This window comes from Clostridium bornimense (genome assembly GCF_018917145.1).
Lineage (GTDB): Bacteria > Bacillota > Clostridia > Clostridiales > Clostridiaceae > Clostridium_AN > Clostridium_AN bornimense_A.
In genome coordinates, this window is the sequence record NZ_JAHLOD010000003.1 from 57672 (window position 1) to 115342 (window position 57671).

The window sequence follows — 57671 nt, forward strand, 5'->3', positions numbered from 1 at the left end:
TAATAAGAATTTATAATATAGAGCTGCCGTAATAACGAATAAATTTCGTAAGCGGTAGCTTTTTTATTGGCAGAGAAGTGATTCGGTACAGGGAAGAAGTATTTAATATTTAGTAGTATTTAATTTTTATGAATATAGATATATAATACTATAGGAGAATTTATTAAGTTTACTTGAGAAAGTTAGATGGACTAAAACAAAAGGTGAGTTATAAAGAATTGGTTATATATAGTGATTAAATAATATTTTAAAATATCAATAAATTTAAAGCAGTGAAGAGACTAAGACAATGTTCTTACAAATATGAGATTAATAAAAATGGAAAGGAGTATGTCAAAACCAGGAACATTGCAAACTTGAAAAGCGAATAAAACTTATTCATAGTAAATTATCTAATTCAAGTATTAATTATAGTAAATATAAATTAATAATTGCAATTTTAAAAGATATTGTTAATGTGTAGAATGTAAAGTACTATACTTTTGGAGTATCAAAGAAACTAAAGTAGATTTCTAAAGATAGAATAGGACACGTTGAATAAGGAATAAAACAAGCTTTATAAAGTTTTATAAGGTTTTGACAACGGTGAATAGATGCTAGTAAGAGAGACGGTAATTCCTATTGATGATATAAATGAACAGTTATTGTTAGAAGTTAATGGTAAAAAAGATTTATATAAAAAATCAATATATTTAGATTTAGAGCATTATGTATATAGAATTCCTATATGTGTTGGAGTTTTTGGAATAGGATATTTAGATGAAGAAGACAAAGTATTTAGAGTTGTGCAGTATATGCTTGAAAACAGAGAAGATGTAAGAGAAGTATTGTATAAAGGTAAAGAATTATTAAGAAAGTTAAAAACAACATATGGAAAAAGCTATATTACTACTTTTTCAGGAAATAATGATTTTACAGTAATAAGATATTTATTTAAGAAGTATAAAATAGACATGGATGTAAATAAAGAATTTATTTCAATAGATATTCAAGAAGAATATAAGAAAGTTAAAAATGAAGTTATAGGACTAAAAAATCTAGAAAAGATTTTTAACATAGATAGAGATGGTGAAGTTATTTCGGGAAATACTTTAGCTAAAACTATAGGCAAGATGTTTCATGATAGAGAGTATTGTTATAGGATACCGAGAGAAAAAATAGATAAAATCTTAGTTTATAATGAAAAAGATGTGTATAATTTATTTCTGATAAATATTTTATGGAATAAGTTCATAAATGATTAATAATAATATATAGTTGGTAGTTTATTAGTGTTTAAGAGTTTTTTAGCTATCAACTATATAGTATTAATAACGATAATATTTTCAGAAAAATTCCATATATTATTGACATAAAACGATGTAAAACATATAATTATATTATAGAGATAAAAGATAATATAGGAGGTGTAGTTATGATAATTGCTATTTTAGTAACATTATATTTAGCTATAATATTAGTGTCATTATATATGTTCATTTTGAAAACGATTAGAGTGGCGAAGTATGGAAAAGGTGTTTTCAAATTGAACTCAACAAAGTGTAAAAAGGATATAAAAGCTAAAAAAGAATTTTTAGTTCCTGTAGCGCCATTTTTAGAAGATGATAAAGTATATCTTCCACTAACAGTTGTAGCAAGATTAATTGGAATTAAAAATATAACTGAAAGCGAAGATTATAAATTAATAATAAAGTTTTCAGGTAAAAATATTAAAGTAGATAAAGACAATATCGTAACTCTCTCAAACGGGTATAATAATAGAAAAAGGTTTTCTGATGTTCAAGTAAGAAATAATCATGTTATGATAGAAAGTAGAATTTTAAGAGATTTATTTGGAATACATGTTGAGATAGTTAATGATAATGTAATTTTGAGATAATTAAAAGTCCAGTAATGGACTTTTTTTTTATGTCTTCTCATATGAATATATAAAGGAGGAGATAATATGTTTTTTCAGCAATCTTTAATAGGAGTGTTTATATGCATATTTATTATGATATTGGCTATAAGTTATATAGTAATGGCTATTTTGGTAAGAAAGGTATATTTTAAAGCAATAGAAGATATTAATATTAGAAAATCGAAAGGAGAACCAGGAAATTCTATATTGGTAAAAGAAACTATTAATACTTTTAATGAATATTTAAAAAATGGAATAAGAAATATAAATACTGAAGCTTTAATAGATGAAAAAATACCTACAAGAGTTTGCAATATGGAAAATTATATGAAGTATATAATATCTACAGTAATTGTTTTAGGGTTATTAGGTACATTTATGGGATTAACAGGTTCTATAGGTTCAATACATAAAGTAATAGATAATATAATAACAGAAGGCGGAAATATAGATGAGTTTCTAAGTGGAATTTCTATACCATTAAGTTCAATGTCAACGGCATTTTTTACTTCAATAACAGGTATATTATCTTCAATATTATTAAGAGCAATAGCAATAGCTACATATATACCAAGTAGAGAAAAATATTATACCATTATGGAGAATTATTTAGATAATATATTATTAGCTGAAAGAGATTCTGATTTTGAAAGGTTATTATTAAACTTAACTAAAAATATGAATACAGCTATGAGAAACATGTGTGATAACATAAGTGGAACATTTGAAAGAGAACTTCAATCATTAACTAGACCAATTAATGATTTTAAAAAATCTGTGGATGCATTAAGAAGAATTAGTGAAAAAAATGAAATTGCTACAAGAAATCTAAGTTCCAATATAGATAAATATTCTACAGCTATTGAAAGCCAACGATTAAATAAATTTATGGATGATATGTATAGGTTGGTGGGTGATATAGATGAGAAAAATAAGAAGTAAAAAAGATATAGAATTTAATTATTGGCCATCATTTGTTGATGTAATGAGTTCTATAGCTTTAGTGTGCATATTTATGATGATAATTTTTACTACATTAATTTATGGAAAGTATAGTAACTTAAAAAATACATATGGCAAATTTGATGATATAGGGAAAAATAGGGCATTATTATATGAAAAAATAGAGAGTGAATTAAAGCCACAATTAGGGGAATATATCACTTTTGATAAAAATAATGGAGTAATAGAAATAAATACGGAGATACTTTTTGATGTAGATTCTTATGAATTAACCGATAAGGGAAAAGATTTATCAAGATTATTAGGAAATGTATTAATAGAATTTTTATCTAACGATAAGTATAAAGATAAAATAGATTCAATTGAAGTTATAGGACATACTGATAATACATATACGGGAGAATATAATAGGTTTTTATCTACAGATAGAGCATGTGCATTTGTAAATGAAATGTTATCAAGTCAAGATGAGAATAAGTATGGGAAGTATTTCAAGGCATCAGGGATGAGCAAGTTTTTACCTAAGGCTGGTACAGTAGAAAATCAGACAACAGAAGAAGAAGATCTTAATAGAAGAATTGAAGTAGCTATAAATTTCAATGATAGTGATATAGAAGAGTCAATTAGAACATTCTTTTCTAAGAATAATAAGTATTAATATATTAAGGCACAGGTATATGTCTGGGCACAAGGCACAGTTGTGGATGATGCTGTCGCACAAAGAAGCTAGAGATCAAGAGTGTGGCAGTTTTATATACGCACTCGATATATCTATAAACATAACTTGTGCCCTGTGCCATCTAACATGTGATCTAGTAAAAGGAGGTATCGCTAACAACTTTTTAGTTGTTAATGCGACACCTCCAATTTTATCTTTTAAATTTATTTTGTGTATTAATAATATATTTTGATTGAGTATTATTCTTTTTTCTTTTCTTAAGTAAATATATGATACTTACAATTGATATTATAAGAAGTATAATTAAAATCATTACGCTATATTTTATTATCTTAAACCACTTATAGTAAGATTGATTTTCACTTAAAATAGTTTTCTTGTAAACAGATGAATACACAGGAATTTCTATAGTGTTTTCTTTTTCTTTAATAGTAATTGATCCGACAGGATCAGTATTATTCTTTCTAAAAACATCAGCTTTAACGTTATATTCAATCTTGGTATTTTTTTCGTTAAAGTCATTGTCATATATCTTTACATTATCTTTTATATAAAGATCAACATTTTTTGTTTTTTCAGGGCCAAAAGTTTTAAAAACTTTATAGTTTACATCTATAGATCCAACAGATGCATTTTTAGTAAATTCTACAGAATCGTTACTGTTGAATTTATGACCAGAGTAGATAGATTTTTTTGCAGCGTAAGAATAATCTATAATAGACTTCATATCTGCAAAAGAATCTTCAGAAGAAGGAGCGAAAAGGACTACCCCCAGCATCTTTCTATTATCTCTTTCAAATAATGATGTTAAACATCTGCCTGCTTTATCAGTAAAACCTGTTTTACTAGCAATGCATGTACTATCTGTTAATTCAGGAAAATCTCCATTTATAAATCTATTAGTATTTCGTAAATCCACTTCACCATTTCCAAAGTCATGCTTGTAATGTGGTGTTTTAGATACAGCAAGAATTTCAGGAACAGTATAGGCTTTTCTTGCTAATAAAGATATATCATAAGCAGTAGTTTGATGTTCTGAAGTATTAGTATCTAAGCCACTAGCTGATACAAAGTGGGTATTTTCCATATGAAGTTCTTTTGCTTTTTTATTCATCATCTCTACAAACTTTGAAGTGTCACCATTAGATACAGTTGGAATATTTGTAGCAATAGTTTCAGCTATATCATTAGTGGAAGCTATTAAAATACAGTTCAAGGCTTCCTCCGCTGTTAATTTTTGACCCACAGTTAAATGAGTATATTCATATAAAGCAGAAGGTTCTTGCATCAATGTATAAGGTTCTATTTCTATAGTGTCTGTTGGTGCTTTATTTTCTGTTAAAAGTAAAGCTGTCATAAGTTTTGTTATAGAAGCAGGAAAGGCTTTCTCTTCAGCATTTTTAGAATAAATTATATCTCCAGTTTCTACATCCACTACAATAGCATATTTACTAGATATTTCAGGATAATCTACAGTATTTGCTTTTACATGTATAGGATTCAATATTGTAGTAGATACTAATAGAACTGATAATAATATACTTTTTATTTTCATAATTGTAATCACCTTTTTTATATTAATTGCTATTATAAAGTATATCATTTACAAAGAATATACTCAATTACTAGTTAAATGATTAAAAATATTTGAATTTTCAGAAAAGTCTTTAAATTCAAATAACAATTTGGTAAAATATTACTGTGAACGTGTCCAGCGCAAAGTTAATTGTTAACAGAAATTTATAAAATATAACATCAAGTAAGGAAAAAATTATACGAAAATTTTATCAAGTAATATTTATTGGAAAAGAAAAAATATATATGGATACTATGTTATTAATTGTAATGGATTAGTAGTGAAAGATTTAAAAGTGATAAGATACCAGTATAAATAGACTTAGAAATTAAGGGATTGGAAATATCATCAGCTATATTTCTAAACCTTATAAAATATAAATAAAAAAGAGAAAACGTAGGTTACAACGTGAGATATGTAAAAAGTATCTAATAAATAAGAAGGGAGATAGTTGCTGCAAAACAAGTAACATTATAAAAGCTTTAATATAGTTTTATGAACTTTTATAAGTTTTCAGTGATGATTAATATGATGGAAAGAACTTTAGCATTAGTAAAACCAGATGGGGTAGAAAGATGTTTAATAGGGGAAGTAATTGCTCATTATGAAAGAAAAGGACTTCATATAGCAGATATCAAAATGGTTGTACCAACTAGAGAATTAGTAGAAGAACATTATAAAGAACATAAAGGAAAAGACTTTTTTAACGAGTTAGTGGATTATTTAGCAGGAAACAATGTAGTAGCAATGATAGTAGAAGGAACTAACGCTGTAAATGTAGTAAGAAAAGTTAATGGTAATAAAAATCCACTAGAAGCAGACCTTGGAAGTATAAGAGGAAAATATGCTTTTGAAACTACTAAAAACTTAGTTCATGCATCCGATTGTATTGAGACAGCTAAAAGAGAAATAGCTTTATGGTTTAAATAAAATAGTAGTGGGGAAAATACTATAATTTTTATAGAGGGTATCGTAATAATAAATGAAAATTTGTTAACGGTACCTTTTTTGTATATACCTTATTGTATAATTTTGATTTTAAATATTAAATTCTAATAGATTCTGCAGGAATTTCCTACAAAACTGTGAATAATACACTGATAGTAATATCTTTATATACATATAGATTGATAAAATGTAAAAAAATTCTTGACTTAAATGTAAAAAGAAGGTACAATCATATTAAACAAATAGGAAAAGTAAGAATGAGGTGAGGACACTGAAGATTTCAACAAAAGGAATATATGGATTAAAGGCTTTAGTTGATTTAGCAATATATTCAAAAGAGGATATCGTGACATTAAAGAGTATCAGTGAGAGACAAAATATTTCTGAAAGATATTTAGAACAAATTTTTTCATTGCTTAGAAAAAGCAAAATAATAGTAGGAAAAAAAGGATCACAAGGTGGATATTCTTTAGATGTAAATCCAGAGGATACAACGATATATACAGTACTTAAAGCATTAGAAGGAGACTTTTTACAAATGTCTTCAGTAGAAAGTGATGATAAATTAGATAAAGTTCTTGAGGAATTAGTATGGAATAAATTAGATGAATCTATAACTAATTTTTTATGTAGTGTTACATTACAAGATTTAATAGATGAATATAAAGAGGATGAAAAAGATCCATTTATGTATTATATATAATTTTTTTAAACAGAATACCTAGTAAGACGATAGAAATAGTAAGGAGTGAATAAAAATGAAAATTGCTAAAAATTATATTGAATTAGTGGGAAAGACACCTTTATTAGAGTTAGGAAAGTACTCAAAAAATAATAAGTTGAATGGAAAGATTATCGCTAAATTAGAAGAATATAATCCAACTGGAAGTGTAAAAGACAGAATAGCATTAGCTATGGTGGAAGATGCTGAAAAGAAAGGATTATTAAAAGAAGATTCAGTAATAATTGAACCAACATCAGGTAACACAGGAATTGGACTAGCTTTTGTTGGAGCTGTTAAAGGATATAGAGTTATATTAACTATGCCAGAAACAATGAGTGTAGAAAGAAGAAAAATACTAAAGGCTTATGGAGCAGAATTAGTATTAACTCCCGGTAGTGAAGGAATGAAAGGAGCAATAAAGAAAGCTGAAGAACTAGGAAAAGAGATTCCCAATGCTTTTATACCACAACAATTCACAAATCCGTCCAATCCAGAGTATCATAAAAAGACTACAGGAGTTGAAATTTGGGAAGATACTGATGGAAAAGTTGATGTTGTAATAGCTGGAGTAGGTACTGGTGGAACTATTTCAGGAATAGGGGAGTATTTGAAAAGTAAAAATCCAAATGTAAAAGTTATTGCTGTAGAGCCTAAGGATTCACCAGTATTATCAGGTGGTAAACCGGGATCACATAAGATACAAGGAATAGGAGCTGGATTTGTTCCAGATAATTTTTATAAAGATGTTATAGATGAGATAATACAAGTATCAAATGAAGATGCATTTAAAACTGTAAAAGAATTAGCAAAAACAGAAGGAGTTTTAGCAGGAATATCTTCAGGAGCAGCTGTATATGCAGCAAAACTTGTAGCTGAAAGAGAATTAGGAAAAAATATTGTTGTAATTTTACCAGATACAGGACTTAGATATCTTTCTACACCTGTATTCGATGAAGTATAATATTTTTCAAAAAAAGTTGTTGACAAATTAAGTACTAGGAATATAATGTAATTAAGATAAACGAAACAAATCTATGAGTAAGAGGAGTAGATTAAGAATTAATTTTTAGAGAGTCGATGGTTGGTGTAAATCGATAATTAATCTTTATTGAATGGACTTACGAGAGGAAACTGAAATTTTCTAGATGAAAAGAGTAGGGGACACGGCTTCCACCGTTAACAGGATAGGATATGTTAGTATCTAAAAAGAGATATGAATATGCAAAGGCATATTTGTAATAGAGGTGGCACCGCGATTTCAAGCCCTCTACGCTTAGGCGTAGAGGGCTTTTGTTTTTTTAAGAAAAGGAGGTAAGAAAATGAATATAGAAGTTTTGTATTTAGGTGAAGATAAGAAGTTGTCATATAAGTTACTAAATGGTGATGAAGAAACACCAATAACATTATTTAAGAGACTTAAGGGACAAAACAAAGTGATACTTGAAAGTGCACTAGGAGGAAGATATTCAATACTAGCATCTAATCCTTATAAAAAAGTTAAAAGTTATGGAAATAAAATAGAAATTACGACAAAGAATAAAGTTGAAGTTTTAGAAAAAGATATTTTATCATTTTTAGAAGAAGAGATAGAGTTTGATGTAAAAACTTATGAGAAGTTTCCTTTTCTAGGGGGAGCATTGGGGTATATTGGTTATGATGAAAAAGCAACTTATGAGAAAGTTAAATTTAATAATCCAGATACACTTGGGGTACCAAAATCATATTTGATGTTTTATGAAAAATTTATTATCTTTGATCATTATTTTAATAATTATTATTTATGCATAGTAACAGATATAAATGAAGATGTGGCAGATGAGGATTTCAGTTTCATTAGTAAGGATAATGTTTATACGGAAAAGAAGTCTATTAGTGAAGAAAATGATTTTACTAGTAATATGACTAAAGATTCATTTAAGAATATGGTAAGTAAGTGCAAAGAATATATAGTTCGTGGTGATGTTTTTCAAGTTGTTCCATCGCAAAGAATAACAAAAAAATATGTAAAAGATGAATTTAGTATATATAGAAAATTAAGAAGAACAAATCCTTCACCATATATGTTTTATATGGATTTTGAAGAATTTAAAATCGTAGGTTCATCACCAGAACGGTTAGTAAAGGTTAGTGATGGGATAGTTAGTACAAATCCTATTGCAGGAACAAGACCAAGAGGAATTAATCCAGAAGAAGATTTGAAACTAGAAGAAGAATTAAAAAATGATGAAAAAGAAAGAGCAGAACATTTAATGTTGGTGGATTTAGGAAGAAATGATATAGGAAAAATATCAGAGATAGGAACTGTAGAAGTAAATAAGTTTATGGTGATAGAAAAATATAAAAGAGTAATGCATTTAGTATCAGAAGTAAAAGGAAAATTAAAAAAAGATATATCAAAGTTAGATGCACTAAAAAGTATTATGCCAGCAGGAACATTAAGTGGAGCACCAAAAGTAAGAGCTATGGAAATTATAGAAGAATTAGAACCATGTGCTAGAAGGATATATGGTGGAGCTATAGGATATTTTTCTAATGGTGGAGATTTTGATACTTGTATAGCAATAAGAACAATTATATTTAAAGATGGACTAGCTCATGTTCAAGGTGGAGCAGGTATTGTTTATGATTCAGATGAAGATAAGGAATATGAGGAATCAGTTAATAAAGCAAGAGCTCTTTTGGAGGTGATTCAATGATTTTGATTATAGATAATTATGATTCATTTACGTATAATGTGTACCAATATGTTGGGGAAATATACAAAGATATTATTGTTAAGAGAAATGATGAAATTACCATCGATGAAATAAAAGCAATGAAGCCAGAAGGAATAATAATTTCTCCGGGACCGAAGAGACCTGAAGATAGTGGAGTTTCATTAGATGTTTTAAGAAATATAAAAAATGTACCTATTTTGGGGATATGCTTAGGACATGAAGCGATAGGTTATGTTCATGGTGGAGAAATTGTAGAAGCAAAAAAAATTATGCATGGAAAAACATCTTTAATTAACCATGATGGAAAAGGATTATTTAAAGGGTTAAATAATCCATTAAGAGTTATGAGATATCATTCTTTAGTAGTTAAGGAAAGCAAATTAGAGGGACTTAACATAACTAGTAGAAGTTTAGATGATAATGAAATAATGTCGGTTGTATCAGAAGATGGAATGATAATGGGGATTCAATTTCATCCGGAATCAATATTTACTGAAGATGGAAAGAAGATAATCAAAAATTTTATAGATATAGTTAGGGGGTAAAGGAAATGGAATTTAAAAATATTTTATTAAAGTTATGTAATAGAAATGATTTAACTGATGATGAGGTATATGAAGCAGGAAGATTTATTTTTAGTGGTGATGCTACTGAATCAGAAATAGCAGGAGCACTTTTAGCACTTAAGACAAAGGGGGAAACAGTAAATGAGATAGCTTATATAGCTAAGGCAATAAAAGACTATGCTCCAAAGTTTAGTTATACTCATAAAAATTTATTAGATAATTGTGGTACTGGTGGAGATGGTGCAAATACTTTCAATATTTCAACAACTGTTTCTTTTGTATTGGCTTCTTTGGGGGCAAAGGTAGCAAAGCATGGCAATAGAGCTATATCTTCAAAAAGTGGATCATCAGATGTATTAACTGAGTTAGGAGTAAAAATAGATTTAGATAATGATGCAATGGAAAAGATATTAGAGGAAATAGGAATAGTATTTATTTTTGCACCTAATGTTCATAAGAGAATGAAGTATGTTATGCCAGTAAGAAGAGCACTTAAAATACCAACAGTTTTAAATCTAATAGGACCACTTACCAATCCTTTTGATTTAAATGGACAACTTTTGGGGGTACCAAGAAAAGAATATGTACAAAAGATGGCAGAAGCGCTAAAAATTTTAGGTAGAGAAAATGCAGTAGTAATTAATGGAGATAATAAAGTTGATGAAGCGATATTAACAGGAACAAATTATATATCTATATTAAAGAATGGCGAAATAGAAAACATTGAGGTAAAAGCAAAGGATTATGGTATTAGAGAAGTATCTTTAGAAGAAATAAAAGGTGGGACACCAAAGGAAAATGCTGAAATATTAAAAGCTGTACTTAAGGGGGAAAAAGGACCACATAGAGAAGTTGTAGTATTTAATAGTGCATTAGGACTTATGGCGTGTGGTATAACTAATACTATTGAAGAAGGAATTGAACTTAGCAAAAAAGCATTAGATACAGGAATAGCTTATGAAAAATTAGAACAGTTAATTGAAAGGAGCAATAAAGTTGGAAGGGATATTGGATAAAATCATAAAAGAAAAAGAGAAAAGGCTACCCTATCTTAAAGAAGAAGCTAAAAAAGTTTTTACAGGAAAAAAAGAGAATATATCCTTTATCAATGTGCTAAAAGAATCTGATGATATTGTAATAATTGGTGAATTTAAAAGAGCTTCACCATCAAAGGGAGATATAAATATTTGTAGTCCTGAAGATAAGATACCATATTATGAAAAAGCAGGTTGTGGATGCGTTTCAATTTTAACTGAAGAAAAATTTTTTAAGGGAAACTTTAGCGATTTAAAACGTGGAAGAGAGTTAGTTAGTATACCGATACTATGTAAAGATTTTATTATTGATAAGTGTCAAATTGATTTAGCGAAGGCTAATGGTGCCAATATCATTTTATTAATATTAAAAATTTTAGATGATAACAAGTTTAAAGAATTATATGATTATGCAACAGATTTAGGTTTAGAAGTGTTATGTGAAGCTGCTGATAAAGAAGAAGTAGAGAGAGCATTAAACTTTAATGTTCCTATAATAGGCATTAACAATAGAAATCTAAAGAATTTCAATGTATCTTTTGAAAAGTTAGAAAGATTAGTAACTTATGCAAAGAGTGGTGGAGCATTTATTATCAGTGAAAGTGGAGTGAAAACTGCAGAAGATATAAAAAAGATAAGAGAACTCGGTTGTAGTGCAGTATTAATAGGAGAAACTTTTATGAGATCAGATAATGTTATTGATACTGTTAATAATTTAAGAGGTTGCTAAAATGAAGATTAAAATTTGTGGAGTAAAAGAAAGAGATCATGTAGCTTTATTAGAAAAATTAAATGTTGATTATGTAGGATTTGTTTTTTGTAATAGTAAAAGACAAATAACTATAGAGGAAGCTAAGAAAATATCTAATGGATATAACAATATAAAAAAAGTTGGAGTATTCAAAAATAATTCTAAGGAATTCATTTTAAAAGCTTATAATGAAGTAAATTTAGATATTGTGCAATTACATGGTGATGAAACTGTAGAATTTGTTAAAGATTTAAATATACCAGTTATAAAAGCATTTAATCTAAAGGATAAAACATCAATAAATAAGATTTTAGAATATAGAAATATTAAAAATTTAGAAGGTTATTTAGTTGATAGTGCTATCGGTGGTAGTGGTAAAACTTTTAAATGGCAATGGTTAAAAGACTTAGATACTGATATAAAAGAGAAGCTATTTTTAGCTGGTGGTATAAGCGAAGATAATTTGGAAGAAGCAATGAAGGTAGTAAATCCTATTGTTATTGATTTATCATCATATTTAGAAGTAGAAGGAGTTAAATCTCCAGAAAAAATTAAGAAGTTTATGAAGAAAGTAAAAGAATTAAAAGAGAGGGGCTATTAATATGAGTAAGTATAATTATCCTGATATGAATGGGTATTTTGGAGAGTTTGGTGGAAGGTTTGTTCCAGAAACTTTGATAAGTGAAGTTAAGAAATTAAAAGCATTCTATGATGAAATTAAAGATGATGAAGATTTCAAGAAAGAAGTTGAATATTATTCTAAAGATTATGTAGGTAGAGAATCTCCATTAACATTTTGTGCAAACTTAACAAAAAAGTTTGATGGTGTAAAGTTTTATTTAAAGAGAGAAGATTTAAATCATACAGGATCTCATAAAATTAACAATGCTTTAGGACAAGCACTTCTATGTAAGAGGATGGGAAAAAGTAAAATTGTTGCTGAAACAGGTGCAGGACAACATGGGGTAGCAGCAGCAACAGCAGCAGCTTTATTAAATCTTGAATGTATAGTTTTTATGGGAGAAGTAGATGTAGAAAGACAGAAATTAAATGTTTTTAGAATGAAGCTTTTAGGTGCTAAGGTTGTATCTGTAAGTAAAGGTAATGGTACATTAAAAGATGCTGTTAATGAGGCATTAAAATATTGGGTTGAACATTGTAATGATACTCATTATTTAATAGGATCAGTATTAGGACCACATCCATTTCCTGAAATGGTAAGAGATTTTCAAAGTGTTATTGGGAAAGAAACCAAAAAGCAAATCATGGAAAAGGAAGGCAGACTTCCTGATGCAATAGTTGCTTGCGTAGGTGGAGGAAGTAATGCTATGGGTATGTTTTATCCATTTATAGAAGATACAAATGTAAAGTTATATGGTGCAGAAGCTGGTGGATTAGGTGTACAGACAGGAGAACATGCAGCAACATTAGCAGAAGGAACTAAAGGAATATTACATGGATCTAAAATGTATCTTCTTCAAGATGAAAATGGGCAAGTTAAAGAGCCTTATTCTATATCAGCAGGATTAGATTACCCTGGAGTAGGACCAGAACATTGTATGTTAAGAGATACAAAAAGAGCTATATATGAATCTATAAATGATGATGAAGCATTAGAAGCTTTTGAAATATTAACTAGAGAAGAAGGAATTATACCTGCTATAGAATCTGCACATGCTGTGGCGTTAGCATTTAAAGTTGCAAAAAAGATGAAGAAAGATGAAATTATAGTGGTTAATTTGTCTGGTAGAGGAGATAAAGATGTAGAGAGAATAGGAGTGATTTTAGGTGACAAATATAATTAGTATAAAAGATGCATTTAAAAATGGAAAGGCAGTAATGCCATATGTTATGTCCGGTGAAGATTCAGTAGAAAAAACAATAAAGGATATAAAATTTCTTGCAAAAGTAGGTGCAGATATAATAGAAGTAGGAGTACCTTATTCAGATCCTATTGCTGATGGAGATGTAATTTATGCTGCAGCTACAAAGGCTATAAGGAATGGAATAACAATTAAAGATGTATTTCATATAATAGAAGAAGTAAGGAAAGAAGTAAATATTCCTTTAGTTGTTATGACATATATAAATCCAGTTGTATGTTATGGATTAGAAGAATTCTTTAAAAAATGTAATGAACTTAAAGTTGGAGGTATTATAGTACCAGATTTACCATTAGAAGAAATAGATTTAATTAAACCATATTTAGAAAAGTTCTCAGTTGAATTTATTCCATTAGTGTCTATTAATTCTTCAGAAGAAAGAGTTAAAAAGTTGTGTGAAAGTAGTAATGGATTTTTGTATGCAGTAAGTGTACTTGGAATTACAGGAGAAAGAGGAAAGTATCCTAAGAGCACTATAGATTATATAAGAAAAATAAAAGATATATCTACATTACCAGTAGCATTAGGATTTGGAGTAACAAGTAGAGAACAAGTTGATGAAATTTATAATGATGTTGATGGATTTATAATAGGAACAAAAATTGTGAGATTATTAGAAGAAGAAAATTATGAGGAATTAGAAAAACTTGTAAAGAGTTTAAAGGATTGAGATAATTTATTTATATAAAATTTCACAAAAAGAGGCTGAAGCAATATATTTATTAAGTATTATGCTGCAGCCTCTTTGTAATTTAATATATGTTTAAAGAATAAAGAAATAATTGTTCAAATTGATAATTTATCGTAAGATATTTAATAATTTACTATATTGTGATAAAATAAATTAAATGTTGGGGGTTATTCTAAAAAAAGGGGGACTAAATATGTTTAATATTTTTAACTTGCAGTCATTGGAAGAGTTTTCTGAAATAGCAGAAAAGAATAGTACAATTGACCAAGAAGAATATGATAAATACGATGTTAAAAGGGGTCTTAGAAATAATAATGGAACAGGAGTTTTAGTTGGATTAACAAAGATAGGAAACGTTGAAGGTTACGAAGTTGTTAATAATGAAAGAAAACCAGTACCAGGAACCCTTAGTTATAGAGGTATTGATTTAAATGAAATAGTAGAGGGATTTCAAAAGGAAAACAGGTTCGGTTTTGAAGAAGTTTGTTATCTATTGTTATTAGGAAAGTTGCCCAATAGCAGTCAATTAGAAGCATTTAAGGATATGCTTAAAAATTCAAGAAATTTACCCAATGGTTTTACAGAAGATATGATTTTGAAGGCACCAAGTAAGGATATAATGAATAAACTTCAAAGAAGTATATTAGTATTATATTCATATGATACTAATCCAGATGATAATTCTGTTAAAAATGTTTTAAGACAAAGTATTGAGTTAATTGCTAGAATACCATGTATGATAGCATATGGATATCAAGCAAAATCTCATTATTATGATAAACAAAGTCTTCATATTCATATACCAAGACCAGAATTGAGTACTGCTGAAAATATATTGTATATGATTAGACCAGATAATAAATTTACTAAAAGTGAAGCTGCAATCTTAGATTTGGCTTTAGTAATTCATGCAGAACATGGTGGTGGAAATAATTCAACATTTACTACTCATGTTGTTTCATCTGCAGGAACAGATACCTATTCAGCTATTTCTGCTGCTGTTGGATCTTTAAAAGGAACAAAGCATGGTGGAGCTAATATAAAGGTAATGGCAATGATGAAAAACATAAAGGAAAATGTATCAAACTGGGAAGACAAAGAAGAGATTGAAAGTTATTTAAGAAAAATTTTAGATAAAAAAGCATTCGATAAGAGTGGATTGATATATGGTATGGGACATGCTGTTTATACTATCTCAGATCCAAGAGCAGTATTATTAAAAAAGCAAGCATTCAAGTTGGCAGAGGAAAAAGGAAGAATAGATGAGTTTAATATCTATAAAAATGTAGAAGAAGTTACTAAAAAGATTTTTAAAGAAAGAGGAAGAAATATAGCTACAAATGTGGATTTATACTCCGGTTTTGTATATGATATGTTAAATATACCAGTAGAACTCTATACGCCATTATTTGCTACTGCTAGAGTTGCAGGATGGTGTGCACATAGAATTGAACAAATTGTAGCGGAAAAGAAAATTATAAGACCAGCTTATAAAGGAATTAAGAAAAATGTAAGTTATGAAAAACTTGAAGATAGAGATGAGGATCAATGTTATACATTTTTGCCTAAAGAATAGTGATTAATAATTCAAGAGGAGATATCGCTAACAAATTTTTATTTGTTAGCGATATCTCCTTTTTTTATGGCACAATTCAGTACACAGTTTCGGTTAATTTTCCCTAAAGGGAAAATATTATAGTCCTTAGGGAGGCGAAAGGTACAATTGTATTTATAGATGTATTTAGTGCATATATAAAACTATTATACTTAAGAACTGTGCACTGTGCACTGATAATTGTGCACTGATATATACCTGTGAAAAAATATATGAAAAAATAGGAAAAAATTAACAAATATAATGACAAAAGTTTCCAGTTAATATATAATCGATAGTGAGGTGTATGAAAAAGGGGGGATATTATGATTAAAGATTATAGTACTAGAATTGTTTTATTGGTTCAGAATGCTGAGACAATTTTCACGTATTTTGTGGTGTCTCCGAATACAATAATGAACTTTAATATAAGTAATGGGGATTATAGTTATAATAATTCTAGTCCGGTTTTAAAACTATATTATAAAAATGGGGATACATTTACAGAAGGAGAGACGGTATATATAAATTCATTTGCTGATAGTTGGTACATACATCCTCGTAGACAGGGTATAGATGCATTTGTAAAATTGGGGAGAGTTCTTGAAGATGGTAAATTCGTAGAGTTAGCTAGATCTAATATTATCTCAATTCCAAGAAATTCAGAATCATGGGATACAAACGTAGTATATTCAGATGTTTCTTATAGATTAAGGGAATCAAAGGATATGTTGTATAAGGAAATAGTAACAAATTTATCAAAAGAGTCTATAAGTGAAGCTAAGTAGAGTAAGGAGGAAATGAGATTGGAAAAAGGATATGTTGCATTAGTATTACATTCACATTTACCATTTGTAAGACATCCAGATATAAATGATCCTTTAGAGGAAAGATGGCTTTTTGAAGTGATGTCTGAGTGTTATATGCCTTTATTGAAGGCTTATGAAAATTTATTGAATGAGGGAACAAATTTTAAGGTAACTATGTCAATAACGCCACCTCTTATGGAGATGTTAGAGGATGAATATTTAAATGAGAGGTACTATAAGCACTTGAGGAAGCTGATAGAACTTACGCAAAGAGAAATTGTTAGAACAAAAAATGATGAAAAGATGAATGCCTTAGCATATTTTTATAATGAAAGGTTTATTGAGTTATTAGAAATATACAATATGTATGATAGAAGGATTCTAAATGGTTTTAAAAGATTTTGTGACAGTGGAAATTTAGAAATAATAACTTGTTCAGCAACTCATGCTTTATTGCCATTATTAGAAATTAATGAGGAAACTATAAAAGCTCAATTAACTACTGGAGTTGAAAATTACTATGAACATATAGGGAAAATGCCAAATGGAATTTGGTTACCTGAATGTGCATATACATATAAATTGGAAAGTTATCTAAGAGAATTAGGAATAAAATATTTCATCTGTGAGAGTAAAGGTATAAAATATGGATCACCTAAGCCAAGGTATGGAACTGCAGCACCAGTAGTTACCCCTAATGGTATAGTAGCATTTGGTAGAGATGAAGAATCATCTCATCAAGTATGGAGTTCTTTTACCGGATATCCTGGGGATGTTGATTATAGAGAATTTTATAGAGATATAGGGTTTGAATTACCTATGGATTATATTGGACCATATATTAATGAAGGTGGAATAAGAATTGATACAGGAATAAAATATCATAGAATAACAGGTAAGACAGAAAATAAAGATATATATAATAGAGAATGGGCAATGAATAAGGTGGAAAGTCATGCTAATCATTTTACGCATTCTAAGAATAATCAAATCGAGGAATTATCTAAGAATATGGACGTTACACCAATTTTAACATGTCCTTATGATACAGAATTATTTGGACATTGGTGGTTTGAAGGACCAGAATTTATAGAAAAGTTTATGAGAAAATCTTGTGAGGAGTGGACAAATTATCAGTTAATTACTCCATGGGAATATATAAATAAGTATCCAAATATACAGTATTCTACCCCATCACCATCATCATGGGGAGCTGATGGTGATTATTCTGTATGGCTAAATGGAGATAATGATTGGATATATAAAGAGTTGCATCAATGTGAAGTTGCTATGACGAGATTAGCTAATACTTTTGATAAACCATCTGACTTAGAAAGAAGAGCATTAAATCAAGCGGCTAGAGAATTAATGCTTGCGGAGGCTTCTGATTGGCCATTTATAATAAAAACTAATACAACTGTTCAATATGCTATTAATAGAATTAATGGTCATATAAATAAGTTTTCTAAATTATATGATGATTTAACTAAGAAAGCTATAGAAGAGAAGTACTTGGAGAATATAGAGAGTATTGATAATATATTTAAAAATGTAGATTATTCTTTATATAAATCAAAATAAACTTGTATAATAAAAGAAAATGAAAAGTCCCTAGAGGACTTTTTATTTGTAATTAAACTCTATATAATAAAGCTAAGCGTATTTTACACAAATTAAAGGAGAGATTATTATTAAAGGTTTATTTGATACAAGAGTAACTATTTTAGAAAATGGATTAAAAGTGATATCTATAAAGAAGGAAACTGCTTTAATTGCAATAAATTTAGGGGTGAAAATTGGTTCTATATATGAAGCTAAAAATGAGAAAGGGATATGTCACTTTATTGAACATATGTTGTTTAAAGGCACAAAGAATAGGACAAATAAGGTGCTTAATGATGAACTAGAACAATTAGGTGGTGAGTATAATGCTTATACCGAATATAGTTCTACAGTATACAATATAACATCATTGAAAGAAGAAGCGGAATCGGCAATAGAATTATTAAGTGATATGGTTATAAATAGTAACTTTCCTAAAGCTGAGATGGAAAAGGAAAGAGAAGTAATATTATCAGAACTTAGATCTTCTAGGGATGATATAGAAGAATTATCATTTATAAAGATAAATAATTATGGTTTTAATAGAAGTCCTTTAAAATATGAAATAATAGGGGAAGAAAAAAGGGTAAAATCATTAAAAAGAGAAGACTTAATAGAATTTTATAATAGATGGTATGTGCCATCAAATTGTTGTATATCTATAGCATCATCAATGGAACATGATGAAGTAATAGAATTAGTTGAAAGGTATTTTAGTACATGGGTTGATAAGAAAGTAAGTCATCCAGAAGTTATTATAGAGGATAATAAGCCATTGACAAAGAGAAGTTACAAAAATGATATTGAACAAGGTTCAATTTTGTACTTATACACATTTCACAATTTAACTAAAAAAGAAGAGTTAGCATTAAAAATTTTAGAACATAGATTAGGTTCTTCAAACAATTCTATATTATTTAGAGAAGTAAGAGAAAATAGAGGATTGGCTTATGAAATATATTCAGAAATGAATACATCTAAAGCTATAAAGACGTTATATATTTATACAACAACTAATAAAGAAAATATAAATGAAGCTATGGGGACCATTGATGAATGCATTAAAAAAATAAATAATAGAGAGATAATGTTTAATAAAAAGACAATAGATATAATGAAAAAGATTCTTAAAACAGCAGTAGTGTCAACGTTAGAAGATGTTACAGATATAAGTAACTATGTACTTCATCAAGCGTTGGATAATGAGGAACTATATCAATTTGTTGATGATATGAAAGATATCGAAAATATAGATGCAGAAGATATATACAATGTTGGAATTAAGGTATTTAAGAACCCTACAATACATATTTTACTTCCAAAGGAAAGAGATGAAGATGAATAATATAATTACTAATATAGAACTTTGTAAAAGGAATAAGGAAAGATCTAATATTTATATAGATAATGAATTTGCTTTTGCTGTATCCAATGAAATAATATATAAGTTTCATTTAAAAATAAAAAGTAATATAGATATGGAATTAATAAGAGAAGTTGTAAAAGAAGACAACTATATAAAGGGAAAAGAAACTTCGCTAAGATATATAGAAAGAAGTTATAAAACTGAAAATGAAGTTAGAAAAAAATTATTGGATAAGGAATATGAAGAAGAGACTATAGATAGAGTTATAGAATTTTTAAGAAATTATAATTTTATAAATGATAATGAGTATGTAGAAAGATATTTGAAGGAAAAATTAAAGACTTATGGATATAAGTATGTTTATAATAAATTGATTCAAAAGGGTATAGATAGAAATATTATTGAGACATTATATGAGAATTCTAATAAGGATGATGAAGAAAGTGGAGCTTATGAATTAGCTAAAAATAAATATAAGTCATTAATAAAAAGTGAAGAAACATATTTAAAGGCTTATAAGAAACTATATGATTTTTTAATGAGAAAAGGGTATTCTGTAAACCTAGTGAAAAGTATTGTAGAAGATATTTGTAATAAAGAAGATTTTCTAACAGACGAAAATGATAATAAGATGAAAGATATAGCAAAGAAAAAATATTTAAAAGTTAAAGATAAAAATAAAACAATTATGTATTTAATATCAAAGGGATATGACTTCGATAAGGTTAAAGCAGTAGTTAATGATTTAGCAAATGAGAGGTGAATATGAGAAATATTAATCTAATTGATATATTTATAATAGTGGTATTTATATATTCAATTATAAAGGGAACTATAGTTGGATATTCATCTTATAATATGAAAAGAAATATAGTATCATTTGAAAATGTAATAATATTTTTTTTCAGTTTGATTATTACTATTATTTTAGGAAAAAAGTTTATTATGCCTAATTATATGGATATCGTTAATGGAATATCAAACAAGTTAGGGAATAATATAGGAAGTTTCATAAGAAATGTGCCGAAAGTTACAATTATTTTTTTGTATGTAATAATAAGTATATTTATTATAAATATATTTGTAGCATTTATAAAAATTATTAATAATAAATTAATTTTTAATGCTATAGATAGTATAAATACAAAAGTTTGTAAGAAAAAATTTAGCATTAGATTTTTATTAGGACTATTATTAACAGTGCCTAAAAGTATAATAATTATTGTCGTAACGGTATTTCTTATAAGTATAAGTGGTGTATTAGTTCCTAATAATAAGATACTTAAAGTAGTGGATAACAGCGTATTATATAATAAAATTAATGAAAATGTAGTTTCACCTGTATCTACATCATATGTTTTTAAGTATATTCCAACAATTCTAGATAACTCCTTCAAGATAATTGGATATGATTCTAATTCAGGAGATATTACACTGTACAATGGAGTTACTATAGAAGATGGAATAAGATCCAATAGTGATATAGATAAATTTGCTATTGAGCTTACTAAAAATATGAAAGGTGATATAGCTAAAGTTGAAAAGATATATATGTGGATAAGCTCTAACATAAAATATGATTATGAAAAGGCAGGAAACATAATGGAGGAGAATTACGTAAGCGATTCTGGAGCAATACCTGCTTTTAATAGTAGAAAAGGAGTTTGTTTTGATTATTCGTGCTTATTAGTATCATTTTGTAGGGCGATAAACATAAAATCAAGAATTGTAACGGGAGAAGGCTTTACAGGAACTCAATGGGCACCACATGCTTGGAATGAAGTATATTTAGAAGATGAAGATAGGTGGATAAATGTAGATACTACATTTGCTACTAGCGGATATTATTTTGACTCATATAATTTTGACAAAGATCATATAAAAGAATCAGTTATCGGAGAATGGTAATTAATAATATATATATGTTTTATTTGAAAATCTACATCATTAAATGAAATAAGATAAACAACTTCTAACATAAGTTTCTTATCAATGTAGATTGTTTTTTAGAACTTATATATATAACGAAAATAGGCTTTCGAAATAACAAATGAAAATTTGCTAACGAAAGCCTATTTTTTAAATTCACAATTGGCGATTCACAACAATCACAATTACGGGAGGGGCTGTCGCACAAAGGAGTTAGATCAGAGTGCGGCAGTTTTTTTATCAAAATAGAATATCAAGGCACAAGTATATATCAGTGCATAGTTGTCAGTTCACAGTTATGGATGAAATTCCCTTTGAGGAATTTCTGAGATTTTAAGTGTGATAATTTTGTGCATAGAATAAGTTAGTTTTTTTAAGATAGTTATATTTTATATATAACTATCACAAGGGGCTAATGAAGGCTGTGCCTTCATGTAGCTTGAACTAGAAGCTCTTGATTCGTAAAAAACAACACTTAAGTATAACAGTTCTATATATGCACTAAATACATCTATAAATACAGTTGTACTTCGCCGTCCGCAGGACTATAATATTTTTCACCACAGGGGAAAATTAACCGAAACTGTGCACTGTGAACTGCTTTAACTGTGCACTGAATTGTACCTTGTGCCATATAACCTGTGCCCTGTCTTCTGACATAAAAAAAGGAAGTATCGCTAACAACTTTTTATTTGTTAATGCGACACCTCCTTGGATTTTAAGATATAGTAGTACTAATTTGTTGGTTCCTTTCTTAGCTTTTTTAAAATTAAATTTATAGCCTTATCACAATCTTCATCATCAGGATTTAATGCCCACGCAGTATTAAAGTATATTAAGGCTTTTTTGTTATTAAGAGAATGAGCGTAGCAATATGCTAAATTAAAGTAGTACTTAGAATCAGTTTTTAAGGCCAAGGCTTTATTTAATAGTTCTATTGCATCAGTATATTCTTTGAGCTTTATATGACAAACAGCAGCATTATATAATGCATCTGGTTCATTTTCTCTTATCTCAAAAGCTTTTTCATATAAAGATAGAGCTTTTTTGTACTCTTTTTTTGCATAATATAAATTTCCTTCATCAAAATAATTCATATATACCTCCTTGATAGAATTTATATTTAAATTATGGACAAAATAGAATTTTTAATTCACAGGTATTAGATAATTGTAATTTATTATATTGAAGATATGTAATTATTGTGTATATACTAAAAAACATGTTATAATGAATTTCAATAATGTGGTATTATTATAGTAGTACCACTGGAGATATGTGTAATATTTATAACAAGTGGCAATATTTAAGGGGTGGACTAGTGATGAATAAAAATTTAAGGGTAGGGATAGATGTAGGTTCTACTACAGTTAAAGTTGTTGTATTGAACGCTACAGATGATATTATTTTTAGTAAATATACAAGACATTATTCAGATATTAAACTTACAACTATAAATGTTCTTAAAGAGGCCTATAACAAAATTCAAAACAAGAATGTAAAGATTAATGTAACTGGATCAGGTGGATTAGAAATAGCAGATATACTAAAGGTAGATTTTATACAAGAAGTTATAGCATGTACTAATACTGTTGAAAAATATATAAGTGATACAGATGTTGCTATAGAATTAGGTGGAGAAGATGCTAAAATAACATACTTTGGATCTACATTAGAGCAAAGAATGAATGGAACGTGTGCAGGAGGAACTGGAGCGTTTATAGATCAAATGGCATCGTTATTAGAAACTGATGCAATGGGATTAAATGAATTAGCTAAGGGACATAAAATTATATATCCAATAGCTTCTAGATGTGGTGTATTTGCTAAAACAGATATACAACCATTAATAAACGAAGGTGCAGCAAAAGAAGATATAGCAGCATCAATTTTTCAAGCTGTAGTTAATCAAACTATTGGTGGATTAGCTTGTGGAAAACCTATTAAAGGTAAAGTAGCTTTTCTTGGTGGTCCATTATATTTTTTATCACAGCTTAGAGCTAGATTTATAGAAACATTAAATTTATCTAAGGAAAATGCAATTTTACCTGAAAACTCACAATTATTTGTTGCTATGGGAGCTGCAATAGCTTCTGAAAATTCAAAAGAAGAAGACCTAGAAAAATTAATATATAAGCTAGAAAATAGTGATAGCGAAGTACATAATGATGATGTATTAGATCCACTTTTTAAAGATGAAGAAGAGTATAATGAATTTAAAGCTAGACACGAAAAGGATAAGGTTGAATTTATACCGCTAGATTCCTATAAGGGAAATTGTTATTTAGGTATTGATGCTGGTTCCACAACAACTAAAATTGTATTAATAAATGAAGATGGAAATATTATATATTCTTTCTATGATAACAATAGAGGAGAACCATTACAGCTAGTACTTAAGGAAATAGAAAAGCTATACAATATCTTACCAAGTGATGTTAATATAGTATATTCAGCAGTAACAGGATATGGTGAATCATTAATAAAAAATGCTTTAAAAATTGATGAAGGAGAAGTAGAAACGTTAGCTCATTATAAGGGTTCTAGTAAATTCTTAAATGGTGTTGAGTTCATTTTAGATATAGGTGGACAAGATATGAAGGCAATAAAAGTTAAGGATGGGATAGTTCAATCAGTAGTTCTTAACGAAGCTTGTTCATCAGGGTGTGGTTCCTTTATAGAAACTTTTGCAACATCACTATCTATGAATGTAGAGGAGTTTGCTAAAGTAGGGATTAAAGCAAAAAAACCAGTAGATTTAGGAAGTAGATGTACTGTATTTATGAATTCGAAAGTTAAACATGCTCAGAAGGAAGGCGCTGAAGTCGGAGATATTTCTGCTGGATTAGCTTATTCTGTTATTAAAAATGCTTTATATAAGGTTATAAAAATTAAAGATCCTGAAGAATTAGGAAAGAAAGTTATTGTTCAAGGAGGAACATTCTTGAATGATGCAGTTCTTAGAGCACTAGAATTAACATTAGGTAAGAATGTTGTAAGACCTAATATAGCGGGACTTATGGGAGCTTATGGTGCTGCATTAATAGCAAAGGAAAGATATCAAGGTAAAGAGACTACTTTGTTATCAAGAGAAGATATAAGTAAATTTTCTGTGAACAAGAAATTTACTCATTGTAATGGGTGCGGAAATAAGTGTATGCTGACTATTAATATATTCAATGATGGAAGAAGATTTATATCTGGTAACAAATGCGAAAAGCCCCTTGGAAATAGTGGGAATAAGTTAGATATACCTAATTTATACGAATATAAATATAATAGAATTTTTGATTATAAGCCATTAGAGGAGAAAGAAGCTACAAGAGGTGTTGTAGGAATCCCTAGAGTATTAAATATGTACGAAGATTATCCATTTTGGCATACTTTCTTTTCAGAGTTAGGATTTTCAGTTAAACTTTCAAGTAGATCATCAAAAGCAATATATGAAAAAGGAATAGAAACAATACCTTCAGAATCTGTATGTTATCCGGCAAAAATGTCTCATGGACATATAATGGATTTAATAGAAAGTGGAGTTAAGTTTATTTTTTATCCTTCAATACCATATGAGAGACAAGAATATGAAAATGTTGATAATCATTATAATTGTCCTATAGTAACTTCATATCCAGAAGTAATAAAAAATAATATTGAAGCATTAAAAGATAACAATGTAAAATTTAAGTATACTTTTATAAATTTAAATTCAAAAAAATCTATAAGAAATCAATTATATAAAGATTTATGTGAATTCAATATATCTAAAAAGGAAATAGATAATGCCGTAGATATAGCATATGAAGAATTAATAAGAGCAAAAAATGATATACAAGCTAAAGGTGAAGAAACTTTAAAGTATATAGAAAAGAATAATATAAGAGGTATTGTTGTATCAGGTAGACCTTATCATGTAGATCCTGAAATAAATCATGGACTTACAAAAATAATAACATCTGAAGGAATGGCAGTACTTACAGAAGATTCAGTAGCTCATTTAGGTAAGTTAAATGGACAACTTAGAGTTATGGATCAATGGGCGTATCATAGTAGATTATATAGAGCTGCAGCTTTTGTGAGAACTAGGAAAGATCTTGAACTTATACAGTTAACTTCTTTTGGATGTGGATTAGATGCTGTAACATCTGATCAAGTACAAGAAATATTAAGTAGAGGGAATAAGATATATACATTGCTAAAAATCGATGAAGGAAGCAATTTAGGTGCTATTAGAATAAGAATTAGATCTCTTAAGGCAGCAATTAAAGAAAGAGAACATGGACAAGAGAATGAAATAGTAATAAAGAAACCTAAAGAGAGAGTACGTTTTACTAAAGAGATGAAAACTACTCATAAGATTTTAGCACCACAAATGTCACCGATACATTTTGAACTTTTACAACCAGCTTTTGATAAATCAGGATATGATGTAGAGATTCTTCAAAAGGTTGAAAAAGCGGATATTGAAGAAGGATTAAAATATGTAAATAATGATGCTTGTTACCCTGCAATAATAGTCATAGGACAAATGATAAGAGCGTTAAAAAGTGGACGTTATGATTTAAATAATGTTTCACTTATTATGACTCAAACAGGGGGAGGTTGCAGAGCCTCAAATTATATTGCATTTTTACGTAAAGCTTTATCAGATCTTCATATGGATCAAATACCAGTTATATCTTTAAATGCTGCTGGACTTGAGGGTAATCCAGGATTTAAGATAACTTTACCAATGATAAAAAGATCTATGATGGCACTAGTATATGGGGACTTATTTATGAATGTATTGTATAGAGTAAGACCATATGAAAAGGAAAAAGGTGCAGCCAATAGATTACATCGTAAATGGGTAGAGAAGGTTAAGGCAAATATTGAAGATGGAAATAGTAGAGTGTTTAAGGAAAATGTACGCAATATAGTTAAAGAGTTTGATGAATTAGAATTATTAGATATTAAGAAGCCAAGAGTAGGAATTGTAGGAGAAATTCTTGTTAAGTTCCATCCTGTAGCAAATAATTATGCAGTAGATATAATTGAGAAAGAAGGCGGAGAAGCTGTAGTGCCTGAGCTTTTAGATTTCTTTATGTATTGTGCTGAAAATAGTAAATTTAAATATAGTTGTTTAGATGGATCATTATTATCTGTTTTAACATCAAATGTAGTAATAAAGTATTTAGAACATCATAGAAAAGTTGTAAAAGAAGAGTTAGGAAAAAGTAAGAGATTTAAGGCACCTCATACTATTGAGGAATTAGCTAATAAGGCTGGAAAAATAATGTCTCTTGGACATCAAACAGGAGAAGGATGGTTCCTTACTGGTGAAATGATGGGATTATTAGATGATGATGTTAATAACATAATATGTATGCAACCTTTTGCTTGTCTTCCAAACCATGTAGTAGGTAAAGGAATGATTAAGGAACTTAGAAGACATTATCCTCTTGCAAATATAGTTCCAATAGATTATGATCCAGGAGCATCAGAAGTAAATCAGTTAAATAGAATTAAACTTATGATGTCAGCGGCATTTAAAAATATGGACAAAGAACAAAATATAGATGATATTATATCACCAAAAGAGAATATAGATAATAATCAATTACAAGGTCAATTTTCTTGACAATAGTAAATCTTTGTTTATAATTAATAATATAATTTAATAGATAAACTAAGATGAAGAGGAGTAGTGAAATTACTTACTATAAAGAGAAAGAAATTTGTAAGCTGTGAGATTTCTTAGTAAAGTGTTCATGAAGGTAGCTTCGGAGTTTTTCTGGTGAATTAGAAGTAGTCAGAAACGGAAAATAACCGTTATTATAAAAGAGCTAAAATTGATTAATTTTAGAACTAAGGTGGTACCGCGCATAGTCGTCCTTTTGGAGCTATGCGCGTTTTTTTGTACATAAATCAAAACCGTGTTATGTGAATAGTGCAAAGTGGCATTTGCTATTGATGTAGTAACTGTACACTGTGCACTATGCACTGTGCACTGAAAGCGGAGGTAACAGTATGGAAGAAAAAAATATTTCAATGTCAAAGACATATGATCCTAAATCTTTTGAAGATAGAATATATCAGTGGTGGGAAGAAAAGAAATTTTTTACTCCAAAAGTAGATAAAAACAAGAAACCATATACAATAATTATGCCACCACCAAATATAACAGGACAACTTCACTTAGGTCACGCATTAGACAATACATTACAAGATGTATTAATAAGAACAAAAAGAATGCAAGGATATTCTGCTCTTTGGCTTCCAGGAGAAGACCATGCATCTATTGCAACAGAAGTTAAAGTAGAAAATGAATTATTAAAATCAGGCTTAAAAAAGAAAGAAATGGGAAGAGAAGCGTTCTTAGAAAAAGTATGGGAATGGACTGATAAATATAGAGATACTATAAGAAATCAGCTTAAAAAAGTTGGTGTTTCAGCAGACTTTACTAGAGAGCGTTTTACAATGGATGAAAACTTAAATAAAGCTGTAAGAACAGTTTTTGTTAAGTTATATGAAGAAGGGCTTATTTATCAAGGAAATAGAATAACTAACTGGTGCCCTAACTGTCAAACTGCCTTGTCAGATGCTGAAATAGAATATAAAGAAAGTGCAGGTCACTTTTGGCATATAAACTATCCAGTTAAAGATAGTGATGAATTTGTAGAAATAGCTACAACAAGACCAGAAACATTATTAGGAGATACTGCTGTTGCAGTTAACCCAGATGATGATAGATATAAACATCTTATAGGAAAAACATTAATTCTTCCTTTAGTAGGTAGAGAAATTCCTGTAGTAGCAGATGATTATGTTGATAAGGAATTTGGAACTGGATGTGTTAAAATAACACCAGCTCATGATCCTAACGATTACTTAGTAGGTAAAAGACATAACTTACCTGAAATAAGTGTTATGACACTAGATGGTAAAATTGTAGAGGGTTATGGAAAATATTCTGGCATGGACAGATATGATGCAAGAAAAGAAATGGTTAAGGATCTTGAAGAAGCAGGACTTCTAGTTAAGGTTAAAGATCATACTCATAATGTATCAACTCATGATAGATGTGGTAAGGTAATCGAGCCAATGATATCAAAACAATGGTATGTTAAGATGGAGGAACTTGCAAAACCTGCTATTGAAGCAGTTAGAAATGGTGATACTGATTTCGTTCCACAAAGATTTGATAAGATCTATTTCAACTGGATGGAAAACATTCAAGACTGGTGTATTTCTAGACAATTATGGTGGGGTCACAGAATACCAGTATGGTATTGTAAAGATTGCGGTGAGATAACTGTATCAGTAGAAAATGCAACTAAGTGTTGTAAGTGTGGATCAAGCAATATAGAGCAAGATAATGATGTATTAGATACTTGGTTCTCTTCAGCTTTATGGCCTTTCTCAACTCTTGGATGGCCAGAAAAAACTCCAGATTTAGAATATTTCTATCCAACAGATGTTTTAGTTACTGGATATGACATAATATTCTTCTGGGTAGCAAGAATGATTTTCTCATCAATGCACAATATGGGAGAAACACCATTTAAGCATGTATTAATTCATGGATTAGTTAGAGATGCAGAAGGTAGAAAAATGAGTAAGTCTCTAGGCAATGGTGTAGATCCACTTGAAGTTATCGATACTTATGGAGCAGATGCATTACGTTTCATGCTTATAACTGGTAATGCTCCAGGAAATGATATAAGATTTAAAATTGAGAAGGTTGAAGCTGCAAGAAACTTTGCTAATAAGATATGGAATGCATCTAGATTTGTTATGATGAACTTAGATGAAGAGTTATTAAACAAATATAAAGATTGTAAGAACTATTCATTAGCTGATAAGTGGATATTAGATAGATTTAATAATCTAGCAAAAGAAGTTACAGAAAACATAGAGAAGTTCGATTTAGGTATAGCAGCACAAAAAATCTATGATTTCATGTGGACAGAATTCTGTGATTGGTATATAGAACTTGTTAAACCAGTATTCTGGGGAGATAATGAGGAAGCAAAAGGCGTTGCATATAACGTGCTTAAAAAAGTACTTGTTGGTGGACTTCAATTATTACATCCATTTATGCCATATATAACAGAAGAAATATATAGTCACTTAAATTGTGAGTGTGAATCAATAACAATATCTAAGTGGCCTGAATTCAGTGAAGAATTAGTAGATAAAGTTGCTGAAAAAGAAATGAATTTAATAATAGAAGCTATAAAGAGCTTAAGAAATGTAAGAGCAGAGATGAATGTACCACCATCTAAAAAGGCAAAAGTATCTATATATGCTATGGAAGAAAAAGATGCATTTAAGAAAGGTATAATTTATCTTGAAAAACTAGGTTCAGCTTCAGAAGTTGAATTTGTAGATTCTAAAGATGATGCACCAGAAAATTCTGTTACAGCAGTAACATCAGGGGCAGAATTATATATGCCATTATTAGATCTTATAGATCTTGAAAAAGAACTTGAGAGATTAAATAAGGAAAAAGATAAACTTCAAAGTGAAATAGATAGAGTAGAAAAGAAACTAACTAATGAAAGATTTGTATCTAAGGCTCCAGAAGCTGTAGTAGCAGAAGAAAAAGCTAAGGGTGAAAAGTATAAAGAAATGTATAAAGCTGTAGTAGAAAGGCTTGAGACATTACAAAAATAGAAAATACAATAAGAAGAGTGGCTGTAGCTCTGAAGTGCACAACAGCCCTCTTATTCAAAAGTTAAGGGGTTGATATTTGTGACAGAAGAAAACAAGTCTTCGAATTTTATAAAAACTATAATAAGCAATGATTTGGAAAGTGGAAAGTATAAGGAAATAGTTACACGTTTTCCACCAGAACCTAATGGTTACCTTCATATAGGTCATGCAAAATCAATAATATTAAATTTTGGAGTTGCTGATGAATTTGGTGGAAAAACAAATTTAAGATTTGATGATACAAATCCTGTTAAAGAAGATACTGAATATGTAGAATCAATTAAAGAAGATGTAAAATGGCTTGGCTATGAGTGGGATAACTTATTTTTTGCATCAGATTACTTTGACTATATGTATGAAAAAGCTATATTACTTATAAAGAAGGGATTAGCTTATGTATGTGATTTAACACCTGAAGAAATAAGAGAGTATAGAGGAACACTTACAGAGCCTGGTAAAGAGAGTCCATATAGAAATAGAACAGTAGAAGAAAATCTAGAATTGTTCCAAAGAATGAAAGATGGAGAATTCAAAGATGGAGAAAAAGTTTTAAGAGCTAAGATAGATATGGCATCTCCTAATATAAATATGAGAGATCCTATAATATACAGAATAGCTCATGCTTCACATCATAATACTGGAGATAAATGGTGTATATATCCAATGTATGATTTTGCACATCCATTAGAAGATGCTCATGAAGGTATAACTCATTCAATTTGTACATTAGAATTTGCAGATCATAGACCTTTATATGATTGGATAATTAAAGAATGTGAAACAGAATGTGTACCAAAGCAATATGAATTTGCAAGATTAAATATTACTAATACTGTAATGAGTAAGAGAAAATTAAAGTTATTAGTTGATGAAGGTATAGTTGATGGGTGGGATGATCCTAGAATGCCGACTATAGCTGGTCTTAGAAGAAGAGGATATACAGCAGAAGCTATAAGAAACTTCTGCAAGGAAATAGGTGTAGCAAAAGCAGCTTCAACAGTAGATTCAGCTATGCTTGACTATTTTGTAAGAGAAGACTTAAATATAAAAGCTCCAAGAACAATGGCAATTTTAGATCCATTAAAATTAGTTATAACTAATTATCCTGAAAATGAGGAAGAAATTCTTGAAATAGAAAATAATCCTCATGATGAAAATTCGGATAAGAGAAAAGTACCATTTTCTAGGGAAATATATATTGAGAGAGAGGACTTTATGGAAAATCCTCCAAAGAAATATTTTAGATTATTCCCAGGTAATGAAGTTAGACTTAAAGGAGCATATTTTGTAAAATGTAATGAAGTTATCAAAGATGAGAATGGAAATGTAACAGAAATACATTGTACTTATGATCCAGAAACAAAGAGTGGTAGCGGATTTACAGGAAGAAAAGTAAAAGGAACAATACATTGGGTTAGTGCTAAACATTGTGCTAAAGCTGAGTTTAGATTATATGAACCACTTATTTTAGATTCTGAAGATGAGGAAGAAGAAAATAAAAATTTCTTAGAGAAGATAAATCCAAATTCTCTTGTAACAAAAGAAGGATTAATAGAAGATAGTTTATTAACTGCAGAAAAGGGAGAAGCATTCCAATTTTTCAGACATGGTTATTTCAATGTTGATTCAAAATTATCAACTAACGAAAAGCCAGTATTCAATAGAATAGTATCATTAAAGAGTTCATTTAGATTATAAGAAGAAGGAGGTATCACTAACAAATAAAAAGTTGTTAGTGATACCTCCTTTTATTATGGCAGAAAACAGGGCACAGGTTAGATGGCACAGGGCACAAGTAAGGTTAATTTTCCCTAAAGGTAAAATATTTTAGTCCTGAACTGTGAACTGTGAACTGACACCTGTGCCATGATTTCTATTTTGCTGAAAAAACTGCCGTACTTTGATTTTACTTTTTCTGTGCGATAACCTCTTTTGATTTACTACCAAAAACGACATAATTTTATATTAGTTAAATGTTATAATTGGTGATATATAATAGAAGTTATCTCATAGAAAGGATAAAAGTTTAATGATGGTTAGAGTTATAGCGGGTGCATTTATTATTGAGGGAAATGATTATCTACTTATGAAAAGATCAGATACTAAAAAAATTGCACCTGGAATGTGGGGTGGTGTAGGTGGACATGCAGAGCCTAATGAATTAAATAGTCCAAAGAAAACGTGTTTACGAGAAATATATGAAGAGACAGGCATAGAGGAAGCAGATTTTAAAGATTTTAATTTAAAATATATTATTATTCGTAGGAATAAGGGTGAAATTGTGTTAATGTATTATTTTATTGCCTTATCAAAGATAAGAAGATATGAAGATAAAACGCAAGAAGGTAAATTGCATTGGATAAATAAACATGAATTATTAGATAGACCTATGTCATTTGAAATAAGAAGTATGTTAAAACATTATATTAGTATAGGATATAAAAGCAATGAAATCAATGTTGGAACTGTAAGTGTTATTGAAAATAAGCCAGTAATGAATTGGAACACCATTGATTCATGGGAAGGGTTAACTGGAATTGAATGATATCAAATTAGTAATTAAATTATGTTAGTTCATTTTTACAGTACATTTAAAATATACTATATGAAGGTGAAACCCTCATATAGTTCATGAACTGAGCCCTGTCTTAATTTGTTGCTGATTTTTTTATAGGATATAAATAATCATTAATTGATTGAGATAAGTCGTTTATTTTAGATAATAGTAAAGTTCCTTTATTTTTATCTATATATTCTGTATAAGTCATAATTTCTATAAGATATTGAGATTTAGTTAGTTCTTTTAATGCTTCTTGAAGAATATTAAATTCTGAGGTAGTCTTATTTTTAATATTTGGGCTATCTAAAATTAAACAAAGTTTCTTAAGACTATTTTTTAATTCTTTAACAAAAACAGTAGCTCTATTTTCTTTTGTTAAACTATAACATAACTCTTTAGCCAATATTGCAAAAGATAAAAAGTTCTTTTTTATTATATTAATAATAATCATCTCCATTTTAACAATTTAACTATATATTGTAATTATATCCACAAGGTGAAGACATATACATGTAATTTAGTAATTTCTATATAAATTGATATTTACCAAATTGTGGTGATATAATATCATATATTAAAATAAGTGGAAGAAGTTGATGAAATGAGAGTAATACATACCGATGGCAGAGATAAAAGGTTTGAGAATCTTTGTGGTGAACTTGATAAGTATTTAAATAATATAATTGGAGAAGAAAAGCAAAAAAATCAATATAATCGATATAATACCCTTGACGATATACATGATGTAATTTTAATTGAAGATAAAAGTGACATCGTAGCTTGTGGAGGATTTAAAAGATATGATGAATTTACTGCAGAAGTAAAACGAGTATATGTAAAAGAAACTGCAAGAAGACATGGACTTGGGAAAGCTGTAATGGATGAAATTGAAAAAGTAGCCTTAAAAAAAGGATATAAAAATCTTATTTTAGAAACCGGAAAGGCTCTAAAAGGCGCTGAAAAGATGTATATAAAGTTAGGGTTTGAGGTTATTAATAATTTTGGTCCATATATTGATAATGAAGAATCTATATGCATGAAGAAGATTATTTCAGTTAAGAAAATAATTAATAAAGAGACTATAAGATAATTCACAAAGCGCAATTTATAATTAATGTTAATTTCCCCCTATGGGGAAAATATTATAGTCCTGCGTACAGTCAATGTAATGGCAATGGGTAATGAAAATTGGCATTTCCATTGGATAGGCTATGTAACAAATTTCATTAGTTTTAATAAGAATCATTAATCGTGAGTTGCGAATTAAAAAAAGAGGCCTTGCCTACAAATTTTCATTTGTTATTGCGACAGCCTCTTTTTCATAAAGATTAAATTTTAGTTATTTATAAATTTTTCGAATCTTTCCATAACTTTATCTTTTCCTAAGATTTGCATTATAGCATAAAGGTCAGGTGTATTAGTTCTGTGAGTTATAGCACTTCTTACAGCACCAGCAACATCAGAAACCATTCCTTTAAATAATTCAGGATTCTTCTTAAATGCCTTTCTATCAGCAGTATATCCCATTTCGATTGCTTTTTCTTTAAGAGCAGCAAACCATTCTTCTTGAGTACCATTTAAGTCTAATATAGGCATATATTCTTTTATAATTTCTTTAGCAGATTCCATATTTAAAGATTTAGGTAATTCAATATTGTCTACACTTTCTTTATTGAATAATTCATCAAAGAAATAGAAAATCTTTTCTTTAACATCAGACCACTTACCAAAATCTTTTCTTGGCTTTGGAACTTCTCTATCAATATTAAATATAGAAGTAGTGAATTCCTTATCTTTTGATACTAAATTAGCCATTTCAGTATCATATTCTTTACTCCAAGCTAAGTAGCTATCATAAACTTCAGTAGCTTTCATTTTTGATATAACATTTTTGCTTACATCATTTAATTTTACTATATCAAATAATGCACCACTTTTACTCATTTTATCTAAAGATATTTTGAATTCTTTGTAATCTAGAGTTGGATTTTCTTCTCTCCAAGTTTCAAAAGTAGAATTTATTATATTTAAAAGATATTCTATAACAGAAGTTACAGGGTAACCTTCTTCTCTATAATATGAAACAGCACTTTCAGCATCTTTTCTTTTACTTAATTTTCTCTTAGATCCACCATCTTGTTTCATGATAGTAGGTATATGTGCATAGTTTGGAGTATCAAAACCTAATACGTTAAATAGTTGAACGTGAATTGGTAATGATGATAACCATTCTTCTCCTCTTATTACATCAGTTGTTCCCATTAAAGCATCATCTATTGCATGAGCAAAATGATAAGTAGGAAGTCCATCAGATTTAATGATTACTATATCTACATTATTTTCAGGGAAAGAAATATCACCTTTTATTAAATCGTGGAATTCAACTTTCTTGTTGATATCTCCAGGAGATTTTAATCTCAATATGTAAGGATCACCGTTTTTTATACGTTCAATTGCAACATTAGGATCTAAATCTCTACATTTTGCATAAGCTCCATAGTAACCAGGAGTAATCTTATTTGCAGTTTGTTCTTCACGAGTAGCAGTTAATTCCTCAGCAGAACAGAAACAAGGGTAAGCTAGGCCTTTTTCTACTAGAACTTTTGCAAAGGCTTTATAGATATTACCTCTTTCGCTTTGTTTGTATGGTCCATAATTACCTTTTTCAGTATTTTCACCAGTAACACCTTCATTAAAGTGTAAGTCGAAACTTTCCATAGTTTTTATAGTATCTTCTATAGCACCAGCTACTTCTCTTTTTTGATCTGTGTCTTCTATTCTTAAATAAAATATACCATCACTTTGAGAAGCTAGTCTTTCATTTATTAAAGCTGTGAAGATTCCACCAATGTGTTGAAAACCAGTTGGACTAGGGGCATATCTAACTACCTTTGCACCTTCTTTAAGTTGTCTTTTAGGATATTTTTTTAAATAATCGTCAGCTGTTAAATCAATATCACTAAATATTGTGTTAGCTAAATCAGTATAACTCATAATATCATCCCTTCATAAATCTATTTAAAAATAAATTATATATAATATTAAATTCTATATTATTATAACTATAGTAATTATTAATGTAAATAGCAGTAGAATTGTTAAAGGTAATGTTGATATGTGGAAAAATAATATTATAATTAAGTTAGAGATAGATATAGACTGGAGAGAAAATATATGAATTACAGAGAGACAATGGATTATATACATAATACAGCAAAATTCGGTATGAACTTTGGATTAAAGAGAACAAAAAGATTACTGGAGTATTTAGGAAGTCCCCATGAAAAGTTAAAGTGCATACATATAGCTGGAACTAATGGAAAAGGGTCAACATCAGCGATGGTGGCAGAAATATTAAAGGAATCAGGATATAAAGTTGGATTATATACATCACCTTTTCTAGAAGAATTTGAAGAGAGAATACAAATAAATTCAGTTAATATACCAAAAGAGAAATTATGTAGTGTAATAGAAAAGGTATCAAAGGCTGTAGATAAAGTATCAAAGGAAGGATTAGGTGATCCTACAGAATTTGAAATAATAACAGCGGCGATGTTTTTATATTATTATGAAGAGAATATTGATATAGCAGTAGTTGAAGTTGGATTAGGAGGAAGATTAGATTCTACTAATATTTTAGATCCAATACTAACAGTAATTACATCTATTTCTTATGATCATGTTGGAATATTAGGAACTACACTAAAAGAGATAGCAACAGAGAAAGCTGGGATTATTAAAGAGGGAGTACCACTTGTCTTATATCCTGTAGAAGAAGAAGCAAGAGAAGCTATAGTTAGTGTTGCAAAGATGAAGAATTGTGAGATTAATTCTGTGGCATCTAATGATGCAGAATTTATTAAGATTATTGAAGAAGAAAAAATGTATCAAGTTGTTAGATATAATAATGAAGAATATAAATTAGCATTACTAGGAACACATCAAGTAATAAACTTTTCTGTTGTTATGAAAATAGTAGAATCACTTAGAAAGTTAGGATATACCATAAGCAATGAAAATGTTAAAAATGCATTAAAAAATGTTGTATGGAAAGGTAGAATGGAAGTAGTAGCTAATAAGCCATATATTTTGTTAGATGGTGCACACAACTTAGGAGGAATAGAGAAATTAAAAGAAAGTTTAAACAAGTATTTTAATTACTCAAAGTTAATATTGATAATTGGGATATTAGGGGACAAGGATGTGGAACATATGCTTGAGAAGATTATTCCAAGTGCTGAGGAAATAATAACAGTAACACCTAATTCACCAAGAGCAATGAGTGCTACAGAACTAAAATCAAAGATAGAAAGAATAACTAGTAAGAAGGTTAGTTCTTTTGATAGATATGAAGAAGCTTTCGGATATGCTAAGGATATATCTAATGAAGATGATATGATATTAATTTGTGGGTCTCTATATATGATTGGTGATATGAGAAAAATAGTAGTAAAGAATGTTTATTAATATAAAAAGAAGGTACCGCTAATGAAATTTTATTTGTTAGCGATACCTTATTATTTTAAATTTTAATATTTTTTTTCTTAAAAATATAGTCTATCCATGAATCGTATATTGTTTTTCCTAATGCAAAAACTGGCACACCTAAAAACATTCCAATAAAGCCAAACAGACCACCACCAATTAGAATACTTATCATTACTAGTAAAGGTGTAAGCCCTAGCTGATCACCTAAAATTTTAGGACCTAGATATAAGCCATCAAATTGTTGAAGTATAAAAATAAATATAACCATTCCGACAGCTCTAGAAGGTGAATCAAATATAGTTAAGATTACTGCAGGTATAGCACCAATAAAAGGTCCAAAGTAAGGAATCATATTGGTTATACCGATAATAAGAGCTATTAGTAGGGCAAATTTAAATTTAAAGATAATTAGTCCTAAGAAGCATATAGTACCAATTATAAGTGAATCTATAGCTTTACCTACTATAAAGCTGCTAAATATTAAGTTTGCGTTATTGGCTAAAGTTAATATTTTTGTGTAATAATTATCATTTAATATAGCTCTAAAAAATTGCTTTGATTTAAAACAAATAAGTTCTTTATCTTTTAAAACATATATTGATATTACAATGCTTATAACAAAATTAAGTAAGATTGAACCAATCCTAAATATTGTTGTTATAGTAGAAGTTAAGAATATATTTATTGAGTTGCTTATTTCACTTATAAATTTAGCAACAAAGTTTGTTAGCGCTTTAATTAAGTCATTACTACTTTTTAAATCACTTTCTTTAAATATCTTAGTTAATGCTGTAGAAAATGTATCTAAGTATCTAGGTAGATTTTCTACTAGTTCAGATACAGATGACATAATAGTAGGCAATAGTACATTTATTAATAGCACTAGTATCCCTCCGCATAAGAGGTAAGTTAAAGCTAAGCTTATACCACGTTTATATTTGCTTTTTATTCTATTTTCAAAAAACATCATAATCGGATTTAGAATAAAAGCTATGGATAATCCTATTAATATAGGTTGAATTACTCCTAATATTAGTTTAAAAAAATTAAGAAAATTTAAAGAATAATCCATTAGCCTATATATGAGTATGATTATTATAATTAGTGGTAAAAATTCTATGTATGGTATTCTTTTGTTTTTGAACATATAGCATCCTCCCCAAAAATATTATAACATGAATACTTAAAAGGGAAATAATAAAATCCAGTAAAAATTACTGGATTTTAATACCTATTGTATATCATCTAAAACACTAGTTAAAGCTTTAGCTAGTTGATCAGGGCAAGATGTTGATTTATTTCTACATTTTATTGATGATAATTTTGTTATTGCTTCATTAACATCCATACCTTTTAATAAAGAACTTAATCCTAATGTATTTCCAGGACAACCTCCTATAAATAAAACATCTTCTATTTTATTATCTTTAATATCAAATTTGATTTCAGAAGCACAGACTCCATTTGTTTTATAACTATACATAATATTACCTATCCTTATTTTATATATAACTATATTATAACGTAAATTTACAATTATGAACAGAATAAGATGTAGTAATTACAGAAAGTGATTATAGAAATAAAATACAAAAATGTATAAAATGTAAAAATATTATTGAATTTTATACAATAGAATAGTATAATTTTTACATAAGAGTAATAAAATACAATGAAAGAAGTGGAGGGTTAAATTGAAAGATACAATTCTGGATAAAACAATAAATATTGAAGAATTCATATTTATTATAAAAAGAAGATACAAATTAATAATTTCTATGATGATATTATTTGGAGGAATTTCAGCAGTTTTAAGTTTTTTTGTTATTAAACCTAAATATGAAGTTTCAACGAAAATATTTGTTGGTAAAGCTGAACAAGAAGAAAAATATAATAATAGTGATGTACAGATGTATCAACAACTAATAAAAACATACTCAGAGACAATAAAGACTAAAGATTTAGTAGGTAATGCTATTAAAAATGTAAATACTATAAAGACAACTGGACAAGTATTAGGAAATATAACTGTTACACCAATTGCTAATACTCAAATTTTACAAGTGAAGTATAAAGATGATGATAGTAAAGAAGCTAAAGAAATTTTATCAGCAATTACAAATGAATTTATCAATACTTCAAAAACTTTAGTTGCTAATGGAAATGTAAAAGTTATTGAATCTGTGGAAGAACCTAAGACACCAGTAACTCCTAAAAAGTATCTTAATATAAGTATGGGTATAGTTATAGGATTATTAGCAGGAGTTGGAATTTCAATTTTACTGGAGACAGTAGATAATACCTTTAAAGATAGAGATGAGATAGAAAGAGTAGTTGGAATACCGGTTATTGGAATTATACCTAATCAGGAATTTACAAGAGAAAGAAGATAGGAGAACGATATGTTTATAGTGGAAAAAAAACCTAAGTCTATATCAGCAGAAGCATATAGAACATTAAGAACTAATATTCAGTATTCATCCTACGATAAAGAAATTAAAAAAATTTTAGTTACAAGCTCTGAACCGGAAGAAGGAAAGAGTACAGTTATTGGAAACTTAGCGATATCATTATCGCAAAGTGAGAATACTGTAGTTTTATTAGATTGTGATTTGAGAAAACCTACAATACATAAGAAATTTAAAATATCTAATGAGATAGGACTAACAGAGCTGTTAGTTGGGAAAAAAGAATTAAGAGATGTTGTTCAATATAGAAATAATCATCTTCATATAATAACATCTGGTAAGATACCACCGAATCCAGCAGAAATGTTAGCATCAAAATCGATGGAAAGATTATTAGAGCAATTATCTAATGAATATGATTATATACTTATGGACACACCACCATTAAATGCTGTAACAGATGCGCAAATATTAGCTGCTAAAGTTGATGGTGCACTTATAGTAATAAGAAGTAATAAGACAAAAAAAGATTCAATATTAACAGCTAAAAATTTATTACAAAAAGTAAATGCAAATATTTTGGGAATAGTTTTCAATGACGTAGCCAATTCAGCAAATAAGTATTATTATTATTATGGAGAAGATAAAAAATAATACAAGAGGTGAAGTGTATGATAGATTTGCATAGTCATATATTGCCAAACGTTGATGATGGCTCGAAAGACATGAATATGTCAATAGAAATGATAAAGGAAGCTATTAAATGTGGTACCAAAAAGATAGTAGCAACACCACATTATGCTAAAGGATATTATACTAATGAATACAATAAGATCAAAGAGATTTTTCCTGAATTTAAGGATAAAATTGAGAAAGAGTTAGATGTAGAAATATATCATGGTCAGGAAGTTTACTTTACTGAGAATATATTAGAAGAATTTAAAATGGGGAATATAGGAACTATAAATGATTCAAGATATATGCTTGTAGAGTTTCCACCAATGGATTTTAAAGTGGAATCATTAGATTATTTATATGAACTTCAAATAAGGGATATTGTACCTGTAGTGGCGCATCCAGAAAGATATAGAGCGGTTATGAAAAATCCAGAGATATTAAATGAATTTATTGAAGCAGGATGTCTTTTTCAGCTAAATGGGACAAGTCTCCATGGAGCATTTGGGAAAGAATCACAGAAGGCTAGTAGAATTCTTTTAAATAGTGGTGTATATAATTTTATAGGTTCTGATGCTCATAGAAGTGATAAAAGAACTATGAATTTGACAGAAAGCATTGAAATTATAAAAAAAAGTAACAAGAATTATTTAGATTTAATGAGAGAATCTAGTGAATTGTTATTAGAAAATAAAGAAGTTACTTATCAAGGGGAAAAGATAAAAGTAAAGAAAGGTATTTTTAGTTTCATAGGGTTAAAATAAGATTTTATGGAGTGTATAGCACTCCATAAATTTTAAATAAGTATGTAAAATTAATGAATTATATACAATTTAATTATAAAATGGTATAGTATGAAGGTTGAAATGGGGTAATGGGAGTGAATCATGTTTTCATTATAGGGTCTAAGGGAATACCTGCAAAGTATGGGGGATTTGAAACTTTTGTAGAAAAGTTAACTGAGTATCAAAAAAATAAGGAAATAAAATATCATGTTGCATGTTTAGCTGATAATTATGATGAATTTACGTATAATAATGCAAGATGTTTTAATATAAAGGTTCCAAGAATAGGGGCAGCTAAAGCTGTAATTTATGATTTGCGTGCATTAAGAAATATAATAAGATACATAAAAGAAAATGATATAAAGAATGCAACTGTGTATATATTGGCTGCTAGAATAGGGCCTTTTATAAAAGTATATAAAAAAATATTAAAGAAGTTAGGATGTAAGTTATGGTTAAATCCTGATGGACATGAATGGAAAAGAGCAAAATGGAATGTGATTATAAAAAAGTATTGGAAACTATCAGAAAAGTTAATGGTTAAGAATAGTGATTTAATAGTATGTGATTCTAAGAATATAGAGAAATATATAAAAGAAGAATATAAAAAGTTTAAACCAAATACAATTTTTATTTCTTATGGGGCAGACTATGAGAACTCAAAGTTAAATGACAATGATGAAAAGGTCTTAAGTTGGTATAGAAGGAATGATGTGAAAGAAAATCAATATTATTTAGTAGTAGGTAGATTTGTTCCTGAAAATAATTATGAGATTGTAATCAAAGAATTTATGAAATCTAAAACAAAAAAAGATTTAGTTATAGTAACAAATATAAGTAAGAATAAGTTTTATGAAAAGTTAAAGGAAAGTACATTTTTTTATAAAGACAAGAGAATAAAATTTGTAGGAACAGTTTATGATCAACAATTACTAAAAAAGATAAGAGAGAATGCATACTGTTATATTCATGGTCATGAAGTTGGTGGAACTAATCCGTCACTTTTAGAATCATTAGCAATGACAAAAATTAATTTATTGTTAGATGTAGGATTTAATAGAGAAGTAGCTATGGAAGGAGCTATTTATTTTTCAAAAGACGATTCCAATTTATCTCAAAAAATAAATAACCTAGAATTTATTTCGATTAAAAGTATAAAACAATTAGAAAATGCTGCGAAAAATAGAGTCATTAATGAATATAATTGGGAAAGAGTTACAAGTAAATATGAAGATATGCTTTGTAAAGGTAAATATAGTGGACGTAAAATTATGGAGACCGTTTAGTAATAGAATGTATTTCTGCTATATGAAGGGTGGGAAAATATGAATATTTTACATTATAATTTAGGATTGCCACCATATAGATCTGGAGGAATGACAAAATATTCTGTAGATTTAATGAAAGTAGAAGAGAGTATGGGAAATGATATTTCATTGCTTTTTCCAGGTCATATGAAAATTTTGGATTCAAAAGTTAGGATAAGAAAATATGACATCATTGATAAGATTGTAGTTTATGAGTTGGAAAATCCACTACCAGTTCCACTTATGAAAGGTATTTATAATCCTATAAAATTTATGAAAAAAACATCAACTGATGAATTTATTAATTTTTTAAAGAATAAGGCAATAGATGTGGTACATATTCATACAATAATGGGTTTATATATTGAATTTTTAGAGGCATGTAAGTTGTTAGATATAAAAGTTGTTTTTACAACTCATGATTATTATGGTTTATGTCCAAAGGTTAATTTTTTAGATTATACAGGGTGCATTTGTAAAAAAAGAGATATTAATAAATGTGTAATATGTAATAAATATAGTGCTGATAGTATTTTAAAAATATATTTGAAACAATCAAGAACATATAGAAAACTTAGAGAATATACCAAGATTGTTAAATTAGCTAAACGTATATTGAAAAATAATGGAGGCGGTAAGAAAAATATCACAGTAAATTATAGTGAAGAAGATAAAAGCAATTTTGAAAAACTAATAAAATATTATGAAGATATGTTCAACTTAATAGATACATTTTTCTTTAATAGTGATATAAGTGAAAAAATATTTAGAAAGTATTTAAAAGTAAGTGGGGAAATAATTCCTATAACTCACAATTTGATAAAAGATAATAGGACTATAAAAAATTTTTTAAAAAAGGAAAAGTTAATTATAGGATATTTAGGCTCAACAGAACAATATAAGGGATTTGAGATTTTAAAAGAAGTTGCTAAAGAAATTGATGAAAATTGTGATATTGAAGTCTATGGAAAGATAACAATAAGAGAGAAGTTTATTCCTAAAAATATTAAGCTTAAAGGTGAATATAATTATTCTATGCTAAAAGATATTTTTAATAGAGTAGATGTAGTGATTATGCCAAGTATATGGTATGAAACTTATGGCTTTGTAATCTTAGAGGCATTAAGTTATGGAGTTCCGGTGATAACTACCAGTTTGGTAGGAGGGAAAATGCTTTTGAAAAATGAATATGGTGATTTAGGAATTGTTTCAGAACCTAATAAAGAAGGTATAATGAAAGCTATTTTGAAAATAGTGAACAACAGAGAAATATTAAAATACTTTAATAACAATATAAATAAAGGAGAGTTTGACCATACAATGAATGAACATGGAAAGTTTGTATTGGAATGCATGTTAAGACAAAAAGAAGTTAAGTAAGGTGAGAAAATGAGTAATTATAAAAGATTATTATATATTCGTAGTGCTCCATATAAAGTAAATATTAATGGGTATAATCTGCAGGAAATTGGATTTTGTAAATCATTGTGTAAATATGGGTATCAATGTGATATTGTATATTACTCTAATGAAAATAAAGATGAAGTTATATATAGTGAACAAAATGGGGGCATAAGGTTATTATGGCGTAAGGGAATTAGATTATTAAGAAGTGGTGTATATCCTAAGTTATTAAAAAAAGACTTTTTAAATCAATATGATTTAGTTATTTTGACAGAATATGATCAAATTATGACATATCTTATTAGTAAATACACAAATAAATCAGTGTTATATAGCGGTCCATATTACAATTTATTCAAAATTCCTTTTGTGGAGCCTATTTATTGTAGGTTGTTTAATAAGAGCATAAATAGAAATATACATATTAAATTTGCAAAATCACAGTTATCAAAAAATTATTTAGAAGAAAGAAAATTTAAAAATGTTCAGGTGTTAGGAGTAGCATTGGACGATAGTAAGTTCAGTTTGACTAAAAAGGAAGATTATAATGAGAATCATAAAGTTGAGAGCATATTAGAATTTATGAATGAGGATACAATATTATACGTTGGAACTATTGATAAGAGAAAAAATACTGAGTTTATTTTAAGGATTTTCAATAAGTTGAAGAAAAAGAAGGAGAGTTTTAGGCTAGTCATAATAGGAAAAGGTAGTAAAAGTTACACAAGAAGATGTTTTTCTATGGTAGAAGATAGATATAAAAAAGATATAATGCATGTTGAGTTCGTTAAGAATGGTTACTTAGGTGATATTTATAATAAGGCTAAGATTTTTTTATTACCTTCTAGACAAGAGATATTTGGAATGGTGTTATTAGAAGCAATGTATTTTGGTGTACCGTCAATAAGTAGTTGTAATGGTGGGTCTATGACGTTAATTGATAATAATGTGGATGGAATAGTTATAGATAATTTTCAAGAAGATATATGGATAGAGGAAATAATGAAGTTAGATCGTGATGATAATTTATATAATAATATTTCTAAAAATGCAATGAAGAAAATTAGAAATAATTTTTTATGGGACAAGATAGCAGATAAATTTATCAAAAGCTTATCAAATATGAATGAATACTATAATGTGTAGGAGAAGAGTATGAAAATATTGTTAATAACAAGTTTATATCCTTGCTATAAAGATCAACCCAAATCTGAAATTACATATGCAGTACATTATTTTGTAAGAGAGTGGATTCGTATGAATCATGAGGTCATTGTAATAAATACTCGTAGAGTTTATCCGAAAATAATATCATTTCTAAAAAAAGGTAAAAAAGCAAATGAAGATTCTACTTATTATAATTTTGAAATAGACGGTGTAAAGGTATATAGAATGCCAATTATTAAATATCCTAAAGGATATTATTCAAAGTATAGTATTAAAAGTAGTATAAATTCCATAGAAAAAGTAATGAGAGATAATAATTTTAATGCCGATGTAATATTAAGCCATATGATTAATCCGGGAGGTATTGTAGCATTAAACTTAAAAAAGAAAATAGATAAGCCGTGTATTATTACTTTCCATTATGGAGATATTTTGTTTTTAAATAATAAGGGATTGAATAATTTCAATAAGTTAGAAAAGTATGTAGATGGATATGGATTTAGGTCTGACAGCATAAAAAAGAATTATTTAAGTATAAGAGAAAAGTATAATAAGCCAGATGTTATTGTAAGGTCGGGTATAGATAGAGGTTATATATTAGATGAAAAAGCTATAGTTGAAAAAAGTAAGAAGGAAATAAAAAAGGTAATAGTAGTTTCTAGTTTGATTAAGAGAAAAAATATAGATTGTATAATAAAAGCCATTGTAGATTTAAATAAAGAGGGAATTATTTTATCTCTGATTATATTAGGTGAAGGGGAAGAAGAAGTTTATTTAAAAGAACTTGTAGAACAACTTAATGCGGGAAGATATATTACATTTATAAAAGAAGTAGATAGAGAAGAAGTATTTATGTATTTAGAAGAAGCAAATATTTTTGCAATGATAAGTGAAAGAGAAACTTTAGGATTAGTTTATTTAGAAGCTATGGCAAAAGGATGCATAACAATTGCGTCTAAAGGAGAAGGGGTAGATGGCATAATTAAAGACAATGTAAATGGTTTCTTATGCAAAGGGCGAGATGTTGAAGAGTTAAAAAATATAATAAAAAAGATAATACAAATGAGAAATGATGACGTTAAAAAGATGTTATTGAGAGCAAGAAATGACATGTATAATCTTTCGTCTGAAAACGTAGCACTAGATTATTTAGAATTTATTAGTAATGTTATAAATGAGTATAGTAGAAATGGTGAAATATTATGAAGATTTGTTTTATGACTAATAATATTTATTCAATAGGAGGAGTACAAAGAGTACTTTGCACTATTGCTAACCAATTAAGTAATTATCATGAGATACATATATTTTGTACCATTGATAGAGGCATTAAAAAAGAGATATACAAAATAAATAAAGATATAAAAGTAATTGTAGATAAAGATTTTTATGATAAAAGTTTATATAGTAAGATCTTATGTAAAGTAGGAAGAGTTATTAATAATAGTACAGGGATATTTAATAAAGAAAAATGGTACAAAATTTTAAAAAAAATATATTGTCCTGAAGTTACATTGCAGAGATTGAAAAATTATATTAATAGTAATGAATATGATGTTGTAATAGGCGTTGAAGGACTAAATTCTATGCTTCTTGGTGCAATTGCTGATGAGATTAATGCTAAAACTATAGGATGGCAACATAATTGTTATGATGCTTATTTTAATATGAAAAATAAGTATTATTGGAATCATGATGTTATATTAAAAAAACATATATCAAAATTGGACAGGTATTTAGTACTTAGTAATGATGACAAGGAGAAATATATAAAGAATGACAATATTAATTCTCAAGTAATGTATAATCCAAAGAGTTTTGAAAGTAAAGAAAAGTCTAAATTAAATAATAAGTTATTTTTGGCAGCAGGAAGGTTTACTGAGCAAAAAGGTTTTGATTTATTGATAGAGGCTTTTAATATATTTTCAATGAAGGATAATAGTTGGAATTTAGTTATTGTAGGATCTGGTGAAGAAGAAAAAATGATACGAAAAAGAATTCTTAAATATGGATTGGAGGATAGAGTAAATATAAATAGATATACAGATGATATAAAAAAATATTTTTTGAATGCATCAATTTTATTATTACCATCAAGGTGGGAGGGATTACCTATGATTCTTCTGGAATCATTAGAGATGGGTGTCCCAATAATTTCATATAATATTAGTTCTGTAAAACAAGTTATACATAATGGGATAGAAGGTATTTTAGTAGAGCCTTTTAATATAGATAAATTTGCTGAAGCTATGTATAGACTAGCAAATGATGAGATGTTAAGAGTAACTATGGCAAGAGGGGGGGAGGAACGAATTAAGGATTTTAATATAGATGCAATAATTGTGAAGTGGAATGAAATTTTGAATGGATTTGCATTTAAAGAATAGAAGTTGTATGTGAAAAATAAGGGGTAGAAATGATAAAAGAAGACAAAGAATCAATTACTTTTATTGAAAAAATAATATTATGGATGTTTGTTATGGACTTATTAATTGGTAAGTGGATATTTAATATATCAGAAAATAGATATATATATAGTATTATCATAGTCTATTTCATTTATATGTTTATAACTAAGAAATATAACATAGAAAAAAGTGATCTCATATCTATAACAATAATAGTTGTTATATTATACATAAATATCTTAGTTAATGGGAAAAACGGCAACTTTTTTTCGTATGGTATTTTATTTGGAGTAGGTAATCTGCTTATTATTAAGTTTTTCATTCAATTATTTCAATCAAATAGAAGGTATATGAAAGAAGTTTTTATTGTTAAATTACGTAAGGTTTTTAATGGTTATTTTTGGATTAATTCAATTGTTATGTATAAACAATTGAATGGAACATATTTTTTAATGAGGCATTATCAAAATAATCCTATGTATGAAGATCATATTACTGGATTCATTGGAGCAAGTGGAACTCATAGATTAACATTGTTTTGGATAGCATTAATAGTATTTAATATTAATTATTACTTGGATAGTAAAAGAAAGGCAACATTACTTACTGTGATTATTCAATTAATATATATGATAATTATGAGTGCTTATAATGATAATACAATATTCTACGTATTAATGCCTTTGATATTAGTGGAGGTATATGGCATTAGATTAGTTAAAAAAATAGGAATAAAAAAACTATTTTTAGTTGTAGTAGCTACTATTTTTTTTATTAATACTTTCAATTATTTAAAAACAGTAAATGTTGAAGTAGATAGTTTTTTATCTACAAGAGTTTCGGAAAAAATATGTCAATTAGCAAATAGTGAAGATGAAAATATAGATGATGAGGAAAGAATAGAATTGTTAAAGTATTCTTTGAAATATGGAAATGGATATAAATTTGGGGTGGGAATAGGAAGCGTATCTTATTCAGATTCACGATTATCTCGTCATTTTGGTATGAGTGAAATATCAATTAAAACTTATGAAGGTGGTTTAATATATTTATTTGAGTTAATACTATTGTATTCAACTTATATGTATATATTAATTTGTAGAAGAAATTCAATTAGAAGTAAAATAATATTGTTTATTATAGTCTTTTTTAATATTTTAATGATGGCATCGTATACTCAAATATTTAGAATTCCTCAATTAATAGAAGGAATGGTACTTATTGCAATAGGAATAGATATGGGCGAAAGAAAATTAGTTTAAGTTAAAAAGGAGGAAACATGTGTGAGATAAGCATAATTATACCGGTGTTTAATACGGAAAGATATATAGAAAAGTGCTTTCAATCTGCGATTCATCAAACATTCAAAAGCATTGAGATAATAATAATTGATGATGGATCTACAGATAAATCTTTAGAAATAATAAATTTATTTAAGAAAAAGTATTCATTTATAAATGTAATTGTCCAAAAAAATAGTGGACAAGGAGAAGCTAGGAATAACGGAATAAAGAGAGCGCGAGGGAGATACATTACTTTTTTAGATAGTGATGATTGGTTAGAAGATAAATGTTTAGAAGAAATGTATTCTGATGCAATTAAATATGATGCTGATATAGTAGTATGTAATATTAAAAAGGTATATGAAGTAAATTCAAAAGAAATATGTATGCCTCAGTTTACCAAGGAAGAATTATCAAAATATGATGTATTAAAAGAAATATTAAAGGATGATGAGATCAAAAGTTATCCATGTGCTAAGTTGTTTAAGAGAGAGTTATTTATTAAGAATAATATTTTTTTCCCTAAAAATATGTATTATGAAGATTTAGCAATCGGTATAAAGCTTTTCTATTATAGTAATAAGGTGATTTTAAGTAATTATTATGGTTATTATTATTTGCAAAGAAGTGATAGTACTACTAGAAAGATAAGTAATAAAAACGTATTTGATAGATTAAATGCACTATGTATGATAAAAAAATTTTTAAAGGAAAAAGAGATATTTATTAGATATAGAAAAGAATATATAAGATTATGTATTTTTCATTTAAATTTAATTATTCATCAAATAGAAGATTGTAAATTAGATATAAGTTACGAAAGTGTTATTGAAAAGACATCTATGTTAATAGAATGTGAGTTAACAAGCAAAGATATTAACAATAGTAGGTTAAGAAAAAAGGATAAGTTGAAATTAAATATATTTTTAGCTAATAGAAAAATATATACAAAATATATGGATTTCAAAAAAAAGAGGTAAAAATATGAGAATAAAGATAGAAAGAATAACTAATACATATAATTATGGAAGTTTGATGATGGCTATTAATATGATAGTTATGATCAATAACAATATAAAAGACGTAAAGTTTTATTGTGATGTACGAACAGAGGAGGATCTTAATAGACTAAGATACGAAACTAAAATGGATAATATATATAGATATAGTCCGAAGGTATATGCTGCAGGAAGGATATGTAATTATATTGCGAAGTTTAAAGATAAATACAAAGAGTTTGATGCTGTAATAATATTAGGAGGAGATGATATATCAGAATATTATAATATAGATGCATTACCAAATAGACTTCGATCTTTTGTAAAAAAAAGAATTATGGGTATGAAAGTAATATTAATAGGACAGACTATAGGACCATTTACTGGTAGAAGGATAAAGATGGCAAGAAATGCATTAAACAAGGTTAGAATATATACTAGAGATGATAATTGTTTAGAATATATTAAAAGTATAGGAATAACAACAGGGATTAGAGGAAGGGATTTGGCTTTTATAAATTTGCCACGAGATGGTAAAGAGATATTGTATAAGTATAATCTTAATGATAAAGAATATATTACATTGGTTCTATCAGGATTGTATAAATTATATACAAAAAATTATGAAGCATATATAGGAGAACATATTAAGATAATAAGAAATCTATTAAATAACCCTAAAGTTAAGGGAAAGAATATAGTAATATTGCCACATGTAACTAGACCAAATGATACCACAGATTTATCAGTAGTACGTGATGTTGAAAATAAAATGAAAGAAGATGAAAAAGAAAGAATTATATTTATTAATGATGAAATGATGGCATCAGAAGCTAGATGTATTTTAGCAAATGGATTATTTACAATAACAGGAAGAATGCATGCGGCAGTATCAACGTTTTTCAAATTGAAACCTGCTATAGCATTATCATATAGTGTTAAATATGATGGAGTAATTGGTAATGGCCTAAAAAGAAGAGATTTACTTATTGAAGCAGCTAATGATGAGTTTTGGATAGAAGGTAAAATTTCTGATTTAGTAAGTAGTAAAGTAAATTATGTTATAGATAATTATAATATCTTGAATGAAGAAATTAAAAAAGAAATTCATAATACTGAAAATATATTATTAGATGAATTAAATGATATTATTCAATATATTAATGCTTAGGTGGAGGAAGAGTATGAATAATATTGGTGAAGTACACTATGGGTGTACAGGGTGTGGTGTATGTGTAAATGCATGTATGCGTAAGTGCATCTACATAAAGAAAAATAAGGAAGGTTTTTATGAGGCAATAGTAGACAAGAGTAAGTGTATTAATTGTGGTATATGTAAGGATGTTTGTTATAAGTATTTTGATGAATTAACAAATAAAGAATATAGTATATATGAATCAAGTGGCTTTTTAGCATATAGTAATAATAAAAAAATTAGAAGAGAATCTTCTTCAGGTGGCATAGCTACGGAAATTAGCAAATGGGGAGTCGAGAATGGTTACAATATATGTGGGGCATCATATAATTATGAAGAAAATATTACAAAACATATTATATTAAATTCTGTGGATGAAATTAAGAGGATAAGTGGATCGAAGTATATGCCAAGTTATACATTAGATGCTTTCAAGAAATTAGATAAAGATAAGAAGTATATTATATTTTGTACACCATGCCAAATATATGGATTAAGGAAATTCATGAATAGAAATAAAATTAATAAATGGATATTGATAGATTTTTTTTGCCATGGTACACCAAGCATTAATTTATGGCATAAGTATTTAGAAATGATAAAGAAACAAATTAATATTAAAAACATTGATAATATCAATTTTAGAGATAAGAAAGAAGGCTGGCATAATTATCATTTAACTATATCTGGAGAAGGAAAGCAATACTCAAAAAATTTTAAAGAGGATATATTTTTTAGGTGTTTCTTAAATGAAGTTGATTTAAATAGCTCTTGTTATAATTGTAAGTTACGGTTCAATAAGCTGTTTTCTGATATAAGATTAGGTGATTTTTGGGGACCTAAATGTTTGAAAGATGAATTGGGTACATCTATAATTTTAGTGAATTCTCAAATAGGAAGAGAAATTCTAAATAAAGTTGAGAATGTTTATTTAGAAGAGGTGAAATTTAATGATATTGAGATTTCACAATATGGAAGAGAAATAAATATTCCTAAAATAAAATCTAGGTTTCAGAAAAGTTTAAATACAAAAAAAGATTTAGAAATAATATATAAAAGGTATGTGTCACCTATTGAAAAGAAGAAAAAGGTGATCAGAAATTTAAAGAGAATTATAAGGAGAGGTAAAAAGGGGATAAAATGGGTGATAAGAAGTTAAAAGAAGATATACTGATATCATATATAGCAATTATAGTGCCAATAATTATAACATTTTTTCTAGTTAGAATGGAGACAAAATATTTAGGTAGAGAGTTATATGGAATATATAGTTTGGTTAATTCTACAATTGGATATATAGCAATTTTAGATTTAGGAGTTGGACAAACTATTACTAGATATGTAGCACAATATAGAGCTGAGAATAAAAAAGATAAAATTCAACAAATTGCAGGACATAGCTTTAAAAGTTATTTGAAAATTGTAATAGTTGGTTTAGTTATTGGATTGTTTCTTATTGTAAATTCAAAAGGTATTTTTAGAAGTTTATCAGATGATAATGTGGCTTTATTTCAGATATGTTTATTTATAGCACTAATTAATGTTTTGTTACAGATACCATCAGCAACATTTGCGTCAATACTTTCAGGATATAAATACTTTAAAGTTCTAAAAGGAATGAATTTGTTTAGATCTATAGCTAGATCAATTTGTATAGTTATTTTATTAAATATAAAATGTGATGTAATTTTAATGTTTATAATAGATTTAACAATAAATCAATGTATAAACATATTTAACTATATGTTTGTCAGAAGAAAATTAGGGATAAAATTAAATTTTACACCTATAGATAAAAATCTCAAAAGAGAATTAAAGGGATATTCTTTTTTTGTTTTTCTTGGGATTATTACTGATCAGATTTTTTGGAGAACAGATGGAATTTTATTAGGTATGATGTCCACTACAAGTGTAGTTGCAGTTTATGCTATTTCTTCACAAATAATAACATACTATATGAATTTATGTAGCACATTTTCATCTGTATTTTTACCTAGAATAATAGATAAGATAACAATGGGGCAAGGCAATTCTGAAATAAATAAGTTTTTTATTAAGGCATCTAGATATCAGTTTATGTTTGTAGGAATTATTTTAACATCATATATTTTTTTAGGAAAAGAGTTCATAGTATTATGGTTAGGAAATAACTACGAAAATGCATATTATTATGGGTTACTAATAATGATATCACTTACGGTACCTATGTTTCAAACTACTGGATATCAAATACTTTATGCCATGAAGAAACATAAAGTTCGTTCTATTATATATTTATTTAATGCTATTGGAAATATAATATTAAGTATATTCTTATTTAAAATAATTGGACCAATAGGAGTGGCGTTATCAACAGCTATTGCTATGATAATTGGAAATACAATTTTTATGAATATATATTATAGAAAAACTTTGCAATTAAATTTATTTGAGTTTTTCAAAAAAACTTGTTTTAAGACTGGTATAGTTATGATTATAATTTCATGTTTATATTGTATTGTAAATCAATATTTACAAGGGTCTTGGATAATTTTTATTACTAAAGCAGTAATAATTAATGTAACATATATTATATTGATTGTTAAAATAAGTTTTAATGAATATGAAAGAAATACAATACGAAATATATTTTATAAAATATTTCGTATACAAGCAAAAGTTAAAACTAATTAGATCTTATATTTAATTTGTAAAGTTTGTATGAATTTATACGATAAAATAAATAGTTAGAATTAACTATTTTATACTAGATACGAAAAAAATATCTCAAGGTTATAAGCTTTGAGATATTTTTCTTAACATTATATTTATAGTATATTACACAAATGATAAACTAAAATAAAAAGGATAGGAGAAGAGGTATGGTGGTTAAAAAATCAGAGAAAATAATATCTTTATTGTTAATTGTGTTTTTAATATTTAATAATAAGATATTTGTAAAAGCTAATGATAATGTGACACCGGTAGAGAAGAGAAATGGCATAGAAATGATTTCAATAAAAAACTTTATAGAAAATTCAGGAGGAACACTAGAAGTACAAGATGAAGGAAATACCATTGTATATAGACTTAGTGATAAAGAAGTAATTATAAAAAATAATTTGTCTCATGGATATATAAATGGTAGAATAGTTCCATTTAAATATGAGGTCATTAAAGAGAAAAATGGTGAATTAGTATTTCCTGATTTCTCTTTTAGAATTAAGTTAGTAGAAAACGATTGTTTATTACCATTACAGTTTATAGAAAAGAACTTTAATATAAAGAAAAGTGAAGAAGGAATTCTTTTTGATAAAGAAGAAAAAGTTGATGAAAATAAAGAGAAGATAAAAGATGAAGCAATTAGTGTTGATGACAATGATAATAATGTAGGAACAAATTATACAGATTCGAAGAATAATACAACCGGTAATAGGAAATGGCATTCTGGCACTGGAGGAACAGGTAGTACTGGAGGAACAGGTAGTACTGGAGGAACAGGTAGTACTGGAGGAACAGGTAGTACTGGAGGAACAGGCAGTACTGGAGGAACAGGCAGTACTGGAGGAACAGGTAGCACTGGAGGAACAGGTAGCACTGGAGGAACAGATAGCACTGGAGGAACAGGTAGCACTGTAGGGACAGGTAGTGTTGAAGGAACAGGTAGTACTGGAGGAACAGGTGAAACTGAAGGTGGCACATCTGATAATACAGGAGAATCAACTGGTAGCGAAAATCAGGGTGGAGAGAGTAATGAGAGTAATTAAAAAAGTTTTTTCAATGTAAATTTCACCATATAAATTATTAGTATTAGGAGGAATCAGGGTGGAAAATAAGAAGAAGTATATAATTATATCATCTATAGGTGTTGTAGTTGTTGCTTTGGCGATGGTAGTGTCATTAGTTGTACTAAAGGATAAAGAATCTAAAATTGATATTGGTAGTCTTAACAAATTAGTGAATGAAAAATATAAAATAACTAATAGTATCATTGAAGAAAGAGTATTAAATTTAGATATAGAAAGTAATAATTTAGATACAGATAGCCTAAGAGAATTAGGAAATACTATAATGGCAAAGGTTAAAGATAACGGATGGAAGATAAGAACGGTAAATGTTAATGTTTTTGAAGATGGTAAAAGTAATGAAGAAAATAAGTTTTATTCAGAAGGATTAAAAAATAGAATTAGTGTTTCTATAAATGTAGGTGATGTTAGTGTTTCTGAATTTAAAAAAGTAGAAGAAAGTAATGTAGATAATATTACTATAGATGATATGAATAGAAGATATCATTCTATGGATGATAATAAGTTAGTGATAAAATTAGAATCCGAAGATATAAATGAAGAAAATGCTATGACAAAGATAAAAGAATATATAGATACTTTTAAAGAACTAAATCCTAATATAGGAGATAAAGAAATAGAAGTAAGAGTAAATGAATTTAACAAAGTTGGTTTTGCAGCTTCTAGTGATAGTGATATTATGGAGATTAGCAAAACAGAAAAATTTTGAGAAAGTATAAAAAAATAGTACATAAAAAATACCCCCTCATATTATGGTAGTGAGGGGGTATTTTGATTATGGGAAAAATATATGTTTTTAATTCGTATTACAATATTATAGAAGTAATAGACATAGATAGGTTTGCTTTAGAAAAAGAAATACTTATAAAAAGTAAATTTTCAGTATCTCCTCATCCTATTTATATGAATATGGTAGATAATAAGAAGAATGTTATAAATTATAAGGTTGGTACTATAATGGATTTAGAAAGTACTGAAGAAATATATATATCGAAAGGAATAATCTCTTTTTATCAATTTAAAAGGAGATTATTTTTCCTAAGTGAAGAATGTTCTTCTTTAGTTATATGTGATAAAGATACAAAAGAAATTGAGGAGATTATTCCTGTCGGTGGAACACCATTTTCTATGACATTTGATAGAAGAAGAGAAATGTTAATTATAACAGATGTAAGTAATAATTTTATTAATATATATGATATTAATACAGGAAAAATAAAAAAAATACAATCAGGATTAAATCCAACGAAAGCTCTTTTTTCAACTGGCGGAGAATATTTAATTGTATGTGAAAGTGCTATGGAAAAAGAGATTAATGGATCTATTTCAATAATATCTAGTAATAATTTTAAGACTCTAGATAGAATTATGGTAGGTGTTACTCCCTATGACATATATATATCTGGAGATGGATGTATTGTATCTAATTTAGGGGAGGGAAGTATAAAGATTATTGATTTGAAGAAGCGTAAGGAAATAAAAACATATTTTGTTGGAGGGATTCCATCAGATATAAGTTACTACAATGAAAATATATATTATTGTGATAAACTTAGTAACTCTATTGTAAAATTAAACATAAACAATGGAGAAAAGAGGAAGATAAATTTTAAAGGAGAGCCAAAAGGAATATTTTTAAGTCAACAATAAGCAAGTTGCCTAGATACAGGTAACTTGCTTATTGTTCATCAAATAATAAATTCATTAAATTTGTGTAAATAGAAGAAGAATTCTCTTTCCACTTTTTACATAGGTTACGTGCTTGCTTATTGCTACCTACAGAAACCTTTAAGTCAACAAGTATAGATTTATTTTCTTCAGCTTTAAGATGAACTATATAAGCATTATCATTCTCTATAGTATAGTCAGCAGTTATAGCTATTTTATTCTTTATTGTATTTAAGTTAGAGCATAAGTATTGGTCTACTAATGACTTTTTATCTTCAGATAATCTATTTTCAAATAATTCTAAAGCAGTAAGACCTTTCTCAGTTATTTTTAATTTATGTACATCTTCACTTTCAAATTCTAGAAGAAAATTTGATGAAATTAGTTCGCTTAAATATGGTTGAAGTATAAAATAGTTTAGAAAGTTATTTTCTAAAATTATTTCTGTAATAAGGTTTCTTGTAACAGGTACATCTAATTCCCTAAATATATATAGTAGCAGTAATTTATTTTCTGCAAGGTCTAGTGTATCATCAAACATATTATTCCTCCTACTATTATTCAATATATTTATTATATCATAAAAACACTTTTTTCAAAAAGTAATATTTCATTTACATGAGAATATAAATTTAAAAGAGGAGGGAGGTGATGATAATTAAAAGTAAAAAAATAATTATTACTTATATTACTATAATAATACTTATATTAGGGCTCAGTGTTACATTTATCTCTCTCTTTGATTCCGTTACTACATACAATTCTAATGGAAAAAAGCCTATATATTATGTAAAAACCAATGAAAAGAAAATAGCCATAACTATTGATACAACATGGGGTGAAGATAATGTAAAAGAAATGTTAGATGTTTTTGATAAATATAATGTTAAGGCTACCTTTTTTGTAATAGGAAAATGGATGGATCAATATAAGGATGACACAATTGAAATTTATAAAAGAGGTCATGAACTTGGAAATCATTCAGATTATCATAAGGATTTTACAAAAATATCCAAAGGTGATATTATTAAAGAAATAACAGATTGTGATAGTAAGATAAAGGAGGTTACAGGAAATACACCGAAGTTACTTAGAGCTCCTAAAGGAGCTTATA

The 57671-nt window shown here is 27.8% G+C and carries 51 protein-coding genes and 2 other annotated features (2 of these 53 cut by a window edge); of the genes, 44 read left to right on the plus strand and 7 right to left on the minus strand.

Annotated elements, in window-relative coordinates; genetic code table 11:
• The 5 genes from KQI30_RS01865 to KQI30_RS01885 all read left to right on the plus strand — a co-directional run.
• Positions 1-3: the end of a MetQ/NlpA family ABC transporter substrate-binding protein gene (locus KQI30_RS01865; RefSeq protein WP_216461457.1), read on the plus strand. The gene continues 810 nt to the left of window position 1, outside the view; 3 of the gene's 813 nt are visible here — the last part of the coding sequence; the start codon falls outside the window, past its left edge; the stop codon is at positions 1-3.
• A gap of 590 nt (positions 4-593) precedes the next feature.
• A complete protein-coding gene (locus tag KQI30_RS01870) occupies positions 594-1244 on the plus strand; it encodes a ribonuclease H-like domain-containing protein (protein ID WP_216461458.1) in 651 nt (216 codons plus the stop codon).
• 170 nt (positions 1245-1414) lie between these two features.
• Entirely contained in the window at positions 1415-1879 is a 465-nt protein-coding gene (locus tag KQI30_RS01875) for a stalk domain-containing protein (RefSeq protein ID WP_216461459.1), read from the plus strand.
• 66 nt (positions 1880-1945) lie between these two features.
• Complete coding sequence (locus KQI30_RS01880) at positions 1946-2842, plus strand: hypothetical protein (protein ID WP_216461460.1); 897 nt, start codon at positions 1946-1948, stop codon at positions 2840-2842.
• Positions 2823-3521: an OmpA/MotB family protein gene (locus KQI30_RS01885; protein WP_216461461.1), complete on the plus strand. Its 699-nt coding sequence runs from the start codon at positions 2823-2825 to the stop codon at positions 3519-3521. Before KQI30_RS01880 ends, KQI30_RS01885 begins: the two co-directional genes overlap by 20 nt.
• A 211-nt stretch (positions 3522-3732) precedes the next feature.
• Here the strand turns inward: KQI30_RS01885 and KQI30_RS01890 are convergent, their stop codons facing one another.
• Positions 3733-5097, minus strand: coding sequence for a D-alanyl-D-alanine carboxypeptidase family protein (locus KQI30_RS01890; RefSeq protein WP_216461462.1), 1365 nt, complete (start codon positions 5095-5097; stop codon positions 3733-3735).
• A gap of 549 nt (positions 5098-5646) precedes the next feature.
• Here KQI30_RS01890 and ndk point away from each other — a divergent pair.
• The 16 genes from ndk to KQI30_RS01970 all read left to right on the plus strand — a co-directional run bounded on the left by ndk (position 5647) and on the right by KQI30_RS01970 (position 21711).
• Positions 5647-6048 carry a nucleoside-diphosphate kinase gene (gene ndk, locus KQI30_RS01895; protein ID WP_366937091.1) on the plus strand — a complete coding sequence of 134 codons (402 nt, stop codon included), beginning with the start codon at positions 5647-5649 and terminating at the stop codon, positions 6046-6048.
• Between the two features lie 289 nt (positions 6049-6337).
• Entirely contained in the window at positions 6338-6769 is a 432-nt protein-coding gene (locus KQI30_RS01900) for an RrF2 family transcriptional regulator (RefSeq protein WP_216461512.1), read from the plus strand.
• 55 nt (positions 6770-6824) lie between these two features.
• Positions 6825-7751, plus strand: a complete 927-nt coding sequence (cysK, locus tag KQI30_RS01905; protein WP_216461463.1) for a cysteine synthase A — start codon at positions 6825-6827, stop codon at positions 7749-7751.
• 64 nt (positions 7752-7815) lie between these two features.
• Positions 7816-8061 (plus strand) — a binding site (T-box leader).
• 48 nt (positions 8062-8109) lie between these two features.
• Complete coding sequence (gene trpE / locus KQI30_RS01910) at positions 8110-9486, plus strand: anthranilate synthase component I (RefSeq protein ID WP_216461464.1); 1377 nt, start codon at positions 8110-8112, stop codon at positions 9484-9486.
• Positions 9483-10052, plus strand: a complete 570-nt coding sequence (locus KQI30_RS01915) for an anthranilate synthase component II (RefSeq protein ID WP_216461465.1) — start codon at positions 9483-9485, stop codon at positions 10050-10052. The genes trpE and KQI30_RS01915 overlap by 4 nt, the downstream gene beginning before the upstream one ends.
• Before the next feature lie 5 nt (positions 10053-10057).
• The gene (gene trpD, locus KQI30_RS01920; protein WP_216461466.1) at positions 10058-11089 is read left to right on the plus strand and encodes an anthranilate phosphoribosyltransferase; all 1032 of its coding nucleotides are present in this window, start codon (positions 10058-10060) and stop codon (positions 11087-11089) included.
• A complete protein-coding gene (locus KQI30_RS01925; protein WP_216461467.1) occupies positions 11070-11837 on the plus strand; it encodes an indole-3-glycerol phosphate synthase TrpC in 768 nt (255 codons plus the stop codon). Before trpD ends, KQI30_RS01925 begins: the two co-directional genes overlap by 20 nt.
• 1 nt (position 11838) lies before the next feature.
• A complete protein-coding gene (locus KQI30_RS01930; RefSeq protein WP_216461468.1) occupies positions 11839-12459 on the plus strand; it encodes a phosphoribosylanthranilate isomerase in 621 nt (206 codons plus the stop codon).
• A gap of 25 nt (positions 12460-12484) precedes the next feature.
• Positions 12485-13663, plus strand: coding sequence for a tryptophan synthase subunit beta (gene trpB / locus KQI30_RS01935; protein WP_216461513.1), 1179 nt, complete (start codon positions 12485-12487; stop codon positions 13661-13663).
• Complete coding sequence (gene trpA, locus KQI30_RS01940) at positions 13647-14411, plus strand: tryptophan synthase subunit alpha (protein WP_216461469.1); 765 nt, start codon at positions 13647-13649, stop codon at positions 14409-14411. Before trpB ends, trpA begins: the two co-directional genes overlap by 17 nt.
• A 214-nt stretch (positions 14412-14625) precedes the next feature.
• Positions 14626-16008 (plus strand): citrate/2-methylcitrate synthase, encoded by a 1383-nt coding sequence (locus KQI30_RS01945; RefSeq protein WP_216461470.1) that lies wholly within the window; start codon positions 14626-14628, stop codon positions 16006-16008.
• Between the two features lie 344 nt (positions 16009-16352).
• Positions 16353-16814 (plus strand): DUF4912 domain-containing protein, encoded by a 462-nt coding sequence (locus KQI30_RS01950; RefSeq protein WP_216461471.1) that lies wholly within the window; start codon positions 16353-16355, stop codon positions 16812-16814.
• Between the two features lie 18 nt (positions 16815-16832).
• Complete coding sequence (locus tag KQI30_RS01955; protein ID WP_216461472.1) at positions 16833-18416, plus strand: glycoside hydrolase family 57 protein; 1584 nt, start codon at positions 16833-16835, stop codon at positions 18414-18416.
• Positions 18417-18522: 106 nt separating this feature from the next.
• Complete coding sequence (locus KQI30_RS01960; RefSeq protein ID WP_216461514.1) at positions 18523-19782, plus strand: M16 family metallopeptidase; 1260 nt, start codon at positions 18523-18525, stop codon at positions 19780-19782.
• Positions 19775-20566: a recombination regulator RecX gene (recX, locus tag KQI30_RS01965; RefSeq protein ID WP_216461473.1), complete on the plus strand. Its 792-nt coding sequence runs from the start codon at positions 19775-19777 to the stop codon at positions 20564-20566. Before KQI30_RS01960 ends, recX begins: the two co-directional genes overlap by 8 nt.
• A gap of 2 nt (positions 20567-20568) precedes the next feature.
• Positions 20569-21711 carry a transglutaminase-like domain-containing protein gene (locus KQI30_RS01970; protein WP_216461474.1) on the plus strand — a complete coding sequence of 381 codons (1143 nt, stop codon included), beginning with the start codon at positions 20569-20571 and terminating at the stop codon, positions 21709-21711.
• A 755-nt stretch (positions 21712-22466) separates the two neighbouring features.
• On the opposite strand, the gene KQI30_RS01975 is transcribed toward KQI30_RS01970, so the two are convergent.
• On the minus strand, positions 22467-22829 hold the full coding sequence (locus KQI30_RS01975; RefSeq protein WP_216461475.1) for a tetratricopeptide repeat protein: 363 nt from the start codon (positions 22827-22829) through the stop codon (positions 22467-22469).
• 227 nt (positions 22830-23056) lie between these two features.
• Between KQI30_RS01975 and KQI30_RS01980 the strand changes: the two genes are divergently transcribed.
• From KQI30_RS01980 to KQI30_RS01995, 4 genes are all read left to right on the plus strand, one after another.
• A complete protein-coding gene (locus tag KQI30_RS01980) occupies positions 23057-27349 on the plus strand; it encodes a 2-hydroxyacyl-CoA dehydratase (protein WP_216461476.1) in 4293 nt (1430 codons plus the stop codon).
• 41 nt (positions 27350-27390) lie between these two features.
• Positions 27391-27608 (plus strand) — a binding site (T-box leader).
• A gap of 130 nt (positions 27609-27738) precedes the next feature.
• Entirely contained in the window at positions 27739-30387 is a 2649-nt protein-coding gene (locus KQI30_RS01985) for a valine--tRNA ligase (RefSeq protein WP_216461477.1), read from the plus strand.
• A 78-nt stretch (positions 30388-30465) separates the two neighbouring features.
• Positions 30466-32124, plus strand: coding sequence for a glutamine--tRNA ligase/YqeY domain fusion protein (locus KQI30_RS01990; RefSeq protein WP_216461478.1), 1659 nt, complete (start codon positions 30466-30468; stop codon positions 32122-32124).
• Positions 32125-32455: 331 nt separating this feature from the next.
• Positions 32456-32971 carry an NUDIX domain-containing protein gene (locus KQI30_RS01995; protein WP_216461479.1) on the plus strand — a complete coding sequence of 172 codons (516 nt, stop codon included), beginning with the start codon at positions 32456-32458 and terminating at the stop codon, positions 32969-32971.
• 103 nt (positions 32972-33074) lie between these two features.
• Here the strand turns inward: KQI30_RS01995 and KQI30_RS02000 are convergent, their stop codons facing one another.
• Positions 33075-33443: a four helix bundle protein gene (locus KQI30_RS02000; RefSeq protein WP_216461480.1), complete on the minus strand. Its 369-nt coding sequence runs from the start codon at positions 33441-33443 to the stop codon at positions 33075-33077.
• A gap of 144 nt (positions 33444-33587) precedes the next feature.
• Between KQI30_RS02000 and KQI30_RS02005 the strand changes: the two genes are divergently transcribed.
• Complete coding sequence (locus KQI30_RS02005) at positions 33588-34076, plus strand: GNAT family N-acetyltransferase (RefSeq protein ID WP_216461481.1); 489 nt, start codon at positions 33588-33590, stop codon at positions 34074-34076.
• Positions 34077-34321: 245 nt separating this feature from the next.
• Here the strand turns inward: KQI30_RS02005 and gltX are convergent, their stop codons facing one another.
• Positions 34322-35980 (minus strand): glutamate--tRNA ligase, encoded by a 1659-nt coding sequence (gltX, locus tag KQI30_RS02010; RefSeq protein ID WP_216461482.1) that lies wholly within the window; start codon positions 35978-35980, stop codon positions 34322-34324.
• A 180-nt stretch (positions 35981-36160) separates the two neighbouring features.
• On the opposite strand from gltX, the gene KQI30_RS02015 reads away from it, so the two are divergent.
• Positions 36161-37453 (plus strand): bifunctional folylpolyglutamate synthase/dihydrofolate synthase, encoded by a 1293-nt coding sequence (locus tag KQI30_RS02015; protein ID WP_216461483.1) that lies wholly within the window; start codon positions 36161-36163, stop codon positions 37451-37453.
• Between the two features lie 55 nt (positions 37454-37508).
• On the opposite strand, the gene KQI30_RS02020 is transcribed toward KQI30_RS02015, so the two are convergent.
• Both KQI30_RS02020 and KQI30_RS02025 read right to left on the minus strand, forming a co-directional pair.
• Positions 37509-38621 carry an AI-2E family transporter gene (locus KQI30_RS02020; protein WP_216461484.1) on the minus strand — a complete coding sequence of 371 codons (1113 nt, stop codon included), beginning with the start codon at positions 38619-38621 and terminating at the stop codon, positions 37509-37511.
• Positions 38622-38705: 84 nt separating this feature from the next.
• Positions 38706-38957 carry a TIGR03905 family TSCPD domain-containing protein gene (locus KQI30_RS02025; RefSeq protein ID WP_216461485.1) on the minus strand — a complete coding sequence of 84 codons (252 nt, stop codon included), beginning with the start codon at positions 38955-38957 and terminating at the stop codon, positions 38706-38708.
• A 211-nt stretch (positions 38958-39168) separates the two neighbouring features.
• Here KQI30_RS02025 and KQI30_RS02030 point away from each other — a divergent pair, with 211 nt between their 5' ends.
• The 16 genes from KQI30_RS02030 (at position 39169) to KQI30_RS02105 (ending at position 56539) form a co-directional block, all read left to right on the plus strand.
• Positions 39169-39867, plus strand: a complete 699-nt coding sequence (locus tag KQI30_RS02030; protein WP_216461486.1) for a YveK family protein — start codon at positions 39169-39171, stop codon at positions 39865-39867.
• A 9-nt stretch (positions 39868-39876) separates the two neighbouring features.
• A complete protein-coding gene (locus KQI30_RS02035; protein ID WP_216461487.1) occupies positions 39877-40536 on the plus strand; it encodes a CpsD/CapB family tyrosine-protein kinase in 660 nt (219 codons plus the stop codon).
• Positions 40537-40553: 17 nt separating this feature from the next.
• Positions 40554-41321, plus strand: coding sequence for a tyrosine-protein phosphatase (locus KQI30_RS02040; RefSeq protein WP_216461488.1), 768 nt, complete (start codon positions 40554-40556; stop codon positions 41319-41321).
• A 116-nt stretch (positions 41322-41437) separates the two neighbouring features.
• On the plus strand, positions 41438-42628 hold the full coding sequence (gene cps2T / locus KQI30_RS02045) for a beta 1-4 rhamnosyltransferase Cps2T (protein WP_216461489.1): 1191 nt from the start codon (positions 41438-41440) through the stop codon (positions 42626-42628).
• A gap of 39 nt (positions 42629-42667) precedes the next feature.
• Complete coding sequence (locus tag KQI30_RS02050) at positions 42668-44029, plus strand: glycosyltransferase (protein ID WP_216461490.1); 1362 nt, start codon at positions 42668-42670, stop codon at positions 44027-44029.
• A 9-nt stretch (positions 44030-44038) separates the two neighbouring features.
• Complete coding sequence (locus KQI30_RS02055; RefSeq protein WP_216461491.1) at positions 44039-45199, plus strand: glycosyltransferase family 4 protein; 1161 nt, start codon at positions 44039-44041, stop codon at positions 45197-45199.
• A 9-nt stretch (positions 45200-45208) separates the two neighbouring features.
• The gene (locus KQI30_RS02060; protein WP_216461492.1) at positions 45209-46426 is read left to right on the plus strand and encodes a glycosyltransferase; all 1218 of its coding nucleotides are present in this window, start codon (positions 45209-45211) and stop codon (positions 46424-46426) included.
• Positions 46423-47607 (plus strand): glycosyltransferase family 4 protein, encoded by a 1185-nt coding sequence (locus KQI30_RS02065; protein ID WP_216461493.1) that lies wholly within the window; start codon positions 46423-46425, stop codon positions 47605-47607. Before KQI30_RS02060 ends, KQI30_RS02065 begins: the two co-directional genes overlap by 4 nt.
• 29 nt (positions 47608-47636) lie before the next feature.
• Positions 47637-48890, plus strand: coding sequence for a hypothetical protein (locus KQI30_RS02070; RefSeq protein ID WP_216461494.1), 1254 nt, complete (start codon positions 47637-47639; stop codon positions 48888-48890).
• Positions 48891-48907: 17 nt separating this feature from the next.
• The gene (locus KQI30_RS02075) at positions 48908-49891 is read left to right on the plus strand and encodes a glycosyltransferase family 2 protein (RefSeq protein ID WP_216461495.1); all 984 of its coding nucleotides are present in this window, start codon (positions 48908-48910) and stop codon (positions 49889-49891) included.
• Positions 49892-49895: 4 nt separating this feature from the next.
• Positions 49896-51080: a polysaccharide pyruvyl transferase family protein gene (locus tag KQI30_RS02080; protein WP_216461496.1), complete on the plus strand. Its 1185-nt coding sequence runs from the start codon at positions 49896-49898 to the stop codon at positions 51078-51080.
• A gap of 13 nt (positions 51081-51093) precedes the next feature.
• A complete protein-coding gene (locus KQI30_RS02085) occupies positions 51094-52263 on the plus strand; it encodes a Coenzyme F420 hydrogenase/dehydrogenase, beta subunit C-terminal domain (protein WP_216461497.1) in 1170 nt (389 codons plus the stop codon).
• Entirely contained in the window at positions 52245-53777 is a 1533-nt protein-coding gene (locus KQI30_RS02090) for an oligosaccharide flippase family protein (RefSeq protein WP_216461498.1), read from the plus strand. The genes KQI30_RS02085 and KQI30_RS02090 overlap by 19 nt, the downstream gene beginning before the upstream one ends.
• A 188-nt stretch (positions 53778-53965) precedes the next feature.
• A complete protein-coding gene (locus KQI30_RS02095) occupies positions 53966-54850 on the plus strand; it encodes a hypothetical protein (RefSeq protein ID WP_216461499.1) in 885 nt (294 codons plus the stop codon).
• Positions 54851-54908: 58 nt separating this feature from the next.
• Positions 54909-55598: a hypothetical protein gene (locus tag KQI30_RS02100; protein WP_216461500.1), complete on the plus strand. Its 690-nt coding sequence runs from the start codon at positions 54909-54911 to the stop codon at positions 55596-55598.
• 68 nt (positions 55599-55666) lie between these two features.
• Positions 55667-56539 (plus strand): YncE family protein, encoded by an 873-nt coding sequence (locus KQI30_RS02105; protein ID WP_216461501.1) that lies wholly within the window; start codon positions 55667-55669, stop codon positions 56537-56539.
• Between the two features lie 28 nt (positions 56540-56567).
• Here KQI30_RS02105 and KQI30_RS02110 read toward each other — a convergent pair whose 3' ends face one another.
• Positions 56568-57098, minus strand: a complete 531-nt coding sequence (locus KQI30_RS02110; protein ID WP_216461502.1) for a DUF4364 family protein — start codon at positions 57096-57098, stop codon at positions 56568-56570.
• A gap of 110 nt (positions 57099-57208) precedes the next feature.
• On the opposite strand from KQI30_RS02110, the gene KQI30_RS02115 reads away from it, so the two are divergent.
• Positions 57209-57671, plus strand: the 5' portion of a protein-coding gene (locus KQI30_RS02115; RefSeq protein ID WP_216461503.1) for a polysaccharide deacetylase family protein. 296 nt of this gene lie beyond the right edge of the window; only the first 463 of its 759 coding nucleotides appear in the window; it begins with the start codon at positions 57209-57211; the stop codon falls past the right edge of the window.

Bases quoted from the DNA above. Each gene is read 5' to 3' on its own strand.
- KQI30_RS01870 (WP_216461458.1), top strand. From the start codon at position 594: ATGCTAGTAAGAGAGACGGTAATTCCTATTGATGATATAAATGAACAG.
- KQI30_RS01875 (WP_216461459.1), top strand. From the start codon at position 1,415: ATGATAATTGCTATTTTAGTAACATTATATTTAGCTATAATATTAGTG.
- KQI30_RS01880 (WP_216461460.1), top strand. From the start codon at position 1,946: ATGTTTTTTCAGCAATCTTTAATAGGAGTGTTTATATGCATATTTATT.
- KQI30_RS01885 (WP_216461461.1), top strand. From the start codon at position 2,823: ATGAGAAAAATAAGAAGTAAAAAAGATATAGAATTTAATTATTGGCCA.
- KQI30_RS01890 (WP_216461462.1), bottom strand. From the start codon at position 5,097: ATGAAAATAAAAAGTATATTATTATCAGTTCTATTAGTATCTACTACA.
- ndk (WP_366937091.1), top strand. From the start codon at position 5,647: ATGATGGAAAGAACTTTAGCATTAGTAAAACCAGATGGGGTAGAAAGA.
- cysK (WP_216461463.1), top strand. From the start codon at position 6,825: ATGAAAATTGCTAAAAATTATATTGAATTAGTGGGAAAGACACCTTTA.
- trpE (WP_216461464.1), top strand. From the start codon at position 8,110: ATGAATATAGAAGTTTTGTATTTAGGTGAAGATAAGAAGTTGTCATAT.
- KQI30_RS01915 (WP_216461465.1), top strand. From the start codon at position 9,483: ATGATTTTGATTATAGATAATTATGATTCATTTACGTATAATGTGTAC.
- trpD (WP_216461466.1), top strand. From the start codon at position 10,058: ATGGAATTTAAAAATATTTTATTAAAGTTATGTAATAGAAATGATTTA.
- KQI30_RS01930 (WP_216461468.1), top strand. From the start codon at position 11,839: ATGAAGATTAAAATTTGTGGAGTAAAAGAAAGAGATCATGTAGCTTTA.
- trpB (WP_216461513.1), top strand. From the start codon at position 12,485: ATGAATGGGTATTTTGGAGAGTTTGGTGGAAGGTTTGTTCCAGAAACT.
- KQI30_RS01945 (WP_216461470.1), top strand. From the start codon at position 14,626: ATGTTTAATATTTTTAACTTGCAGTCATTGGAAGAGTTTTCTGAAATA.
- KQI30_RS01950 (WP_216461471.1), top strand. From the start codon at position 16,353: ATGATTAAAGATTATAGTACTAGAATTGTTTTATTGGTTCAGAATGCT.
- recX (WP_216461473.1), top strand. From the start codon at position 19,775: ATGAATAATATAATTACTAATATAGAACTTTGTAAAAGGAATAAGGAA.
- KQI30_RS01970 (WP_216461474.1), top strand. From the start codon at position 20,569: ATGAGAAATATTAATCTAATTGATATATTTATAATAGTGGTATTTATA.
- KQI30_RS01975 (WP_216461475.1), bottom strand. From the start codon at position 22,829: ATGAATTATTTTGATGAAGGAAATTTATATTATGCAAAAAAAGAGTAC.
- KQI30_RS01980 (WP_216461476.1), top strand. From the start codon at position 23,057: ATGAATAAAAATTTAAGGGTAGGGATAGATGTAGGTTCTACTACAGTT.
- KQI30_RS01985 (WP_216461477.1), top strand. From the start codon at position 27,739: ATGGAAGAAAAAAATATTTCAATGTCAAAGACATATGATCCTAAATCT.
- KQI30_RS01995 (WP_216461479.1), top strand. From the start codon at position 32,456: ATGATGGTTAGAGTTATAGCGGGTGCATTTATTATTGAGGGAAATGAT.
- KQI30_RS02000 (WP_216461480.1), bottom strand. From the start codon at position 33,443: ATGGAGATGATTATTATTAATATAATAAAAAAGAACTTTTTATCTTTT.
- KQI30_RS02005 (WP_216461481.1), top strand. From the start codon at position 33,588: ATGAGAGTAATACATACCGATGGCAGAGATAAAAGGTTTGAGAATCTT.
- gltX (WP_216461482.1), bottom strand. From the start codon at position 35,980: ATGAGTTATACTGATTTAGCTAACACAATATTTAGTGATATTGATTTA.
- KQI30_RS02015 (WP_216461483.1), top strand. From the start codon at position 36,161: ATGAATTACAGAGAGACAATGGATTATATACATAATACAGCAAAATTC.
- KQI30_RS02020 (WP_216461484.1), bottom strand. From the start codon at position 38,621: ATGTTCAAAAACAAAAGAATACCATACATAGAATTTTTACCACTAATT.
- KQI30_RS02025 (WP_216461485.1), bottom strand. From the start codon at position 38,957: ATGTATAGTTATAAAACAAATGGAGTCTGTGCTTCTGAAATCAAATTT.
- KQI30_RS02035 (WP_216461487.1), top strand. From the start codon at position 39,877: ATGTTTATAGTGGAAAAAAAACCTAAGTCTATATCAGCAGAAGCATAT.
- KQI30_RS02040 (WP_216461488.1), top strand. From the start codon at position 40,554: ATGATAGATTTGCATAGTCATATATTGCCAAACGTTGATGATGGCTCG.
- KQI30_RS02050 (WP_216461490.1), top strand. From the start codon at position 42,668: ATGAATATTTTACATTATAATTTAGGATTGCCACCATATAGATCTGGA.
- KQI30_RS02055 (WP_216461491.1), top strand. From the start codon at position 44,039: ATGAGTAATTATAAAAGATTATTATATATTCGTAGTGCTCCATATAAA.
- KQI30_RS02060 (WP_216461492.1), top strand. From the start codon at position 45,209: ATGAAAATATTGTTAATAACAAGTTTATATCCTTGCTATAAAGATCAA.
- KQI30_RS02065 (WP_216461493.1), top strand. From the start codon at position 46,423: ATGAAGATTTGTTTTATGACTAATAATATTTATTCAATAGGAGGAGTA.
- KQI30_RS02070 (WP_216461494.1), top strand. From the start codon at position 47,637: ATGATAAAAGAAGACAAAGAATCAATTACTTTTATTGAAAAAATAATA.
- KQI30_RS02075 (WP_216461495.1), top strand. From the start codon at position 48,908: ATGTGTGAGATAAGCATAATTATACCGGTGTTTAATACGGAAAGATAT.
- KQI30_RS02080 (WP_216461496.1), top strand. From the start codon at position 49,896: ATGAGAATAAAGATAGAAAGAATAACTAATACATATAATTATGGAAGT.
- KQI30_RS02085 (WP_216461497.1), top strand. From the start codon at position 51,094: ATGAATAATATTGGTGAAGTACACTATGGGTGTACAGGGTGTGGTGTA.
- KQI30_RS02090 (WP_216461498.1), top strand. From the start codon at position 52,245: ATGGGTGATAAGAAGTTAAAAGAAGATATACTGATATCATATATAGCA.
- KQI30_RS02095 (WP_216461499.1), top strand. From the start codon at position 53,966: ATGGTGGTTAAAAAATCAGAGAAAATAATATCTTTATTGTTAATTGTG.
- KQI30_RS02105 (WP_216461501.1), top strand. From the start codon at position 55,667: ATGGGAAAAATATATGTTTTTAATTCGTATTACAATATTATAGAAGTA.
- KQI30_RS02110 (WP_216461502.1), bottom strand. From the start codon at position 57,098: ATGTTTGATGATACACTAGACCTTGCAGAAAATAAATTACTGCTACTA.